Below are 57,671 nucleotides of genomic sequence, written 5' to 3' on the forward strand. Positions count from 1 at the left end.
GCCCGGGCCCTCCTCGACGAAGCTCCGCATCCCGCGCTCCCGGTCCTCGGTCGCGAACAGGCCCGCGAACCAGGTGCGCTCGATCGCGAGGCCGGTGTCGATGTCGGCCTCCAGACCCTGGTCGATCGCCTCCTTCGCGGCGCGCAGGGCGATGGCGGGACCCTGGGCGAGCTTCGCGGCCCAGGCGTGCGCCTGCTCGTACACCTCGGCCGCGGGGACGACCCGGTCGACCAGACCGAGCGACAGCGCCTCGTCGGCCCTGACCATCCGGCCGGTGAAGATGAGGTCCTTGGCCCTGGAGGGGCCGATCAGCCGGGAGAGCCGCTGGGTGCCGCCGGCGCCCGGGATCAGGCCGAGCAGGATCTCGGGCTGACCGAGCTTGGCGTTGTCGGCGGCGATCCGGTAGTCGGCGCAGAGCGTCAGTTCACAGCCGCCGCCCAGGGCGTAGCCGGTGATCGCGGCGACGACGGGCTTGGGGATCCGGGCGATCGCGGTGAAGGAGTCCTGGAGCGCGCGCGACCGCTTGACCATGGCCGCGTGGTCCATGACCTGCATCTCCTTGATGTCCGCGCCGGCCGCGAACACCTTCTCGCCGCCGTACAGGATCACGGCCCGTACGTCGTCGCGGTCGGTCACCTCCTGGGCCAGCTCGCGCAGCCGGTCCTGGACGGCGATGTCGAGGGCGTTCATCGGAGGGCGGTCGAGGCGGATCGTGCCGACGCCTTCGGCGACTTCGAGGTTCACAGTCATGGAAGGCAGGTTAGCCGCGGGGGGCCTGCGGGGAATCCCCCCAGAGAGCACAGCACGGCGAGGGGCCCGGTGCTGTTGCTCACAGCACCGGGCCCCTCGCGCGACAGCCTCAGTGGCCTACTTGGTCCACTCCGACCAGGACATGTTCCAGCCGTTCAGGCCGTTGTCCGGGGCGATCTGCTTGTCCTTCGAGTTCTTCACGACCACCACGTCGCCGATGATCGAGCGGTCGTAGAACCAGGCCGCCGGCATGGTGCTGTCGCCCGCGCCGCGCGCGTCGCGCAGACCGACGCAGCCGTGGCTGACGTTGGCGGAGCCGAAGGTGCCCGAGGAGGCCCAGTAGTTGCCGTGGACGAACGTGCCCGAGGTGGACAGACGCATCGCGTGCGGCACGTCCTTGATGTCGTACTCGCCGCCGAAGCCGACGGTGGCGCCGTTCATCCGGGTCACCTTGTACTTCTCGCTGATGACCATCTGACCGTTGTACGTGGTCGTGGACGGCGCGCCCGCGGTGATCGGGATCGTCTTGATGATCTTGCCGTCACGCTCGACCTTCATGGTCTTGGCACTGGCGTCGACCGTGGAGACCTGGCGGCGGCCGATGGTGAAGGAGACCTTCTTCTTCTGCTTGCCGTAGACGCCGGGGCGGCCCTCGACGCCGTCGAGGTTGAGCTCGACGGTCACCTTGGTGCCGGCGGCCCAGTAGTTCTCCGGACGGAAGTCGAGACGGTCGTTGCCGAACCAGTGGCCCTCGACCTGCACGGCGGGCGTCGCGGTGACCTTGATGGCCTTCTCCACGGCCTCCGGGTCGGTGATGCCCCGGGTGAAGCGGATGGAGACCGGCATGCCCACGCCGACGGTCGAGCCGTCCTCGGGCGTGTAGTGGCCGATGAAGGTGTTCTTCGGGACCAGCGTGGTGAAGGTGGTGTCCTTCGCCGACTCACGGCCGTCGCTGTCCTGCGCGACCGCGTGGACCTTGTACTCGGTACCGGCGGCGAGGTGGCCGACGGGCTGCCAGCTGGCGCCGTCCGCCGCCATCTTGCCCTCGACCTCGGCACCCTTGCTGTCGGCGACCGTGACGGTCGTCAGCTTGCCCTGCTCGGCCGTCACCTTCAGCACCCCGCTGGTGGCGACCGAGTCGGCGCCGTCCTTCGGAGCGATCGTGACGACCGCCTTCGACGCGGCGATCTCCTGCTTGCCGCCCTGCGCCGGATCCTGTCCGCCCTTGCCCCCGTCGGCCGGGTCCCCGCCCCCGCACGCCGTCAGGACCAGGAGCAACGCCCCCGCAGCCAGAGCCTGCAGACGCGCGCCCCCGCGTCGCCGTCCGCGCCCCACCCCGGCCGATATCGGCTGCCCGTTCAAAATGGTCGTCTCCCCTCGCACGGCCTGGTCTCACCACGGCCTGCACCCCCGCGCGCATCCATCGCACGCACGGCGATAGATAATCACACCGCAGGACACGAAAGTTCCACGTGAATGTCACCGTTCAGTCCCAGTTGCACCAGGAACCGTGCACGTGGGACGGGTCGGCGAGGGCCTGAGGGGCTCAGCGCAGGGCGGAACCCTCCGTCCACTCGTCCCACTCCATGTTCCAGCCTCCGAGGCCGTTGTCGGGAGCGACCTTTCGGTCACGGGAGTTGACGACCTCGACGACGTCGCCGATGAGCGTACGGTCGAAGAACCAGCCCGCAGGGGAGTCCGGGCTGCCGCCCTTGTCGTCCCGCAGGCCGACGCAGCCGTGGCTCACGTTGGCCGAGCCGAACGTGGAGGGGTCGGCCCAGTAGTTGCCGTGCAGGAACGTTCCGGAGCTGGTGAGCCGCATCGCGTGCGGCACGTCCTTGATGTCGTACTCGCCGCCGAAGCCGACCGTCCTGCCGTCCATGCGCGTCACGTCGAAGAGCTCCGTGACGACCATCTTCCCGTTGTACGTCGTCGTCTTGGGCGCCCCGGCCGTGATGGGCACGGTGGCGAGCAGCTCGCCGTCCCGGTGGACCTTCATCGTGTGCTCGGCCGCGTCGACCACCGAGACCTGGGAACGCCCGACCGTGAACCCGACGGTCTTGCTCTGGATGCCGTACACGCCCGGCGCGCCCTCGATGTCGCGCAGCGCCAGCTCGACGGTCACCTTGGTGCCGGGCCGCCAGTACTCCTTCGGGCGGAAGTCGAGCCGCTCCTTGCCGAACCAGTGGCCGATCACCTCGACCGGCGGGTCGGAGGTGACCTTGATGGCCCGTTCGACGGCCGCACGGTTCTCGACGGCCCGGTTGAAACCGAACGAGACGATCATGCCGGTGCCGACCGTGGAGCGGTTCTCCGGCTTGAAGTAGCCGATGAAACGGCGCTCGGGGACGACGGTGGTGAACGTCGAGTGCCGGGCGGAGCGCCGCCCGTGCGCGTCGAGCGCCACGGCGTCCACGCTGTACTTGGCGGCCAGCGCGAGCCGGGAGTCCGCCGTGGGCCGCCAGCGCAGCCCGTCCTCGCTGATCTCGCCGGGCACCCGGGTCCGCTGCGCGTCCTCGACCCGGACGACGGTGACCCGCTCCAGACGGCCGCTGTCGACCTTCACCTCGATGGGCCCCTCGGCCGGTACGCCCCTGCTGCCGTCCTCCGGACTGATCCGGATGACGTCGCCCGGTGCCCGCGCCTTCCCGGGCAGCGGCAGGTCGATGCCTCCCCCACCGCCGCCGCCACCACCGCCGCCGTCGCCCGTACCGGTGCAGCCGGTCAGGCCCGCCATCAGTGCCGCCACCGCGAGGGCGTAACCCGCCCGCTTCCATACAAGTGTCACGCTCAGCCCAACGACGGCCACCCTCCAGGGGAAACGTGCGTGCGGGTCATGTTGGGAGTACGGCCGTACGGGCAGAACAGGTGGGAGGCCCCGTGCGTGGAGCCGCGGCCGGGACGCCGCGGTACCCGTGCCGCGCGAGGCCCGACGAGCCGCGGGAGGCCGACAGGTGTCGAGCGCAGCCGAGCAGGAGGCGGTACGGGACGGAGTGGGGCTCCCGCCTGCCCCGGAGCAGGCCCGGCCGGTGGTGTGGCCGGGCGCACCCACACCGTTGGGTGCGCGCTGCCGGGTCGGACCGGACGGCGTGGCGGGGACGAACTTCGCTCTGTGGGCCGGCGGGGCGGAGGCCGTCGAGCTCTGCCTCTTCGACGCCTCCGGGGCGGAGAGCCGGCTCCCGCTGGCCGAACTGACCCATGAGATCTGGCACGGATTCGTGCCCGGGGTGGGTGCCGGACAGCGGTACGGGTTCCGGGTGCACGGCCGCTGGGACCCGTGGACGGGCGCCCGCTGGAATCCGGCGAAGCTGCTCCTCGACCCGTACGCACGGGCCGTGGACGGATCCTTCGCACTGCCGCCCGAGGTGTACGGGCACGTGCGGGACTGGCCGCAGCAGCACGTGGCCGACACGGTGCGGGACGACCGGGACTCCGCTCCGCACGTACCGAAGGGTGTCGTCGTCCTGGACGACGACGACTGGTCGGACGACCGCAGACCGAAGACGCCCTGGCCGGACTCGGTCATCTACGAGCTGCACGTGAAGGGCTTCACCCGGCTCCACCCGGGCATCCCCGAGGAGCTGCGCGGCACCTACGCGGGCCTCGCGCACCCGGCGGCCCTCGACCATCTCGTACAGCTCGGCGTGACGGCCGTGGAGCTGCTCCCCGTACACCAGTTCGCGCACGAGGACCATCTGCTGCGGCGGGGACTGCGGAACTACTGGGGCTACAACTCCATCGGCTACTTCGCGCCGCACGCCGGCTACTCCTCCTCGGGGACCACCGGGCAGCAGGTCGGCGAGTTCAAGCGGATGGTGCGGGCGCTCCACGCGGCCGGGATCGAGGTCATCCTCGACGTCGTCTACAACCACACGGCGGAGGCGGGCGAGCTCGGGCCGACGCTGTCGCTGAAGGGCATCGACAACCGGGGCTACTACCGCCTCCAGTCCGACGCCCGCCGGTACGCCGACTACACGGGCTGCGGCAACACCCTGCACGTCGTGCAGCCCCAGGTGCTGCGGCTGATCACCGACTCGCTGCGGTACTGGGTGACGGAGATGGGCGTCGACGGCTTCCGCTTCGACCTGGCGGCGGCGCTCGCGCGCTCCATGCACGACGTCGACATGCTCTCCCCCTTTCTGGCGGTCATCGCCCAGGACCCGGTGCTCCGGCGGGTCAAGCTCATCGCCGAGCCGTGGGACGTCGGCAACGGCGGCTACCAGGTCGGCGCGTTCCCACCGCTGTGGACGGAGTGGAACGACCGCTACCGCGACGCGGTGCGGGACTTCTGGCGCGGCGCGCTGCCGGACGTACGGGATCTGGGCTACCGGCTCTCGGGCTCCAGCGACCTGTACGCGTGGGGCGGGCGGCGGCCGTACGCCTCGGTCAACTTCGTCACCGCCCACGACGGCTTCACGCTGCGGGACCTCGTCACGTACGAACGGAAGCACAACGAGGCCAACGGGGAGGGCAACCGGGACGGCACGAACGACAACCGGGCCTGGAACTGCGGGGCGGAGGGCGAGAGCGACGACCCGGAGGTGGGCGCGCTGCGGCTGCGGCAGCTGCGCAACCTGCTGACGACGCTGCTGCTGTCGACCGGGGTGCCGATGCTCGTGGCGGGCGACGAGATGGGGCGCACACAGGGCGGCAACAACAACGCGTACTGCCAGGACAACGAAACGAGCTGGCTGGACTGGTCGCTGCCCGAGGACCCGGGGCGGGCCGGGCTTCTGGCGCTGACCCGGCGGCTGCTCGCGCTGCGCCACCACCATCCGGTGCTGCGCCGTCGCGCGTTCTTCTCGGGACGGCCGCAGGGCGCGGACGGGCTGCGGGACCTGGCGTGGTTCACGGCGGACGGCGCGGAGATGACGGAGGCCGACTGGTACGCGCCGGCGGCGACCCTGGGCCTCTATCTCTCGGGCCGCGACATCCCGGGCCGTGACGAGCGCGGCGCCCAGGTCACCGACGACAGCTTCCTGGCGATCCTGCACGCGGGGTCCCGTCCGGTGGAGTACCGGCTGCCGGGTCCGCCGTGGGCGGAGTCGTACGAACTGGTCCTGGACACCGCCCTGGAGGACCAGTCGCGGCCCCCGGGGACGGTCCACGCGGGCGGGTCGACGGTGACGGTCGGGGCGCGGTCGGTGTGGCTGCTGAGGGTCGGGGGGTGAGGGGGCGGGGGTGAAGGGGCCGGGTTGAGGGGGTGGGGCTGAGGGGCGGGGGCGAAGGGCCGGGCGGAGGGGGTGGACGTGAGGGGGCCGGGGCGCCCGCTCAGCCGCGGCCCAGGATGCCCCGGTCGTACCCGACCGCGACGGCGGCCGCCCGGTCCTTGACCCCCAGCTTGCCGTAGATGTGCGTGAGATGGGTCTTCACCGTCGCCTCGCTGATGAAGAGCTCGGCGGCGACGGCACGGTTGGAGGTCCCCTTGGCGACGAGTTCGAGGACTTCGCGCTCGCGGGCGGAGAGCGTCTCGTCGGCGGGCGCCGCGGGGGTGCGGACGCGCGAGACGAGCCGCGAGGCGACGGCCGGGGAGAGGACGGTACGGCCCTCGGCGGCGGCCTGGACCGCGGCGAACAGCTCCTCGCGGGGAGCGTCCTTGAGGAGGTAGCCGGTGGCGCCCGCCTCGATCGCGGGAAGCGTGTCCGTGTCGGTGTCGTAGGTGGTGAGGACGAGGACCCGGGAGCGGGCGCCGCACCGGGTCAGCTCGGCGATGGCGTCGACGCCGTCGCCGCCGGGCATCCGCAGGTCCATGAGGATGACGTCCGGGTCCAGGCGCAGGGCGAGTTCGACGGCCTCGACGCCGTCGGCCGCCTCGCCCAGGACGGTGAAGCCGGGCCGGCCGGCGGCGGGCGCGGTGAACATCCCGCGCAGGCCGTCGCGTACGACGGGATGGTCGTCGACGATCAGCAGGGAGATGCTCGTGCGGTCAGCCATGGTGCACCAACGGTACGCGGGCGGAGATCGCCGTGCCCTCACCGGGCGCCGCCTCCACGGTGACACAGCCGGCGAGGCGTTCGGCCCGGGAGCGCATGCCGTCGAGACCGAACCCGCCGCCGCCGTCCGCGGTGGTGGAGCGGGAGGGGACGCGCGAGGGGTCGAAGCCGTGCCCGTCGTCCCGTACGTCGAGGGTGATCTCGTCACCCATGTACGAGAGGGTGACGCCGGCCCGTGAGGCGCCGGAGTGGCGCTCGGCGTTGGCCAGGGCCTCCTGGGCGATCCGCAGCAGGGTGGCGGCGACCTCGTCGTGGAGGGGCTCGTGCGTACCGGTGACGGTGAACCGGGTGGTGATGCCCGTGCGTTCGGACCAGGCGGCGACGGTCTTCTCCAGCGCCTCGGGGAGCCTGTCGTGCTCCAGGGCGACCGGGCTCAGGTTCTGCACGGAGCGGCGGGCCTCGCCGAGGCTGTGCCGGGCGAGGTCGGCGGCGCGCTGGATGTGGACGCGTGCGACGTCGGGGTCGGGGGTGACGGTGACGACCTGGAGCTGGGCGATGATCCCGGTCAGGCCCTGGGCGATGGTGTCGTGGATCTCGGCGGCGAGGCGCCGCCGTTCGTCGGCGACCCCCGCCTCGCGGGCCTGGAGCAGGAGTTGGGCCTGCAGGGCGGCGTTCTCGGAGAGCGCGTCCTTCAGCCGGGCGTTGGTGCGGGCGAGTTCGGTGATGGTGGCGGCGCGCTCGGCGGCCTTCTCGGCCTCCTTCGTGCCGAGGTGGGAGAAGACCATGGCGAGGCAGGCGTTGAGGGCGAAGAGGCCGGCGAAGGCGAACCAGTTGACGAGCGAGGCGGGCGGCAGCCCGCCGGACTGGGCGCCCGCCATGATGACGGCGGTGCACAGGAGTCCGGCGCGGGCGAGGCGGCGGGGCAGAAGCTGCGGGGCGTCGAAGAAGCCGATGCAGGCGTAGACGGAGAAGAACGGGTTGAGCCAGGTGAGCGTGAACGCGAGGACGGTACGCAGGGCGAAGTAGCAGAGGGACACGGTGCCGGGGGCGCCGGGGATGAGCTGGGGGGTGGAGTCGTCGGCGGGCGGAGGGGTGGTCGCGTGCGCGACCGCACGGCGTCGGAGAAGTTCCCAGCCCGCCTGGAGGGCGAGCGCGGCGGCGACCAGGACGGCGGCGACGACCGGCTCCGAACCGTCCATGATCAGGTCGGCGGCCCCGGCGGCGAGGACGGTGGCGAGGGCGAGCAGTCCGTACGGACCCCAGCGGAAGAACTGCTGCCAGCGTTCCTCGACCGTCGTCGTCGCCGTCATCGTCTCCCCCATGCCGTCACTCCCAGCGGAACCAGCGGGCCGCCGTCGCGGTCAGCAGGACCGTCCAGAGAGCCATGGTCCCGAGCGCCGCCCACTCGGGCCACCCGCCGGACGTCGCGGCGTCGAGGGCCTGCGAGGCCGCTCCGTACGGCGTGAACCCGACGATGCTCTGCAGCGTATCCGGCATGGCCTGGACCGGGACCCAGACGCCGGCCGTGAACATCGTCGGGAAGAACACGGCCGATCCGATCGCGGTGGCGATCTTCTGGGTGCGGGAGACCGCGCAGACGGCGGCGCCCAGGGCGAGGCCGCCGGCGATCGAGAGCAGCAGCGCGAGGACGTAGCCGGCGAGGTTCTGCGGCAGCCGGACACCGAAGGCCAGCCGGCCGACCGCGACGACGAGGGCGGAGGAGACGAGGGCCGCGGCGCCGTGCAGGGCGAGCTGGGCGGTGAGGAGCGAGGCGGGGCGGACCGGGGTGGTCGACATCCGGCGCAGGATGCCGCGTTCGCGGTAGCCGGCGAGGACGGGCGGCATGGCCTGGAGCCCGGCCATGATCATGGCGAAGAGGACGGTGACAGGGACGTAGAGGTCGATGACGCGGCGGCCGCCGAGGTCGTCGGACGCCTCCCGGAAGGACGGGATCAGGCCGAGGATCACCAGGAGGACGGTCGGCGAGACCATCACCCAGAACAGCGCGCCGGGTTCGCGGGTGAAGAGGCGGGCCTCGGTCTTCAGGACCATGGTGGTGGCGGCGCTCATCGGTGGTCGGCTCCTGTCAGGTCGAGGAAGGCGTCGTCGAGGGTGGCGTCCGTGACCCGGAGCTGTTCGGCGGTGACGGCGCGCCGGGCGAGGAGTCGGACGAAGGCGTTGACGGTCGTGTCCGTGCCGGTGACGACGGTCCGTCCGTCCTTGGTCTCCACGGACGCGGCCTGCGGCAGGGCGCGGAGTTCGGCCGGGTCGAGGGCGGTCTCGGCGGCGAAGGAGATCACCTTGGAGGCGGCGGCCCGGCCGATCAGCCCCTCGGGGGTGTCGAGCGCGGCGATCCGGCCCTGGTCGACGAGGGCGATCCGGTCGCAGAGGCGCTGGGCCTCCTCCATGAAGTGGGTGACGAGCAGGACGGTCACACCGCCGGCCCTGATGTCCTCGATGAGGGCCCAGGTGTCGCGCCGGGCGCGCGGGTCGAGCCCGGTGGTGAGCTCGTCGAGGACGACGGCCCGCGGATTGCCGACCAGGGCGAGGGCGATGAAGAGCCGCTGCTTCTGCCCGCCGGAGAGCTTCCCGAACCGGGCCTTCAGATGGGCGTCGAGTCCGAGCCGCTCGGCGAGCGTCCGCCAGTCGGCGGGCCGCTCGTAGAAGGAGGCGTACAGCTCCAGGGCCTCCCGCACGGTCAGCTTCGCCTGGAGCTCGCTCTCCTGGAGCTGCACCCCGAGGATCCGGGTGACGTCGGCGTGCCGGTCGACGGGGTCGTACCCGCCGACCCGCACGGTCCCGGCGTCCGGGCTCCGCAACCCCTCGACGCACTCCACGGTGGTGGTCTTGCCGGCGCCGTTGGGCCCGAGGATCCCGAAGATCTCCCCCTCGTCGACCGCGAACGACACCCCGTCGACGACCGTCCGGCCGCCGTAGGCCTTGCGCAGGCCCTGCACCTCGATCATTGGCATGCCCCGAGAATGGCGCCGGCGCCGCTCCCGGAACATCGGCCATCACGCTCGAAGCGCGATCAACCGATCGGTTGATGGTCGCTACGACCCGGGGGCCGTACGGGAGAAAAACAGGATGAGGGATGTCAGTGGTGAACCCTAGGCTCGGACCTGATGCCCGGAGAACATGTAGTTGACAAGGATTTCCCCGACCACCGCCGCTCCGCCGTCCGTTCGCTGGCGCGGCTGTGGCCCTATGTGCGGCCCGTGCGCGGGCGGCTGGCGTGGGCCGCCGTCGTCGCGATAGTCGCCTCCTGTCTGTCGCTCGTCATCCCGCTCGTCCTGAAGTGGATGGTGGACGGGCCCGTCGCCGCGGGTGATCCGGGCGGGGTGTGGCTCGGCGCCCTGTACCTGCTGCTGCTCGGGATCGCGGAGGCCGTGCTCTTCGGGTTCCGGCGGTGGCTGGTGGCCCGGCCGCTCGCCGGGGTCGAGGCGGGCATGCGGGCCGCCCTGTACCGGCGGCTGCAGCGGCTGCCGATCGCCTTCCACGACCGGTGGGCCTCGGGCCAGCTGCTCTCGCGGGCCACGACCGACCTGATGCTGCTGCGGATGTTCCTCGCCTTTCCGCTGACGTTCCTTCTGGTCAACGGCGTGACGATCCTCGCCGGTTACGTCCTGCTGCTCGCCCAGGACTGGACGCTCGGGCTCGTGCTGCTCACGCCCGTCGTGCCGCTGGTGATCCTCTGCTCGCTGTTCGAGACGAAGTACTCCGTGGTCGCGCGGCGGGCCCAGGACCAGGTCGGCGATCTGACGACCGTGGTCGAGGAGAGCGTCCTCGGCATCCGGATCGTCAAGGGCTTCGGGCGACACCGCAGCCAGGCCCTCGCATTCCGCGCGCTGGCCGAGCGGCTGCGCGGCACGGAGCTGGTCAAGGCGCGGCTGCTCGCCGGGATCTGGGCGCTCATCACGATCATCCCCGAGCTGGCGATCGGCGCGGCGCTGGTGCTCGGCACCGTGCAGGTCGCCGACGGGGAGCTGTCGGCGGGCACGCTCGTCGCGTTCCTGTCGACGGCGCTCGCGCTGCGCTGGCCGGTGGAGTCGATCGGCTTCCTGCTCGCGATGAGCCAGGAGGCGGCGACGGCGACGGAACGCTACTTCGAGGTGATGGACGCGGAGGAGGAGACCGCGGGTCCCGCTTCGGCCTCGGCCGACGGGGTCTCCGAGGCCGGCGACGACTCCGCGGCCGACGGGGCGCGGTTCGAGGTGGACGGCGTGCGGTTCGAGCACGTGTCGTTCCGCTACCCGGACGCCGCCCCCGACGCCCCTCCCGTGCTCGACCGCGTCGATCTGCACATCCGGCCCGGCGAGACCCTCGCCCTCGTCGGCGGGACCGGTTCCGGCAAGACGACGCTCACCGCCCTCGTACCGCGGCTCCACGAGCCGACCGGCGGGCGGATCCTGCTGGACGGCGAGGACATCACGCTCATGGAGCGCGAACGGCTCCGCACCCTCGTGTCGACCGCCTTCGAGGAGCCGACGCTCTTCTCGGCGAGCGTCGGCGAGAACGTCCTGATGGGCGGTACGGCGGAGGCCGGCGAGCCCGAGCTGTGGCGCGCGCTCGGTGTCGCCCAGGCGGACGGCTTCGTCGCGGCGCTGCCCGAGGGGGCGGGCACCCAGGTGGGCGAACAGGGGCTGAGCCTCTCCGGCGGTCAGCGCCAGCGCCTCGCCCTGGCCCGCGCGGTCGTCGGCCGGCCCCGCTTCCTGGTCCTCGACGACCCGCTCTCCGCGCTGGACGTGCACACGGAGGCCCTGGTCGAGGCGGCCCTGCGCGAGGTCCTGCGCGACACGACCGCCCTGGTGGTCGCCCACCGCCCGTCGACGGTGCTGCTCGCCGACCGGGTGGCGCTGCTGTCGGAGGGCCGCATCGCCGCGGTGGGCACGCACCAGGAACTGCTGCGCGACAACGCCGAGTACGCCTGGCTCATGAGCGGCGAAGGGGCTGACGAACGATGACGGATCCGATGACGAGGACGACGTCGACGAGCGAGGCGACGACCGAGGGAACGGCGACGAGCCCGGACCGGGCGGACCTCGCCGACGGGACCGGCCGGGCGGAGCCGACGGACCGGCGGCCGGACCGGGCGACCCGGGCGGACGACGCCGCGCGCGGGCCCGAGGCCGACGCCGAGGCCGCCGGGCGCTCCGGCGGCGGAGACCCGTTCGACCGGGACGACCTGCCCACCGCGCCCGGCGCCACCGGCGCCCTGCTGCGGTCGCTGCTCGCCTCCCATCGCGCCCGCGTGACCGTCGCCGCGCTCGTCCTCCTCCTCCAGCAGGCGGCCGTACAGGCCGGCCCGCTGCTCGTGGCGTACGCGATCGACCGTGGCGTGCCCGCCTTCCGGGCCGGCGACCACGGCCCCCTGGTGGCCGTCGCCGCCGGGTACCTGCTCTGCTCCGTGGCCGGCGGCCTCCTCCAGTACGCCTTCGTGCGCGTCGCCGCCCGCGTCAACCAGGACGTGCTGCTCGATCTGCGCGGGCGGATCTTCCGGCACGCGCAGGTGCTGAGCGTCGACTTCCACGAGCGGTACACCTCCGGCCGGCTCATCTCCCGGTCCACGACCGATGTGGAGTCCCTCCGCGAGCTGCTCGCCGAGGGGCTCCAGGAGCTGATCGGCGTCGTTCTCGCGTTCGTCTACATCTCGGCGATGCTGCTCTGGCTCGACCTGGGCATCGGCGCGGTCGCCGTCGCCTCCTTCGTACCGCTGTATCTGCTGGTACGGATCTACCGGCGGCGCGCGGGCGTCGTCTTCGACGAGCGGTCCACGGCCATCGCGGGCGTGATCGTGAAGTTCGCCGAGACGATGAACGGGATCCGGCCCGTGCGGGCGTTCCGCCGCGAGCGGGCCAACGACGCCGAGTTCGCCGTGCTCAACCGGCGGCACGAGCGGTCCAACGGCGACGCGCTCCTGGAGATGGCGCGCTACGTCGTCGGCTCGCGGCTCGTCGCGAACACGGCCGTGGCCGGCATGTGCCTGTGGGGCGCGTACCGGGTGGCCGGCGGGACGCTGGCGCTCGGCGTGCTGGCGGCGGCGGTGCTGTACATGCGACGGCTCTACGACCCGATCGACCGGCTCGGCATGTTCCTCAACTCGTACCAGTCCGCCGCCGCCTCCCTGGGCAAGATCGCCGGCCTTCTGGCGCAGGAGCCCGGCGTCCCGGAGGCCGCGGCGCCGCGCCCGCTGCCGGAGCGCCGGGGCGGGCACCCCGGCCGGGAGGTCGTCTTCGAGGGTGTGCGGTTCGCGTACCGGACGGGCGGCGAGGTGCTCCCCCGCTTCGACCTGACGATCCCGGCGGGCCGGACGGTCGCGGTCGTCGGCTCGACGGGCGCGGGCAAGTCGACGCTCGCCAAGCTGCTGGCCCGCTTCTACGACCCGACGGAGGGGCGGGTGCTGCTCGACGGCGTCGACCTCCGCGATCTGGAGACGGCCGAGCTGCGGCGGGGTGTGGTGATGGTGACGCAGGAGGCGTTCCTGTTCTCCGGCACGGTCGCCGAGAACATCGCGATCGGCCGGCCGGACGCGACCCGGGAGGAGATCGAGCAGGCGGCGAAGGCGATCGGTGCGCACGACTTCATCGCGGGTCTGCCGGACGGGTACGACACGGACGTACGGAAGCGGGGCGGCCGGATCTCGGCGGGCCAGCGGCAGTTGGTGGCCTTCGCCCGCGCCCTGCTCGCGGACCCGGCGGTGCTGATCCTGGACGAGGCGACCAGCTCGCTGGACGTGCCGGGGGAACGGGCGGTGCAGCGGGCGATGGACACGGTGCTCGCCGGCCGTACGGCGGTCGTGATCGCCCACCGCCTCTCGACGGTGGAGATCGCGGACCGGGTCCTGGTGATGGAGGGCGGCCGGATCGTGGAGGACGGCACCCCGTCGGCCCTGGTGCGCGGCGAGGGCCGCTTCGCGACCCTCCACCGGGCGTGGCGGGACAGCCTGGTGGGGTGAGACGAGGTGCGTCCGACGGGCGTCAGGCGTTCCCCGGACGGGCGTCGCGTACGGCGCCCTCGTCCTCCACGGCGTAGGCCACGGCCGCCTTCGTCGTGCGGCCGCGGCCGAGCGCGCAGACGCAGAGCGCCGTCGCTCCGAGCATGACCAGGGCGGCTCCGCCCGCCGCCCGGTTCAGGGCGTCGGTGAAGGCGGTGCGGGCCGCGTCGAGGACGGGGCCGGGGGTGGTGAGCGCGCCGCCGAGGGTCTCGCGGGCCGCCGCCGGGGCGGAGGCCGGCATGGCGTCGGTGTAGACGGCGGCGCCGATCGAGCCGAGGAGCGCCATGCCGAGCGAGCCGCCGAGTTCGGTGCCCGATTCGAGGACGGCGGCCGCGGCGCCCGCCCGCTCGGGAGGGGCCGCGCCCAGGGCGCTCTCGTTGGCGAGCGTCATGGCGGAGACGAGCCCGGAGGCGTAGACGGTGGCGGCCGTGAGCAGCGCCCAGAGCGGGGTGTCGGTCCCGAGGAGGGTCAGCGAGGCGAAGCCGCCCGCGGAGAGCAGGAATCCGCCCGCCATCACGTACGCCCGGTCGAACCGCCGGGCGAGCGCGGCGCCGAGCGGGGCGGCGACCATGACGCCCGCCGACGGGACGAGGCTCAGCAGCGCCGCCTCGAACGGGCTCCGGCCGAGGACGGACTGGAGGTACTGGGTGACGAAGACGGCGAAGCCGACCGTGGCCAGCATCGCGAGCAGGTTGGCGAGGACCGAGCCTCCGAACGCCCGTGTACGCAGCAGCGCCAGGTCCACCATCGGCTCCGCGAGCCGGGCCTGACGGCGCAGGAAGACCACGGCGACGAGCAGGCCCGCCGTGACGGTGAGGAGCGGGAGCGGCCGGGCGCCCTCCTCGGCGATCTCCTTGATGCCGTGGATCAGGGGCAGCAGCGCGGCCAGGGAGAGGAGCGCGCTCGGCCAGTCGAACCGGCCGGGCGCCCGGGGGCCCCTGGACTCCGGCAGGAGGGCCGGGCCGAGGAGCAGGAGCTTGAGCATCGCGGGCAGGTTGAGGAGGAACACCGAGCCCCACCAGAAGTGTTCGACGAGGGCTCCGCTGACGACCGGGCCGAGCGAGATCCCGCCGGCCATGACGGCGGTCCAGGTGGTGACGGCCTTGGCCCGCTGGGCCTCGTCGCGGAAGAGCGTGCGGATCAGGGCCAGGGTGGACGGCATCAGGCACGCCCCCGCGACGCCGAGCAGTGCGCGAGCGGCGATCAGTGCGCCGGGGCTGTGGGCGTAGGCGGCGGCGAGGGAGGCGGCGCCGAAGAGGCCCGCTCCGAAGAGGAGCAGTCGGCGGCGGCCGATCCGGTCGCCCAACGCCCCCATGGTGATGAGGAGTCCGGCGAGCACGAAGCCGTACATGTCGAGGATCCAGAGCTGTTCGGTGGCCCCGGGGCGCAGGTCGGCACTGATGGACGGGATGGCGAAGTAGAGGACGGAGACGTCCATGGAGACGAGGAGCAGCGGCAGCATCAGCACGCCGAGCGCGGTCCATTCGCGGCGGCCGGCAAGAGCCTCTTCCGGTGGTGTCGTGAGCGTCATGCGGGGAGCGAAACAGCCCTGTGCGTACGGTGCCACCCTCGCCCTAGTGCGCCCCGCCTTCGAGAGGCGAACCCCAAGGTCGTTCGCGTGTACGGGGCGTCAGGTGCACTAGTACACTGCCCGCCGTGACGACGCCGCCGCCCTACCTCGCCATCGCCGCCGAGATCCGTCGCCGGATCCGTGCGGGGGAGCTGTCCCCGGGCGACCGCGTCCCCTCCACCCGTGCCATCACCCGCGAGTGGGGCGTGGCGATGGCGACGGCCACGAAGGCCCTCGCGGCGCTGCGCCAGGAGGGCCTCGTCCGGGTCGAGCCGGGTGTCGGAACGGTGGTGGTCATGGCCGGATCGTCGAGCGGTCCGGCCGCGAAGGACCTGACGCGTGAGCGGATCGTCCGGGTCGCCCTCGAACTCGCCGACGCCGAGGGGCTGTCGGCGCTGTCCATGCGCCGGATCGCGACGCGGCTGGGAACATCGACGATGGCGCTCTACCGGCATGTACCGGGCAAGGGCGAGCTGGTGCGGCTGATGACGGACGCGGCCTGCGGAGAGGTGCCGTTGGGGCCGGTGCCGGCGGACTGGCGTACGGGGATGGAGCAGGCGGCCCGCTGGCTGCGCGGGGTCTACGCGCGGCACCGCTGGATGGCGCACGCGATGGCGTCGTTCACGCGGCCGATCGCCTCACCGAACGCGATGGCGTACACGGAGTGGGTGCTCGGCGTGCTGAGGGGAACGCCCCTGACGCCGTTCGAGAAGATCCACACGCATCTGGTGATCTTCGCCTATGTCCAAGGAGTGGCCATGGCCGACGACCTGGAGGAGCAGGCGCGGCAGGACTCGGGGATCTCGGACGGCGAGTGGATGGAGCGGAACGAGCCACGCTATGACGCCATCTCGGGCGGTGGCGCGTACCCGCTGCTCAACGGTCTGAGCGAGGGCGAGGACTTCGCGCTCGACCTGGAGACGCTCTTCGAGTTCGGGCTGCGGAGAACGCTGGACGGCGTCGCGGCCATGATCGACGAAACGTCCGGTTAACGAACACGACCATTCGGGCACCGGACGATTTCCGGCCAACTTGTTGACGCGCTCCTGACAGATACGTGTCACCCCTGCCACTCTCTCCCCGACTCGTCAGTGAGTTCGTGCTCCACAGCTCTGCTTGCTCCGCCCGGGCGACCCACCCAGCCGTCCGGTACCCCCCTCGCAAAAGGAGTCTGCGTGAGATCCACGCCCAGCCGTCGCGCCACCGCGACCGGCGCCCTGATCGCTGCCGCCGCCATGATCGCCGTCACCGTCCAGACGGGTTCCGCCACCGCGGCGGACACCGCCGGACCGGCCGCGGTCGCCCCGAAGGCCCTGGCCGCGAACCCCGGCAAGCTGCCCGCCGATCTGTCCCCCGCCCAGCGCACCGCGCTGATACGCGCGGCGGACGCCGACAAGGCGGCGACCGCCAAGTCCCTCGGCCTCGGCGCTCAGGAGAAGCTCGTCGTCCGGGACGTCGTCCAGGACCGCGACGGCACCACGCACACGCGCTACGAGCGCACCTACGCCGGCCTCCCGGTCCTCGGCGGCGACCTGGTCGTCCAGGAGACCAAGGCCGGTGTGACGCAGGGCGTCACCAAGGCCTCCCGCGCGGAGCTGAAGAACGTCGACATGACCGCCGACGTCGCCCCGGCCGCCGCCGAGCGGCAGGCGCTCGGTGCCGCTGCCGCGGAGGGCTCGAAGAAGACCTCAGCCGAGCGCGCCCCGCGCAAGGTCGTCTGGATGGCGCAGGGTTCGCCCGTCCTCGCGTACGAGACCGTCGTCGGCGGCCTCCAGCACGACGGCACCCCGAACGAGCTGCACGTCGTCACCGACGCCACCAGCGGCGCGAAGCTGTACGAGTGGCAGGCCGTCCACACCGGTACCGGCAACACGCAGTACAGCGGCCAGGTGACGCTGGGCACCGCGCCGTCGTACACGCTGACCGACACCGGCCGCGGCAACCACAAGACGTACAACCTCAACCGCGGTACGTCCGGCACCGGAACGCTCTTCTCCGGCTCCGACGACGTCTGGGGCGACGGCACCGCCACCAACCCCGAGACCGCGGGCGCGGACGCGCACTTCGGCGCCGCTGTCACCTGGGACTACTACAAGAACGTGCACGGCCGCTCCGGCATCCGCGGTGACGGCGTCGGCGCGTACTCCCGGGTCCACTACGGCAACGCGTACGTCAACGCCTTCTGGCAGGACTCCTGCTTCTGCATGACGTACGGCGACGGCTCGGGCAACACCAAGCCGCTCACCTCGATCGACGTCGCCGCGCACGAGATGACGCACGGCGTCACCTCCAACACGGCCGGCCTGGTCTACAGCGGTGAGTCCGGCGGTCTGAACGAGGCCACCTCCGACATCTTCGCGGCGGCCGTCGAGTTCTACGCCAACAACGCCCAGGACAAGGGCGACTACCTCGTCGGCGAGAAGATCGACATCCGCGGCAACGGCACCCCGCTGCGCTACATGGACAAGCCGAGCAAGGACGGCTCGTCCAAGGACGCCTGGTACTCGGGCATCGGCGGCATCGACGTCCACTACTCCTCGGGCCCGGCGAACCACTGGTTCTACCTGCTCTCCGAGGGCAGCGGCGCCAAGACCGTCAACGGCGTCAACTACGACTCGCCGACCTCCGACGGCCTGCCCGTCACCGGCATCGGCCGCGACAAGGCCGCGCTGATCTGGTTCAAGGCGCTCACCACCAAGTTCAGCTCGAACACCAACTACGCCGGTGCGCGCACCGGTACGGTCGCGGTGGCCACCGAGCTGTACGGCGCCGGCAGCCCCGAGGTCCTGGCCGTCGAGCACGCCTGGGCCGGCATCAACGTGGGCTCGCGCCCCGGCGGCGGCAACCCGAACCCGGGCAAGGTCTTCGAGAACACGGCCGACGTGTCCATCCCGGACAACGGCGCCGCGGTGACCTCGACGGTCAACGTCACCGGACTCACCGGCAACGCGCCCTCGAACCTCGCGGTGGACGTGAACATCGTCCACACCTACCGCGGTGACCTCGTCGTCGACCTCGTCGCCCCCGACGGCTCGGTCTACAACCTGCACAACCGGTCCGGCGGCAGCGCCGACAACATCGTGCAGACCTACACCGTGAACGCCTCCTCGGAGGTCGCCAACGGCGCCTGGAAGCTCCGTGTCCAGGACCGGGCCGCGATCGACACCGGCTACATCAACAGCTTCAAGCTGACGTTCCCGTAACACCGGGTGAGTGAGTGACGGACGCCCGGGGGGCTCGTGCCCTCCGGGCGTCCGCCTGTTCGGGCGGCGATGACGGCCTCCGTCCCGTCTGCCGCCCGTGTCTCGTCGACGGGTGGCCGGCCGCGAGGGCGGTCGTCGGATGAGCCGCCGTCAGTTCGGGTTGCCGGCGTGGGTCAAGGTCTCCCAGGAGACGAAGTAGTCGTCCGTGCCGGAGGGCCGGCGTGCCTCGGTGTAGATCCCGGTGTTCGTCATGCCGATCCCCATCCGGCCGTTGAGGGCGTTGTAGCCCATCTCGGTCACGTTCCCGAAGCCCTTCTTCACCGTGCCGCCGCAGAGCCAGGACGGGACCGCCGTGCCGTTCTCGTACCTGGTGTGGAAGCCGAGCGCGTGCCGCAGCCGCTCGGAGACCTGGGGGTAGAGGTCCGCGCCCTGGATCCGGCTGGTCTCGGCGGTGTGGACGGCCGCGGCGAGGCCCCAGCCGGTGTGGCCGAAGTCCCGGCAGGTCTCCTGGGAGAGGCCGTCGGCGAAGGTGGACTGGCCCTGCCAGTACTTCACGATCTCGTCGCGGGTGTCGATGCCGCTGTTCGGCGGCGGCTTGGGCGTGGCGCCGTCGGCGGTCAGGTAGATGTACGCGGGGACCCGGCCGAGATAGGTCTTCACGGCCTTGTCGTAGGCCGCGCGGTCCTCCAGGTGGACGGCGATGCCGAGCGCGGCCTCGGTCATGATGAGTTCCCAGTTGCCGTTCTTCGTCGCGGCCCCGTTGATGATCTCGGGGAGGTAGACGGTGCGCAGCATGGTCGCGAAGCGGCCGGAGTTCGCCCAGCCGCCGGTGTAGGTGTGCTTGATGATCTCGGCCGCCCGGGGCCATGAGGAGCCGGCCCAGCCGGTCTGGAGCGGGGCGTTGGAGTTGGTGTGGTCCGTGATCACGGCCGACCACGCGTCCATGATCTCGATCGCCTTCCGCGCGTGGCGGGCGTCCCGGGTGATGTACCAGGCCAGCGCCTGGGTGTAGGCGGCGACGGCGTCCTGCCGCTCGTCGGTGCAGCCGTGGTTGGGATTGGAGGAGGAGCCGCACTCGACGATCGCGCGCGGCTCGGGGGCGCGCGTGAGGGAGGCGTAGGAGCTCGCCATCATGTGGTCGTAGGCGCCCTTCCAGGGCTGCGCCCCGGCCTGCACCTTCGACCGTACGAAGTCGAGTTGCGGCCGGGACACGACGACCCCGGGGTGGGTGAAGGCCGCCGGGGCGGCGGCCGATGCGGGGGCGGCGGCCCGGGCCGGGGACGCCGCCGCCTGTTCGGGGCCTGCGGAGGCCGTCGGGGCGAGCGTGACGGCGAGGGCCGCGGCGAGACTCGCCGCGAGGGCGGGGACCAGGGTAGTGAGGCGCATGTGGGGGGTGCCTTCCGTTCCTGTATGTGGACGACGCACGGGTGAATGAACTCCGCGGCGAGCGTGGAACGTAAAGGCAACTCATGGACACGTCAAGACCCTGGTCCATACCTGTGTCGTCAGCGCATCAGGACCCCCGCCCCCTCGCGCGTCGCCTCCGTCGGCAGGGTCACCAGACCCAGCTCCGCCGCGGAGGCCAGCAGCCGGTGGGCGGGCAGCACCCGCACCGTGCAACCGAAGGAGCCCGTTCGGTCCAGGACGAGGGAGCCCTCGTAGGGCACCCTGCCCTCCAGGTCCGGGCCTCCTCCGGCGGGCTTCAGCACGCACACCCGGGTGTCCACCAGAGCGTCGTCCGGAGTGACGCGGCCGGCCACCGCCTGCACCTCGATGTCGTCCGGCAGGAGGTCGCCGAGCGCCACGCTGACCCGCACCGCCGTGGTCGCGCCGAGCTCCGCGTCGGCCAGGTCCTCGCCGATCTCGCCCACCTCGATGTGGTCGACCGCCACCTTCGACCAGCCGCCCCGCACCCGGGACTTCCACTCCGCGAGCTCCCGCGCGGCCGCCGGGGCCAGAGCCCGGTGGGCCCGCGCCGCCGGGGCGTACAGCCGCTCCACGTACTCACGCACCATCCGGTCGGCGAGCACCTTCGGGCCGAGGTCGCTCAGCGTCCTGCGGACCATCTCGGTCCAGCGGACCGGCACGCCGTCCGGGCCCCGGTCGTAGAAGCGGGGCGCGACCCGGCGCTCGATCAGCTCGTAGAGCGCGGCGGCCTCCAGGTCGTCGCGGCGCTCCTCGTCCGTCGCCGACGCCCCGTCGGCCGTGGGGATGGCCCAGCCGAAGTCGGACTCGTACCACTCGTCCCACCAGCCGTCCAGGACCGAGAGGTTGAGACAGCCGTTCAGGGCCGCCTTCATCCCGCTCGTCCCACAGGCCTCCAGCGGGCGCAGCGGATTGTTCAACCAGACGTCACAGCCCGGGTAGAGCCTGCGCGCCATGGCCATGCCGTAGTCGGGCAGGAAGACGATCCGGTGCCGCACCCGCGGGTCGTCGGCGAACCGCACCAGCTCCTGCACGAGCCGCTTCCCTCCGTGGTCGGCCGGGTGCGCCTTGCCCGCCACGACGAGCTGCACGGGCCGCTCGGGGTGGAGCAGCAGCGCCCGCAGCCGGTCGGGATCGCGCAGCATCAGCGTGAGCCGCTTGTACGAGGGGACCCTGCGCGCGAACCCGATGGTGAGCACGTCCGGGTCCAGGACGGTGTCGGTCCAGCCGAGTTCGGCCGCCCCCGCGCCCCGCTGCCGCCAGGAGCGCCGCACCCGCTCCCGTACCTCGGTCACCAGCTGTTCACGCAGGGTGCGGCGCAGCTCCCACAGCTCCCGGTCGTCGGCCCCCTCGGAGCGGCGGCCGACCTCGGGCGCGGTCCAGGTCGGCGCGTGGACACCGTTGGTGATCGAGCCGATGGGCACCTCCTCCGGATCGAAGCCCGGCCAGAGACCGGCGAACATCTCGCGGCTGACCGAGCCGTGGAGGGTGGAGACGCCGTTGGCACGCTGGGCGAGCCGCAGACCCATGGCGGCCATGTTGAAGAGACCGGGCTCGCCGCCGAGGGGGGTCTCGTCGCCGAGGGCCAGGATCCGGCCGACGTCGACGCCGGCGAGCTCACCGTCCTCGCCGAGATGACGGGCGACGACGCTCCGCTCGAAGCGGTCGATGCCGGCGGGGACGGGGGTGTGGGTGGTGAAGACCGTCCCGGCCCGGACGGTCTCCAGGGCCGCGTCGAAGTCGAGGCCCCGCTCAGCCAGTTCCCTGATGCGTTCGAGGCCCAGGAAGCCGGCGTGGCCCTCGTTGGTGTGGAAGACCTCGGGCGCGGGGGTGCCGGTGAGCCGGCAGTACGTGCGGACGGCGCGGACGCCGCCGATGCCGAGCAGCATCTCCTGGAGAAGCCGGTGCTCGCTGCCGCCGCCGTACAGCCGGTCGGTGACCTCGCGTTCGGCCGGGGCGTTCCCCTCGACGTCGGAGTCGAGCATCAGCAGCGGTACGCGTCCCACCTGGGCGGTCCAGATGTGGGCGTCCAGTGAGCGGCCGCCGGGCAGCGCGAGGGTGACCCGGGCGGGGCTGCCGTCGCTCTCCCGGAGGAGGGTCACGGGCAGCTCGCCGGGGTCGAGGACGGGGTACTGCTCCTGCTGCCAGCCCTCGCGGGAGAGCGACTGGCGGAAGTAGCCGTGCCGGTAGAGCAGGCCGACGCCGATGAGCGGTACGCCCAGGTCGCTGGCGGCTTTCAGATGGTCGCCGGCCAGGATGCCGAGGCCGCCGGAGTACTGGGGCAGGGCCGCGGCGACCCCGAACTCGGGTGAGAAGTAGGCGATGCAGGCGGGCAGGTCGCCGTGGCGCTCCCGCTCCTCCTGGTACCAGCGGGGGGCGTGCAGATAGTGGTCGAGGTCCTCGGCCGCGGCGCGCAGCCGGGCCTGGAAGTCCTCGTCGCCGGCGAGGGCGGCGAGGCGGGCGGCGGAGACGGAGCCCAGCAGACGGACCGGGTCGAGGTCGTCGGCACGGCGGTCCGCGGCGCGGCCGGCGCGGTCGGGGTCGACGGAGTCGAAGAGCTCACGGGTCGGGTCGTGCCAGGACCAGCGCAGGTTCCGCGCGAGGTCGGTGAGGGGTCGAAGGGTGTCGGGGAGGACGGGACGCACGGTGAATCGACGGATTGCCTTCACGTGTTCCACCTTCGCAGGGGATGACGGAGCGGAGCCGACGCACCACGCTGTGCAGCCGGTCGTGCATCCACCGAAGGTAGGCCAACCCGCGCTCCCGGGCCACGGCGCGCGGGGGTGGTGCCGTGGCCCGGGAGGGGCGTCAGCGCGGCGCGCGCACGGGTGGGGCGCCGACGTACGGCGCGCTGTGCGGCTCGTGGCCGCTTCGCACCTCGTAGGGCGAGCCTTCGTTCACGGTGGCGGGGTCGGCCGCGCCGCTGACGGCGTAGCGTGCGGCGACGGCGGCCAGCTCGGCGGCGGGGATCACCTGGTGGATGTCGGTGAAGCCGTGCGGCGCCCGCTCGTGCGCCATGCTGATGACGACCTCGGGGCCGAGCCTGCGGTTGGCGCGCTGCAGTTCGGTGGTGACGGGCCTGCGGGCCGCTTCGTAGGCGGCGAGGGCCTCGGCCGGGTCGTGGTGGAGCGCGAGGGAGTGGGCGAGGGCGCGCGCGTCGAGGATGGACTGCGAGGCGCCGTTGGAGCCCACCGGGTACATGGCGTGGGCCGCGTCGCCGATGAGGGTGGTCCGGCCGTGGCTCCACCGGGTCAGCGGCTCGCGGTCGACCATCGGGTACTCGTGGGCGGTGTCGGCGGCCCTGAGGACGTCGGTGACGCTGACGCCGTCGAACTCCCAGCCCTCGTAGTGGTGCAGGAAGGACTCCACGGAGACGGGACGGTTCCAGTCGCCGAGGTAGCGCTCGTCCGCCGTGTCGGCCGGCCTTGCGAGGGCCCAGTTCACCAGGACCTCGCGGGAGGGGCCGGAAGGCTCGCTCATCGGGTAGACCACGGCCTTCTGGCGGTCGTCGCCCGCGATGAGCATGAAGGTGCCGACGGACCGGGCAGGCATCCGGGACACGCCACGCCACACCAGGGTCCCGTTCCACGGCGGTGCGCCTTCGCCGGGGTTGAGCGCCGCCCGGACGGCCGAGCGGATGCCGTCGGCGCCGACGAGCACGTCCGGTTCGAGGGAGGCCCGGCCCCGGACCGCACCGTCCCGGTGGACCAGCTGGATCCGGGGGCGGCCGTCGGGGAGCGGTTCGACGCCGGTCACCCGGACGCCGGTCACGAGGGCTGCGGCGCCGAGCCGTTCCCGTACCGCCTCGGCCAGGACCTGCTGGAGGTGGGCGCGGTGGATGGAGAGCTGGGGCCACCGGTAGCCGGCGCCCAGGCCCCGGGGTTCCCGGGCGATCAGGCCGCCGGAACGGTGGTAGTAACGCAGCTCGCGGGTGCGCAGGGCCCCGGCTTCGAGGCGGGACAGGAGGCCCAGCGCGTCCAGTTCGCGGACCGCGTGGGGCATCAGGTTGAGTCCGGCGCCGACGGGGCGGTTCTCCCGGACGGACTCGACGACCGTGACGCGGTCGAATCCCGCGGCGTGCAGGGAGAGGGCGGCGGTGAGGCCCGCGATGCCGCCGCCGGCCACGACGACGTGGAGCAGTCCGCCGTCCGGTGCGGGCGGGGTGTGCGGAGCGGGATGCCTCATCGGAGCCCCCCTGGGCGGCCGGCGGCGTACGCCCGAGGGGCGTACGCAGGGGCGGCGGAGGACACGGCGGCCGAGGAGACGGGGGAAGGGGCCGCGGCGGCCGGAGCTGTCCGGGGAGCGGCGTGGGCCGCCTGGGACCGGGCCGTCGTGGAGCGGGCGGTCGTGGAGCGGGCGGTCGCCCGGGACGGGGCCGCCCCCGACACGCCCTGGGAGGCGCGGCGTACCAGCGTCTCGTTGTCCCTGGTCAGGTCGAGTATCGAGCGCAGCAGGGCGACGGGAGCGCCGCCGCTGCCCTCGTCGTACAGCCGCACGTCGTCCGCGTACGCCTTGCGGGCGATGCCGATGTGCCGGGCGCGGAAGGTCTTGAGGATCTTCAGGACCCGGCCGAGCGCGTGGGCGGAGGCGGCCAGTTGCGGGGGCAGCCGGTCGCCGCTCTCCCAGCTGACGGCGGCCGAGAGCTTGCTGACGGCGGAGATCCCGCCGGCGTACCGGGCGTGGAACTCCCGCCAGGACGGCAGGCTGTACTCGACGGAGTCGGTGAGGAAGGCGTCGTACGCCGGGTCGGAGCGGTCGCACTGCCAGAGCGTCAGGTCGATCAGCCAGAGGGGCACCTGGGCGGCGGCGGGGCCGAGGTAGTCGCGCCCGTCGACGTCGATCTCCTCGAAGTACGGGCGCAGGGTGAGCGCGAAGTACTCCGGGCTGACATGGGCGACCGTGTAGTCGATGGCGTCGACGATGGACTGGACGTGGTGGGCGGTGCGGTCGAGCGCGACCGCGAAGCCGGGGTCGTACGGCTCCAGCGTGGCGAGCCGCGCGCAGGTGTCGAGGGCGGCGACCAGGCCGGGGAACGTCATCCGGACGGCCTCCTGGAGCCGGCCCTCCATGGGGTCTCCGGTGTACATGCGCTGGCGCGGGCCGAGCGGGTTCCAGGTCGTGTAGTGGTGGACGGTGTCCCGCGGCACCATGTCGGTGCGGCGGCCGAGGAGTTCCAGGATCGGGACGACCTCGGGGACGGCGGCCGCGGGCTGCGTGCCGTGACGTTTCAGCGAACCGAGCAGGATGCCGAGGTCGCGCATCGCGGCGAGCGCGTCCACGACGCTCCACTCGGCGGCGAGTTCGCGTTCCGGGAGGAGGGCCCGCAGCGCGACGGTGAGCGCGGGCACATCGGCGTGTTCGTTCATCGCGGGCACCGCGGCGAGCAGGGCGTCGGCGCCGAGTGGATCGGCGTCGCGTATGTCGGCTATGCGATAGCGCGGGTCGCCGCGTTCCTCGAGTCGGGGTGCGACAAGGTCGTACAGGGCCAACGGAAATGCCCCCTCCATTTGGGGCTCGTTCACCTCCGGGCGCCTCGCGCGCGCGTCGACGGTCGGTCGCGCTTCGGTCCCGCGTTCCTCGGGACCTGCGCGCGAACTCCCCTCTCGACACCCGCGACGCCCTTCGGCTCACTCGCCGGGTCTACGTGGTCACCGCGGTCACCGAAGTCATCGCGGCCATCGCGATCATCGCGGTCGCCGAGGTGATCGCGTCATCGCGTTCACCGAGGCCGTCGCGGTCATCGCGGTTCGGCCACGCGCCCCTGACGTGGCGGCGCCGGGGTGGGCGTGGGCAGGCGCAAGCGTAAGGAGGTCACGGCGGCGACGGCGGCAAAGGCCCCGCCGACGAGCAGAGCGGCCCTGAATCCATCGGTCCGCGCGGCCGCGTTGGCCGATTCGCCATGGGTGGCGGCGACGGCCACGAGGACGGCGAGACCGAGCACCGAACCGAACTGCTGGGCGGTGTTGACGAGTCCGGAGGCGAGACCGGTCTCCGCGGGGGCGGCGTCGGCGGTGGCGGCCACGTTGGTGGCGACCATGACCAGCGGCAGGGCGGCGCCGAGCAGCAGGCTCGGCGCGAGGACGGTGGTGAGGAACGTGCCGTCGGGCCGGAGCGCGAGGGCGAGCCAGACGGTGCCGGCGCACAGCAGCGTGAAGCCGAGCGTCATGGTCCGCGTCAGGCCGAGGCGGAATATGAGCCGGCCGGTCTGCGGGGCGACCGCGACGACGACGAGGGAGAGCGGCAGGAGTCCGAGCCCGCCGCCGAGTGGGGCGTACCCGACGACGCTCTGCAGATAGAGGCTGACCAGGAAGAACATCGGGAACAGCGTCATCTGGGCGAGGGCGCTGAGCAGGTTGGCGAGCCGAAGCGCGGGGCGGGCGAGGACGGCGGGCGGGACGAGGGGCCGGGCGGTACGGGTCTCGACGACGGCGAACACGGCGAGCAGGACGAGGCCGGCGCCGCCCGCTCCGAGGGTCGGCGCGGAGAGCCATCCGTGCGCGGCGGACCCGACGAGCGCGTACGCGACGAGGGCGAGCCCGGCGGTGACGCTGAGCGCGCCGGCGAGGTCGAAGCCGGGCGCCTGGGCGGACTTGGGGGTTCCGCGCAGGACGGCGGACCCCCACAGGGCCAGGACGGCGGCGGCGAGGACGTTGAGCCAGAAGGTGGAGCGCCAGCTCAGGAGGTCGGTGAGCACCCCGCCGAGTACGGTGCCGAGGACGCCGCCCAGACCACCCATCGCGGCGAACGCGCCGAGCGCCTTGTGCCGGGCGGGCCCGTCGGGGAAGAGGACGAGCAGCAGGGCGAACGCCGCGGCCGCGGCGAACGCGGCTCCGACGCCCTGCGCGGCCCGGGCGGCGACCAGGACACCCGCGCTCGGCGCGAGCCCGCCGAGCGCGGAGGCGGCGGCGAGCAGCACGAGTCCGGCCCGGAACACACGCCGGTGTCCGAGCAGGTCGGCGGCGCGCCCGCCGAGCAGCAACAGCCCGCCGAAGGCGATGAGATACGCGTTGGCCACCCAGGACAGGCCGGCGGAGCCCGCCCCGAGGTCCTCCCCGACGGAGGGCAGGGCGACGTTGACGATCGCGGTGTCGAGGATCAGCAGGAGCTGGGTGGCGGCGAGCAGCGGGAGGGCGCCACGGGGGACGCGGCCGGCCGTCACGGGGAGGCCTCCGCGCGGAGAGCGCACGTGGCCGCCGGCCGTCGCCCCCAACCGGGATCCGGCTCGCTCACCCCGCGCCGGCCCCAGCCGGGATCCCCTTCCCTCCGGGGCGCGCTCACTTCGTCGTACCCAGGTCGTAGCCGTCCAGGCAGGTCTGGGCCAGGCTCTCGCAGGCGTCCGCGGCCCCGGCCCACGTCTGCATGGTGAGGTAGACGTGCGGGGCGCCCTGGTAGAAGCGCTCGTACTGCTCGTGGCGGCCGGCGAACTCCGAACCGAGGGCGTCCCAGGCGAGCTTGAGGAGCTTGAGCCGGCTCTCGGCGGGGTCGCCGGGGGTACGGACGTAACGCTGGACGAGCGGCCCGAGCTCGGGGTGGAGCAGATCTCGTCCACTGGCCGGGGTCTGGATGATCGCCCCGCCGGCGAGCAGCTTGATGTCCGCCACGGCACGCGGGTACAGCTCGCCGGCCATGATGCGCTGGGCGAAGGAGATCTCCTGCCCGGGCCGTACACCGCCCCGCCCGCCGTCGACGGGCTCGTGGGACGCCTCGGCGCCGAGGACGAACGCCTTGGCCTGGGCGACCATCCCGAGGAGCCGCCCGATGGCCTGGGTGACCTGCGGAATGCTCTCCGTGCCGTTGGACCGGGCGAGCAGGATCGCGAGTCCGGTGAGGAACTCCAGCTTGGTCCAGAACCGGGTGGCGGACTGGTGGACGAAGTTCACGTACGCCGGGGTCTCCCACCACATGGCGGCGGTCGCGGCGACGTCGCGGTAGGTCAGCACGCGGTCCCAGGGGACGAAGACGTCGTCGCAGACCAGCAGCGCGTCGTTCTCGTCGTAACGGGAGGAGAGGGGCTGGTCGAAGACGGACCGGGCGTTGCCCTCGTACGAGGTCCGCGAGACGAGCTTGAGCCCAGGCGTGTCGACCCGTACGGCGAAGGTGACGGCCCGATCGACCTCCCCTTCCGGAAGCGGCTCGATCGTGCCCACGAGTATCTCGTCGGCGAAGACGGCCCCGGTGCCGATGGTCTTGGCCCCGCGCACGACGATCCCGCCGTCGCGCTCCTCGACGACCCGGACGCCCTCGCAGGCGGGGTCGGTGATGGTGAAGGCGCAGTGCAGCCCGCCCTCGGCGAGCCGACGGTGATAGGCGAGCGCGTTCTCACTCCCCGCGAAGTCCCCCCTGTCGAACACCCCGGGAGCGGCGGCGAACCCGGCGGCGCCCGAGGCCATGTAGTCCGGCGTACGCCCCAGGAACCCGTAACTCGCCTCGGCCCACACCTTGTACGCCCGGCGCCGCGCGACGAGGTCCTCGTACGACCGCGGCACGGCGTACGCCCGGTGCACGCCGCCGGACACGAGATCGGGCGCGTGCGGGGAGTCCCGGGCGAGGTCGAAGAGCCCGGCGAAGGAACCCGCGGTGGCCCGGAAGGCGGGGTGCGCGGTGACGTCCTTGACCCGCTCCCCGTCGAGCCAGACCTCACGCCCGTCGCGCAGCGCCTCCAGATACTCCTGCCCGGACCTCGTCACGGTGATATCGCCTCTCCTCGTGTGTCACGCCATGTACCGGAGTCGAGCCTTCCCGTCACGGGACACACGAGGCAATGAACGACCGTCCACCGGTCCTTAAGAACCGGCCAGTCGCGTGGGGATGATGGGGCTTTTGTGACGATCGGGCACCTCAAGGGTTCGACTGTCGCTCTAAGACGACGCCGAAGGCCTCCCCAGCAGCGTGTGCTTGCGCGTCTCCTCGCGGGGCGGTTTTCCGGATCGTCGAGAACCCCCGCGGCCCGGTACCCGTCGGTGCTGCCGCGTGCGGACGCGGATCACGCCGCGCTGCACACCCCCGCCCGGTACTCACCGGGGGTCATGCCGAACCACTTGCGGAACGCCAGGTGGAAGCCGACCGCGCTCTGGTAGCCGACCCTCGACGGGACCGCCGACTGGGGGAGGGTGGTTTCGGAGAGGAGGCGGGCCGCCTCCTGCATGCGGCGGGAGGTGAGGTGGCGGGCCGGGGATTCGCCCACCAGGGCGCGGAAGGCCGCCGTGAACGCCGAGCGGGACATGCCGACCTCGCGGGCCAGGGAGTCGATCGTCCAGGGCTGGGCGAATCGGGTCGCGATCATCACCATCGCCTGGCTGATGCCCGGGTGGCGCAGCAGGGGCAGCGACGTCGGGTTGTCGGCCAGGTCCCGCAGCAGGGGGCGCAGTGCGAGGACCAGGGCCATCTCGAAGGCGCGCAGGGTGATGAGACGGTCGCCCGGGCCCACGGGGCGGTCCGGGGAGGCGAGCAGGCGGAGGGTGTCGCGGAGCAGCGGCTCGCGGTCGACCTGGGCGCCGTCCAGGACCAGGGCCCAGGGCAGCGAGGTGTAGAGCGTGCTCGCCGCGCTGGCGTCGTAGTGGAGTCCGGCGCACAGCAGCCGGCTCACCGCTCCGGTGCCGTCGATGCGGATCTCCCCCGACGTGCCGGGCCGCCGCTCGGGCAGTACGGCCTTGAGCGGGACGCCCTGGCGGTCCGGGCGGTCGGAGAGCCGGTGGGCGGTGCCGGTCGGGAAGACGATCAGGTCGCCGGCGCTGAGCTCCAGCGGGGCCTGGCCGTCGCCCGTGATCCAGCAGCCGCCCTCCACGATGTAGTGGAGCACGGCACAGCTCTGCTCCGCGTCGCCCTCGATGGCCCAGGGAGCGCGGACATGCCACCGGCTGTCGAAGACGCCGGTCAGGCGGAGCGGTTTGAGCAGCTCGCTCAGGAGGTCCTCGGCCTCGTCATCCTCACGCCGGTCGTCACGGTCGGTTGCCACGGTGTCCATGGACGATCCTTCAACTTCCGCCCCGGTTTGTTAATTGAACGGTGTGAGCCGCCGCCGCCAGCCTGAGAAAGACGTCATGGCAGCAGCCATACCTTATCGAAGGGCCTCAACGACACATGTCCAGTCAGATTCCGATGCGGGTCGCGGTCGTCGGAGCGACCGGTTTCCAGGGCGGCGCGATCGCGCGTCTGCTGGTCGAGCGCCACCACCGGGTCCGGACGCTCACCCGGCGCCCCGCGGGGGACCGCCCCCCGCTGCCCGGCGCCTTCTTCGTCGCGGGCGACCTGGCGCGCCCCGCCGACGCGCGGCGGCTCTTCGAGGGGACCACGCACGCCGTGGTGACGATGCCGCTCGTGTACGACGTGGAGCGGATACGCCGCTACGCGCGGAACGTGGCGCACGCCGCGCTGGCCGCCGGGACCGTGCGCCTGGTCTTCAACGCCAACACCCGTCTCCCGCAAGGACCGAACGCGGTCGCCGCGTTCGAGACGCGGCGGGTCGCCGAGGAGGAGCTGCGGTCCAGCGGCGTCCCGCTGGTCGTCGTACGGCCGCCGGTGTACCTGGACAACCTGTTCTCGCCCTGGAACGGGCCGGCGCTGGTGAACGAGGGAATTCTGGCCTATCCGCTGCCCGCCTCCACGCCGACGGCCTGGCTGTCGCACCGGGACCTCGCGGAGGCGGTGCACGCGGCACTGACCGTCGAGGGTCTCGAGGGCCGGACCTTCGACATCGGCGGGGCCGGGTCGCTGACGGGCGACGAACTGGCGGCCGCGTTCAGCCGGGGGCTCGGGCGTACGGTCCGGTATCTGCAGCTCCCTCCGGAGGTCTTCGAGCGCGGGCTGGGCCAGCTGCTCGGTCCGGAGACGGCGGCCGGGGTCGCCGGGATCTACCACTACATGGCGACGGGGGCCGACCCGCTGCTCCTCGCCGCCGACGACGGGGTATCGGCAGAGGCGCTCCGGGTACGGCCCGCGCCGGTGGAGGAGTGGGTGACGCGTCAGCCGTGGCAGATGTGGTCCGGCGACGACGCGGAGGAGCAGTCCCCGTCCCCGCAGGGCTGACGCCGCGGCATACCCGGCGGCATGCGTGCCCGACGGGCGTGAGGCCGCCGCCCACGCGCCCCCGGCCCGCTCCCGCCCCGCCCCCATCCGTCCCCGGCCCGCCTCCACCCGCCGCGCAGATTCGGCCATTCGGCCCCGTCCCACAAGGACGGGGCCGGATTGTTGTGGGCACCGTGTCCTTGCACGCGCCACTACGCCCGAGTAGGTAACAAAGCGCCGGATTGCCCACCCCGAGTGGGTGGAAGGCTCCCCCGGTACACCCCCGAACACCCCCGAACACCCCGGCACACACCCGTACGTACATCCCGTAGACCCGCCATCCGAGTGAACGCGGACAGGAGCGGCCATGCCCGCAACCCGCAAGCCGTCGACGGAGCTACAAAGAGCGCACCACCACCCGCACCCCCGTACCCCCTCAGGTGATGCTGTGAATCCGCTCATGGGACGCATTCCCGTTCTGGACGTCCGCCCGCTGGTCGACTGCGGCCGCCGGCCCGCGAAGGCGGTGGCCGGCGAGACCTTCGAGGTGTCGGCCACCGTCTTCCGCGAGGGCCACGACGCCGTCGCCGCCAATGTCGTGCTGCGCGGCCCGTCCGGCCGGCCCGGGCCCTGGATCCCGATGCGCGAACTCGCCCCCGGCACCGACCGGTGGGGCGCCGAGGTCACGCCGGACACCGAGGGCCGGTGGACCTACACGGTCGAGGCGTGGAGCGACCCGCTGGCGACCTGGCGGCACGCCGCGAAGATCAAGATCCCGGCCGGCATCGACTCCGAGCTGGTGCTCGCCGAGGGCGCCGAGCTGCACGAGCGCGCCGCGAAGGGCGTTCCGAAGAAGGGCGGCGGCCGTGAGGCGGTGCTGGCCGCGGCGGACGCCATGCGGGACGAGTCCCGCTCTGCCGCGGCGCGGCTCGCGGCGGCGCTCGCCCCGCGGGTGACCGAGACGCTGGACCGGCATCCGCTGCGCGAACTGGTCAGCTCCTCCCCCGCGTTGCCGCTCCAGGTGGAGCGGGAGCGGGCGCTGTACGGCTCCTGGTACGAGTTCTTCCCGCGCTCGGAGGGCGTGAAGAAGGTCCGGGGCCGTACGAAGCCGGGCACGTTCCGTACCGCGGCCGAGCGTCTTCCGGCCATCGCGGCGATGGGTTTCGACGTCGTCTATCTCCCGCCCATCCACCCCATCGGCACCACTCACCGCAAGGGCCCCAACAACGCGCTCTCCGCGAGCCCGAACGACGTCGGCGTGCCGTGGGCGATCGGCTCCCCCGAGGGCGGCCACGACGCGGTCCACCCGGACCTGGGCACCCTCGAGGACTTCGACGCCTTCGTCGCCCGCGCCCGCGAGCTGCGCCTGGAGATCGCGCTCGACTTCGCGCTCCAGTGCTCGCCGGACCACCCGTGGGTGGAGAAGCACCCGGAGTGGTTCCACCACCGCCCGGACGGCTCGATCGCGTACGCCGAGAACCCGCCGAAGAAGTACCAGGACATCTATCCGGTGGCGTTCGACCGGGACATGGACGGGATCGTCGCCGAGACCGTCCGGGTGCTGCGGCACTGGATGGACCACGGTGTACGGATCTTCCGCGTAGACAACCCGCACACCAAGCCCGTCGTGTTCTGGGAGCGGGTGATCGGCGAGATCAACGGTGCCGATCCGGACGTGATCTTCCTGGCGGAGGCCTTCACCCGGCCCGCCATGATGCACACCCTCGGCGCGATCGGCTTCCAGCAGTCGTACACGTACTTCACCTGGCGCAACACCAAGGCCGAGCTCACGGAGTACCTGACGGAGCTGTCCGGGGACGCGGCGGCGCACATGCGGCCGAACCTCTTCGTGAACACCCCCGACATCCTGCACGCGTACCTCCAGACGGGCGGCCGGCCGGCCTTCGAGGTACGGGCGGTGCTCGCGGCCACCCTCTCGCCGACCTGGGGCATGTACGCGGGGTACGAGCTGTGCGAGGGCACCGCGCTGCGGGAGGGCAGCGAGGAGTACCTGGACTCGGAGAAGTACCAACTCCGCCCCCGCGACTGGGAGTCGGCCGAGCGCACCGGCGCCTCGATCGCGCCTCTGATCACCACGCTCAACCGGGTCAGGCGGCGCCATCCGGCTCTGCGCCGACTGCGGAACCTGCACTTCCATGCCACGGACAACGACGCGGTGATCGCGTACAGCAAGCGATCGGGTTCGAACACCGTTCTGGTGGTCGCCAACCTCGATCCTCACCACACCCAGGAGGCCACGGTCTCGTTGGACATGCCGGAGCTCGGCCTCGACTGGCACGAGACCGTACCGGTGCGCGACGAGCTCACCGGAGAGACCTATCACTGGGGCAGGGCCAACTATGTGCGCCTCGAGCCGGGCGTCACGCCCGCGCACGTCTTCGCCCTGCGACCGTCCCCGTCGACCGGAGGGTCACCCACACCATGACAGTCAACGAACCCGTCCCTGACACCTTCGAGGACACGCCTGCCAAGGACCGTGACCCGGACTGGTTCAAGCGGGCCGTCTTCTACGAAGTGCTCGTGCGGTCCTTCCAGGACAGCAACGGGGACGGCGTAGGCGACCTCAAGGGCATCACGTCCAGGCTGGACTACCTGCAGTGGCTGGGCGTCGACTGCCTCTGGCTGCCGCCGTTCTTCAAGTCCCCCCTGCGGGACGGCGGATACGACGTCGCGGACTACACGTCCGTGCTGCCGGAGTTCGGCGATCTCGCCGACTTCGTGGAGTTCGTGGACGCGGCGCACCAGCGCGGCATGCGCGTGATCATCGACTTCGTCATGAACCACACGAGTGACGCGCACCCGTGGTTCCAGGAGTCGCGCGCCAACCCCGACGGCCCGTACGGGGACTACTACGTCTGGGCGGACGACGACAAGCAGTTCCAGGACGCGCGGATCATCTTCGTCGACACGGAGACGTCGAACTGGACCTTCGACCCGGTGCGCAAGCAGTACTACTGGCACCGGTTCTTCTCGCACCAGCCGGATCTCAACTACGAGAACCCGGCGGTGCAGGAGGAGATCCTCTCGGCGCTGAAGTTCTGGCTGGACCTCGGCATCGACGGCTTCCGGCTGGACGCCGTGCCCTACCTGTACCAGCAGGAGGGGACCAACTGCGAGAACCTGCCGGCCACCCACGGCTTCCTGAAGCGGGTCCGCAAGGAGATCGACGACCACTACCCGGACACGGTGCTGCTCGCCGAGGCGAACCAGTGGCCGGAGGACGTGGTCGACTACTTCGGGGACTTCTCCTCGGGCGGCGACGAGTGCCACATGGCGTTCCACTTCCCGGTGATGCCGCGGATCTTCATGGCGGTACGGCGGGAGTCACGCACCCCGGTCTCCGAGATCCTGGCCAAGACCCCGGCGATCCCGGACGGCTGCCAGTGGGGCATCTTCCTGCGCAACCACGACGAGCTGACGCTCGAGATGGTCACGGACGAAGAGCGCGACTACATGTACGCGGAGTACGCCAAGGATCCCCGGATGCGGGCGAACATCGGCATCCGGAGGCGGCTCGCCCCGCTGCTCGACAACGACCGCAAGCAGATGGAGCTGTTCACCGCGCTGCTCTTCTCGCTGCCCGGTTCGCCGGTGCTGTACTACGGCGACGAGATCGGGATGGGCGACAACATCTGGCTCGGCGACCGGGACGGGGTACGGACCCCGATGCAGTGGACGCCCGACCGGAACGCGGGCTTCTCGTCCTGCGATCCGGGCCGGCTGACGCTTCCGGCCATCATGGACCCGGTCCACGGCTATCAGGTCACCAACGTGGAATCGGGGATGGCCTCGCCGTCGTCGCTGCTCCACTGGACGAAGCGGATGATCGAGATCCGTAAGCAGAACCGGGCCTTCGGGCTCGGCTCGTACACGGAGCTGCCGTCGTCGAATCCGGCGGTGCTCGCCTTCCTCCGGGAGTCCGGCGACGATCTCGTGCTCTGCGTGAACAACTTCTCGCGCTTCGCGCAGCCGACGGAGCTCGACCTGCGGCAGTTCGACGGGATGAGCCCCGTGGAGCTGATCGGGCAGGTGCGGTTCCCGGCGATCGGACAGTGGCCGTACCTGCTGACGCTGGCGGGCCACGGCTTCTACTGGTTCCGGCTGAAGAAGGCCCGTTCGGCCAAGAGCTGACCGAAAATCGCCCAACTGCCCGGGGTGGGGCGGGTTTCCCCCGCGTCACCCTGGGCACTGTGTCCCACACACGGTCGATTCAGGTCCATACGGGCCTTCTTGTCGGGCCCATATGGATCTTCCCCTCCCGACACGTCCCGCACTTCCGGACAGTCGATGCTGCCATCCGGGACACTCTGCGCATTTGAACTCGATTCACGCGAACTCGATTCTGCGCCCCCCGGGGAAAGGACGCGATGCCATGCCGGAGACCGCATCCACCACCCGGGCCCCGGCCGCCCTCCTCCCGTCACTCGCTCCCCTGCTCCATGAATGGCTGCCCCGGCAGCGCTGGTTCTCGGGCAAGGGCCGCCGGGTCACCGGATTCACGCTGGAAGCGGCCACCGAGCTGCTGCCGCTGGACGGCACGGGACCCGGGCTGCTGCACCTGCTCGTACGGGTCGAACAGCCGGCACGCCCGGCCGGGACGCCCGCCGACTGCTACCAACTGCTCCTGGGCGTACGGACCCAGCTGCCGCCGCGCCTCGCCCCCGCCCTGATCGGGCGGATCCGGCAGGGGCCGTTGGCCGGCCGGGCGGTCTACGAAGGGCTGCGGGACCCGCGGCTCGCCGGGCTGCTCTACGAGCGGCTGCGCACACCGGGCCGTATCGGCCCTCTGACGTTCCACGGCTCGGCGCCGCTGCCCGCGTCGCTCGCACCGAGGGTCCTGGACGCCGAGCAGTCCAACTCCTCGCTCGTGTACGGCGATGCGTACATCCTGAAGATCTTCCGACGGGTCAGCCCCGGGGTGAACCCGGACCTGGAGCTGCCACTCGCGCTGGCCCGGGCCGGCTGCGCGCGGGTGCCGGCACCGGTGGCCTGGTTCGAGTCGGGCGCGAACACGCTCGGCGTCCTCCAGCCCTATCTGCGGGACTCGCGCGACGGGTGGCGGCTCGCCCTCGACGCGCTGGCGGACGGGCGGGAGTTCACCGACGAGGCGCGGGCGCTCGGCCGGGCGACGGCCGAGGTGCACCTCGCGCTGGCGACGGCGCTGCCGACCGAGCGGCTGCGGCGGACGCAGGCGGAGCAGCTGGCCGGGGAGATGGACCAGCGGCTGCACGCGGCGGCGCAGGCGGTGCCGGCGCTGCTGCCGTACGTGCCCGGGCTCCGGGCGGTCTTCGCGGCCGCCGGGGACACGGTGGGCGCGGGGCGGCTGCAGCGGGTGCACGGCGATCTGCACCTGGGGCAGACGCTGCGGGCGACGGACGGCGGCTGGGCGGTGATCGACTTCGAGGGAGAGCCCGCGAAGCCGCTCGCCGAGCGGTGCCGTCCGCAGCCGGCGGTCCGCGACGTCGCGGGGATGCTCCGCTCCTTCGACTACGCGGCGCGCACGCACCGCCCGTGGAAGCCCGACTGGGCGGCGCGCTGCCGGGCGGCGTACTGCGCGGGGTACGCGGAGGCCTCGGGCACGGACCCGCGCACGGACCCGGCTCTGCTGCGCGCGTACGAGACGGACAAGGCGGTCTACGAGGTCCTCTACGAGGCCCGTCACCGCCCGGACTGGCTCCCGGTCCCCATGGCCGCGATCGAACGCCTCGCGGGAGCGGAGTGAACCCGGACCCCCGCCGCGGGCGTGCGCAGCCCGTTCGGCGGAGTGTCCTGTGCGGGACCCGCGCCGTTGCGGTTGCGTGGGAACCGCCGCATCTTCCTCGGCCCATCCTTCCGACACCTTCGCAGGAGGCATCCCCGTGACCGCCCGATCCGCTCGTAAGACGGCAGCGCCCCCGGCCAAGACGCCCGCACCCCGGGCCGCCCAGGAGGTAAAGAAGGCGCCGCCGCTCGATCCCGGGGACCGGGCGAGGCTGCTCGCCGGCGAGCACCACGACCCGCACGCCCTCCTCGGCGCGCACCCCGTCCGCGGTGGCGTCGCGATCCGGGTGCTGCGCCCGTACGCCCGTGAGGTCGCGGTCCTCGCCAAGGGCAAGCGCGTCGTCCTGCACGACGACGGCGACGGCCTCTTCTCGGGGCTCCTGCCGCTGCTGCGCAAGATCCCCCCGTACGAGCTCCGGGTCCGCTACGACGGCGACGAGCTGCCCGTGGAGGACCCGTACCGCTTCCTGCCCGCGCTCGGCGACCTCGACCTCCATCTGATCGGGGAGGGCCGGCACGAGGAGCTGTGGAAGGCGCTCGGAGCGCGGCCCATGGTCCACCAGGGCGTCACCGGCACCCGGTTCACGGTCTGGGCCCCGAACGCCCGCGGCGTCCGTGTCACCGGCGACTTCACCCACTGGGACGGCACCGCGCTGCCGATGCGCTCGCTGGGCGCGACCGGTGTCTGGGAGCTGTTCGTGCCCGGGATCGGCGAGGGCGCGGTGTACAAGTTCGACATCACCCGGCCCGACGGCTCCCACACGCTGCGCGCCGATCCGATGGCCCGGCACACCGAGTGCCCCCCGAACACCGCCTCGATCGTCACCGACTCGTACCACGAGTGGAGCGACGCGCAGTGGATGGCGGGCCGCGGCGCGCGCCCGCACCACGAGGCGCCGTTCTCCGTCTACGAGCTCCACCTGCCGTCCTGGCGGCCGGGTCTGACGTACCGGCAGCTCGCCGAGCAGCTGCCGGCCTACGTCCGCGACCTCGGCTTCACGCACGTGGAGTTCATGGCCGTCGCCGAGCACCCCTTCAGCGGCTCCTGGGGCTACCAGGTCACCGGTTTCTACGCGCCGACGGCCCGTATGGGCACGCCCGACGACTTCAAGTACCTCGTCGACGCGCTGCACCGGGCCGGGATCGGCGTCCTGATGGACTGGGTGCCCGCGCACTTCCCGCGCGACGACTGGGCGCTCGCGGAGTTCGACGGCCGGCCGCTGTACGAGCACGAGGACCCGCGCCGCTCCGCGCACCCGGACTGGGGGACGCTGGAGTTCGACTACGGCCGCAAGGAGGTGCGGAACTTCCTGGTCGCCAACGCGGTCTACTGGTGCGAGGAATTCCACCTCGACGGTCTGCGCGTGGACGCGGTCGCCTCGATGCTCTACCTCGACTACTCGCGTGAGAACGGCGAGTGGCTGCCGAACGAGTTCGGCGGGCGGGAGAACCTGGACGCGGTCGCGTTCCTCCAGGAGATGAACGCGACGGTCTACCGCCGCTGCCCCGGTGTCATCACCTTCGCCGAGGAGTCGACGGCCTGGGACGGCGTGACGAGGGCGACCGACCAGGTCGGTCCCGGCGGCTTCGGCGGTCTCGGCTTCGGCATGAAGTGGAACATGGGCTGGATGCACGACTCCCTGGGCTACGTCTCCAAGGAGCCGGTGCACCGCAAGTACCACCACAACGAGATGACGTTCTCGATGGTGTACGCGTACAGCGAGAACTACATCCTGCCGATCTCCCACGACGAGGTCGTGCACGGCAAGCAGTCCCTCGTGTCGAAGATGCCCGGCGACTGGTGGCAGCAGCGTGCCAACCACCGCGCGTACCTGGGCTTCATGTGGGCCCACCCGGGCAAGCAACTGCTCTTCATGGGGCAGGAGTTCGCCCAAGGCGCGGAGTGGTCGGCCGAACACGGGCCGGACTGGTGGCTGCTCGACCCGTCGTACGGCGCGGAGGCGGACCACCGGGGCGTACGGGACCTCGTGCGGGACCTGAACACGGTGTACGGCGACACCCCGGCGCTGTGGGAGCGGGACACCGCCCCCGCGGGCTTCCAGTGGGTGGTCGGCGACGCGGCCGAGGACAACGTCTTCGCCTTCCTCCGCTACGACGCCAGCGGCTCGCCGCTGCTCGCGGTCTGCAACTTCTCCCCCGTGGTACGGCACGACTTCCGGCTCGGGGTCCCGGACACGTGCGCCGCATGGGTGGAGGTCCTGAACACGGACGAGACGCGCTACGGCGGCGGTGGCGTGGTGAGCACCGACCCGGTGAAGACCGAGTCGACGCCCTCCCACGGCCGTTCGGCGAGCGTGCGGATGACGCTGCCGCCGCTGGCGACGGTCTGGCTCAGGCCCGCCTGACGATCCCCAGCCGCTGGGTGGCCCGGGTCAGCGCCACGTACAGGTCGTTGATGCCGTGCGTGGCGCCGGCCCGGATGCCGTCCGGGTCGACGACGAGGACCGTGTCGAACTCCAGGCCCTTGGCCTGACGGGGGTCGAGCAGGACCACGGGGCGGGTCAGGTCGGGCGCCGCCCCGTGCGAGGCCTCCGGCAGGGCCGCGATCAGCTCCGGGTGGAGCTCCGGCGGGGCGATCACCGCGAGGCGGCCCTCTTCGCGGGTCTCGGCGGCGACGGCGTCGGCCGTCTCCTTCACCGGGTCCTCGACGGTCCGCTCCCAAGGCTCGACGCCGGTGGTGCGCACCGAGCGGGGCGGCTCGAAGTCCGGGTCGGCCTCGCGCCTGACGTCGGCGGCGACGGCCATGATCTCGGCGGGGGTGCGGTAGTTGACGCCGAGCCGTACGAGCTCCCAGCGGTCGTCCACGTACGGCGCGAGGATCCGCTCCCACGCCCCGACGCCCGCCGCGTCGCCGGTCTGCGCCGGGTCGCCGACGAGGGTCATCGAGCGGTTGGGGCTGCGGCGCATCAGCAGCCGCCAGGCCATCGCGGAGAGCTCCTGCGCCTCGTCGACGATGATGTGGCCGAAGGCCCAGGTGCGGTCGGCGGCGGCGCGTTCGGCGGCGCTGCGGTGGTCGGCCTCCTCGTGGCGCTCGGCGAACCGCTCGGCGTCGATGATGTCGTGCGCGGCGAGGACCTCGGCGGCGTCCTTGTCCTGCTCCTCCTTGTCCTCGAACTCGTAGGTGCGGGAGGCGTAGCTGACGTCGAGCACGCCCTGCGCGTACCGGATCTGCTTCTCCCGCTCGGCCTCGGCGGCCGCGCGGGCGGCGGAGTCGTCCACGCCGAGGAGTTCGGCGGCCTCGTCGAGCAGGGGTACGTCGGCGGGGGTCCAGGGCCCTTCCTCGCGCCGGATCGCAGCCGCGTCCTCCTCGGTGAGGTGGGTGGGCTCGGCGAGGTAGTCGGCGAGGAAGGACTCGGGGGTGAGGTGTGGCCACAGGGTGTCGAGGGCCGCGTGGACCTCGGCGCTCGCGGCGATGCCCTTGGCGAGCAGGGCGATGTCGTCGGGGCCGAGGAAGTTGGGGCCGCCGTAGGGGTCGGCGCCGATCCGGTCGGCGAGCTGTTCGGCGAGGGCGTCGAGGATGTTGAAGACGAAGTAGGGGCGGGCGAGGTTGTGCGGCAGGGCGGTCTCGCGGGCCTTGTGACGGGCTTCCAGGGCCATGTCCCAGTCGATGACGAGGTCGCCGTCGTCGTGCGGGACGACGAGCGGCTCGCCGCGGTCGGGGACCTGCTGCCGGTCTCGTACCGCGTGGGCGAGGGCCTCGGCCATCGTGGCGGCGCCCTTGACGGCGGCGGCGCGCGGGGCGTCCGTACCGGTGGCGCGGACGCCGGGGAAGAGCTCGGCGGGGGTGGCGAGCAGGACGCCGGTCTCGCCGAGGGAGGGCAGGACGTTGCCGATGTAGCCGAGAAAGGCGGGGTTGGGCCCGACGATGAGGACGGCGCGCTTGGCGAGCTGCTCGCGGTGCGCGTAGAGGAGGTACGCGGCACGGTGCAGGGCCACGGCGGTCTTGCCGGTGCCGGGGCCGCCCTCGACGACGAGGACGCCGCGGTGCGGGGAGCGGATGATGCGGTCCTGCTCGGCCTGGATGGTCTGCACGATGTCGTGCATGCGTCCGGTGCGGGCCGCGTCGAGCGAGGCGAGCAGCACCTCGTCGGCGTCCCGGTTCTCGTGCCCGGTCCGGGTCCGGTCGGCGAGGTCGAGGACCTCGTCGTGGAGGGCGGTCACCTCGCGGCCCCGGGTGGTGATGTGCCGGCGGCGGCTGAGGCCCATCGGCTCGTACCCGGTGGCGAGGTAGAACGGCCGGGCGACGTCGGCGCGCCAGTCGACGACGAGGGGGGTGCGGTTCGGGTCGTCCTTCCGGACGCCGATGCGGCCGATGTGGTGGTCGCGCCCGTCCTGGAAGACGAGCCGCCCGAAGCAGAGGCCGCTCTCCCCCGCGTTGAGGGCGCCGAGCACGCCGGACTGTTCGGCGACCAGCACGTCACGTTCGAGGCGTCCCTGGTTGCCGACCCAGGGCGTCTTCAGGGCCTGCCCGACGGCCGCCTCGGCCTGGTCCCTCAGGTGGTCGAGTCGTGCGTAGAGCTCTGTGATGAATTGCTGCTCTTTCCGAAATTCCTCGGTTGACAATTCGACTCCCGGCGCGATACAGTGCGTTTATTGAACTTCTCCGTGTCTTCTGTTGTGCCTTGTTGTGCGTAGACACGGAATCCATGAATATACGCGAGTTCCGACCCCGACTGCAATTCTAGTCGGGGTATTTTCATGTCTCATGGGGAGAGACACGGGTAAGGACGCGGCACGCGATCTGCTGATCGCGCGGGGAGCGGACACGCTGCGGCATCCGGGGGGCACGCTGCTCGGTCATCTGGACCGGGTCGAGGCCCGACTGGCCTCCTGGGGCGCGCGGGACGCCCTTCGGCTCGCCGGACTGTGCCACGCCTTCTACGGCACGGACGGCTTTCCCGAGCACCTGCTGCCGCTGGAGAAGCGCGAGGTCCTGGCGTCGGCGATCGGGGCGGAGGCCGAGGAGCTCGTGTACTTCTACGCGAGCTGCGACCGGGAATTCTCGTACGCGCGCCTCGGGAGCGAGGACGGTACCTTCCGGGACCGGTTCACCGGCGGGACCTTCCTTCCGACGGCGCGGCAGCGGGCCGATTTCGCGGAGCTGACGGCCGCGAACGAGGTCGACGTGCTGCGGGAGAACCGGGAGCTCTTCTCGCGGCACGGCGGAGCGCTGCTGAGGCTTTTCACACGGTGGCGGTCGCTGCTGAGCGAGTCGGCGTTCGCGGCTGCCCGGGAGCTGCTGACGCTGACGGGACCGGAGCGGGAGGCGTTCCTGAGGGGCCTGGAGCGGGGCGAGGTCCGCACGGGTGTGGTCTCGCGGATCGAACGGTACGGCGCCTTCGTCGAGCTGGGCGGCCTGGACGGCATGATCAATGTGGCCGAGCTGTCCTGGCGGCACGTCGACGCCGTCTCGGACGTGGTGCGGGAAGGCCAGGAGGTGACCGTCGAGGTCCTGGACATCGACATGGAGCGGGAAAGGATCGCGCTCTCGCTCAAGGCCCTGGAGCCCGATCCGCTGACCGCCTTCGCCCGCGGAGGGTTCGCCGGGGCCAGGGCCGGGAGGGTCACCGAGGTCGTGCCCTTCGGGGTCTTCGTCAGGGTGGCACCGGACGTCGAGGGGCTGCTCCACGAGGACGACCTCGGCGCACTCACCCCGCGCGCGGGGGACGAGGTGTCCGTCGAGGTCACCTCGGTGAACCTCGTGACGCGCCGCGTGGGGCTCAGGCTCCCCGCATAACCCGGTGCGCGCCGGGGGCGGACCCGCTACGGTCGACCGTATGAAGCGTGCCGCGGTCATCACGACGACGCCGGAGAGTGTCCCGGCGCGCTGACCACTGTCCACGTCACGAAGCCCCGGGGCCGAGCGCCCCGGGGCTTCGTCGTTCCTCCGGCCGCTCGCCCCCGGGCGGCCACCCCCAGGAGGGCGACATGCACCACGACCACCGCAGGCTCGGACGCGAGCTGGACCTGTTCGACACCGACCCGCTGATCGGGGCCGGCCTGCCGTACTGGCTGCCCGACGGAGCTGCCGTACGGCACGCGTTGGAGGAGTACGTACGGGAGGTCGAGCGGCGCGCCGGATACCGGCACGTGTACTCGCCCGTCCTCGGGAAGCGGGAGCTCTACGAGATCTCAGGGCACTGGGCGCACTACAGCGACGACATGTTCCCGCCCATGGAGCTCGGCGGAGAGCAGGTCGTCATGCGCCCCAGCCTCTGCCCCCACCACGCGGTGATCTACCGCTCCCGCCCCCACAGTCATCGCGACCTGCCCCTGCGCATGGCCGAACTCGGGCCCATGTACCGCTCCGAACTCTCCGGCGTCCTCGGCGGGTTGACCCGGGTCCGGGCCATCCAGCTCAACGACGCGCACATCTTCTGCGCCCTGGACCAGGTCCGGGAGGAGGCCGCGGGCGCGCTGGAGCTGATCCGGAGGGCGTACGAGGCGATGGGCATCGTCCCCGCGCGCTACCGGCTCTCGCTGCCCGGGCCGGGCGGGAAGTACGTCGACGCCCCCGAGCTGTGGCAGCGCTCCGTGGCCCTGCTCCGGGAGGTGCTCGACGACTCGGGGCTGCCGTACGAGTCCGCCGAGGGCGAGGCCGCGTTCTACGGTCCGAAGATCGATGTGCAGGTCGCCGACCGGGCCGGCCGTGAGTCCACCCTGTCGACCGTGCAGATCGACTTCCACCAGCCGGAGCGGTTCGACCTGCGCTACATCGGCGCGGACGGCGCGCGGCACCGGCCGGTCATGATCCACCGCAGTGTCGTCGGCAGTGTGGAGCGTGCCGTCGCCCACCTCCTCGAACAGCACGGCGGCGCGTTCCCCGGCTGGCTGGCCCCCGTCCAGCTGGTCGTCCTGCCGGTCTCGGAGTCCGAGCGGTCCGTCGCCGAGGCGCTCGCCGCACGGTGTGTGGAGCGCGGTCTGAGGGCGGAGGTGGCGGGCCCCGACCGCGGCAGCCTGGGCGCCCGCGTCCGGGAGGCCCGCCTCGTGCCGTACCAGGCGGTGGTCGGCGCGAGGGAGGCGGCGGACGGTCTGGTGGCCCTGCGGCTGCGCGACGGCCGCCGACTCGCCCCCCTGCCGGCCGACGAGGCCCTGCGCCGGATCGAACACCTCATCGGCGCGCACAGCACCGCACTGTGGGAGGAGGAGCCTCTGGTCGGGTCGGGGTCGGGGCCTGAGTCCCGGTCGTGATCCGGGTCCAGGCCCCGACCCCGGTCCTGCGCCGTCAGCGGTCGACGCCCGTGCCGCGCGCCGGTCCCGGCGTGGGCGGCGGGGGTGTCGTCGGGGTGACGGGACCCCGGGAGGCCGGGGGGCGCGTCGGGGTCACCGTCACGCCAGGCATGAACGCGGCGCCCCTGCCCACCCCTACCGTGGTGTCACCCTGCTGGAAGGCCTGCGCGGGGGGCCGGGTCGGGACGGGCGGGGCGGCCGCCGGGAGCGGAGGGGCAGCGGGCTTGGCGCGGAAGTCCCCCCGGTCGGTGGTGATGAGCCCGGTGGCCAGGCCCTGCTCCGCGAGGTGCTCGGCGTTCTCCCGGCCGACGGAGTAGCCCCGGCCCGTCTCGCTCGCCTCGTACAGGCTCCGGATGAACCCCTCGGGCGCCATCCGGCCGCCGTACCAGTCCTGCCCGGCGTCGAACCGTTCACGGCCGGTCATCCAGCGGTCGGCGTTCTGCTGCAGACACTGCTCCTCGGGGACCTCGACGGACAGCACGACACGCTTGTCGTAGCCCTCGTTCTGAAGGTCGTTGAGAAGGTTCGCGGTCCAGCCGAGGGCGCGCAGGGACTGGTCGTAGAGCAGGTTGTAACCCTCGCTACGGGCCCACTGCTCGATCATGTTCTGGACATGGCCCGACTCGCGGTGGACCAGAGAGGCCTTCTCCGACGGGGACAACGCGCGGCCGTCGTGCAGTCGGTCGCGGGAGGCGGGAAGCTCCGGCGCGCCACCGTGCTCGAAGAGCTTCACCTTGAACTCGTCCGGATCGAGGACGACGTAGTCGTCGAGGTCCACACCGTGCAGGCGGCGCAGTTCCTCACCGAGCGCGGTGTCCTGCGACTCCCACAGCGCCATGTTCTTCTGCGCCCTGCCCTTGCCGGAGCCGGGTGCCCCGCCCGTGAAGAGCACGGCGTGGCCGTCGCGGGGCTTGCCCTTGCACTGTTCCTTGAACTGCTCGAGAAGCTCGACGTGCAGACCCTTGCGCTGGAGAGTCCAGATTCCAGCTTCCATATGCCGGTTCTGGGTGTCGAAGTCCCCTCCCATCGCCAGGTCCCCGCCGGTACTCATCCGCCGCTGGAGCTCTCGGTAGACCGGCTCGTACTCCCCCGTCACTGACACGCGCGCTTCCTTCCTCTGCCCGGCACGGACGATCTCAGGTCAGAACCCACGTCGCTTGAGGGCAGAACGGATGACCTCGATGTCCTCGTCCCGCAGCTTCCCGAGGCCCCATGCCTGGTTGACCACGGCCAGGGTGTTGTCCTGGTGCGTCGGGGCCGTGTGGGTGGGGTCGAACCACTCCTCCTCGAAGTCCCAGGCGGCGATGGCGGCCAGCGCCTCGTCGCGCGGGATCTCACCCGCCGCGTAGCGGTCGATGTACGCGCGCAGCGATGGCTTGTCGGTCATGCCTGTGGCTCTCTCTTCTCCCGTTGCGACGTCTGCCGTCGTCGTATCAGGCGATCCTGCCAGAGGACTACCGGGCCGCCGGGGTCAAGGCGTCCTCCAGCTCGTGGAGGAGGCGGCGCTTCGGGCGGGCGCCGACGAGGGACTTCACGGGTTCGCCGGCGCGGAACACCATGAGCGTGGGCGTGGCCAGGACGCCGAAGCGGACCGTCGTCTCCGGGTTGCGGTCCACGTCGATCCGGACGATCTTCAGCCGGCCGTGCTCCTCCTGCGCGATCGCGGCGAGCACCGGCTCGAGTTGGCGGCACGGGCCGCACCAGTCCGCGGTGAACTTCACCAGGACCGGGAGGTCCGCCTGGAGTACCTCGTGGTCGAACACCGCGTCCGTCACGTCGGTTACGTCGGTCATGGCTCATCCTCCGAGTTCGCAGGTGGGTTCGGGGCCGCCCGGCAGTTCCGCCTCGGCCCTCAGCAGTTGCGCGGCGACCTGCGCGCGTACCGCCTGGAGCTGCTCGACGAGGCCGTCCAGCTCCGCGAGCTTGCGGCGGTACACGTCGAGCGAGGCGGGGCAGGCGTCCCCCGCGGGGTGGCCCGCCCGCAGGCACTCGACGAACGGCCGGGTCTCCTCCAGTTCGAACCCGAAGTCCTGCAGGCCCCTGATCTGCCGGAGGAGACGCAGGTCGTCCTCGTCGTACGTGCGGTAGCCGTTCTCCGTGCGCCGGGCTGCCAGAAGGCCACGGGACTCGTAGTAGCGCAGAGTCCGCGTGGTCGTTCCGGCCCGCTCGGCCAGCTCGCCGATTCGCATGTCCCCGAACGTACGCCTTGACGCCGACGTCAAGGCAAAGGCCCTGTGGAGCGACTGTCCGAACGGACGCGTAGAGTCCGCCTGTTCACAGGGGAGGAACAGGAGTTCGATGGAGATCAGCAGAACGGTACGCGTGGCCATCACGGTAGGTCTCATAGGCGCCTTCGTGGGATGCACGCCGCTCGGCCACCGGGCCGGAGAAGCCGGGCCGGAGAACGGAGAAGAGCCCGGGGGTTCCCACCCGGCCGTACGGACCGGGACGGCCCGCTACGCGTCCGCCGAGCGGCTGCCGGAGGAGCGGGATCAGGACGGCACGACGATCGTGGTCGGGAATCCCGCGGCTCGTTCGACGGTGCGCGTGTACGAGGATCCGCGGTGCCCGGTCGTAGAGGAGTACGAGCGCACGGGCGCCGAAGGTCTCCAGAAGCTACTGCTCACGGGAGAGATCAGGGCCGAGTACACCTTCGCCTCCTTCAAGGACGAGCGTCTCGGAGGCGACGGATCGAAGCGCACGGTGAACGCACTGCGTGCCGCTCTGGAGAAACAGAAGTTCGTCGAGTACCACGCGGTGATCTTCGAGAACCAGGCCGCCGTGGAAAGCAGCGGCGGGTTCACCACCGAACGCCTTCTGGAGCTGGCCGACGAGGTTCCGGGGCTTCGCGATGAGACCTTCGACCTGGCGGTCAGGACGATGAAGTACCGCTCGTTCGTCACCGCCTCCCAGCAGGCCTACGAGAAGACCGGAGACGATCCCATCGGCCCGGGCACACCCACGGTCGTCGTCAACGGCAACAACATCGACGGCGGTCTGTACGGGGTCAATTTCGACGCGAACCTGTTCACGCTCCTGGTTGGGGACCTCCACAGGCGCCCCGGTGCGTGGGACGCGGTCTACAAGCCTCTGAAGGAGAAGGCGGAGGCCGAGGCCGCCCAGTCCTGACAGGAGGGAGCCGACACCCTCCGCGTCGTGCGCCGCGGCCGGCCGGGGGGGGCGGCCGGCGGGGGGAGCGGCCGGCGGGGGGAGCGGCCGGCGGGATGTCAGGACTCGTTCACGGCGCCGGCGGCAGGAGCGGTTTGCGTTCCACCGGGGACGACAGGACGATCGACGTGGTCGTCCGGCCGAGCGCCGAGGTCTGTTCCAGGACGTCCTCGAGGTGGAGGGTGTCGGTGACGGCGACCTTGAGGATCCAGCAGTCCTCGCCGACGACGGTGGTGGGCCTCCAGGACCTCCGGGCGGCCGGTCAGCTCCAGTGTTCTGGGGTGTCTGAGGGTGTAGCCGCCGTGCGGGTCGACGCGGATGAAGGCCCGGATGCCGTAGCCAAGGCGGGCCGGGGAGACATGGGCGCCGTAGCCCGTGATCGCTCCGCAGGCCTCCAGCCTGCGGACCCGCTCGGTGACGGCCGCGGGGCTCAGCCGGACGCGGCGGCCGAGTTCGCTGAGCTTGATCCGGCCGTCCTCCTGGAGGAGTTCCAGGATCTGCCGGTCGATGGGGTCGAAGGCCCCCGCCGAGGTTTCGTCGGCGACAGGGCGCGAATGCCGTGGTTCCTTCGGTGCGGCGGCCTGGACTCCCATGTTTCCCCCTTCAGTCAACGAGCGCTCAACGTAACACTTGTCGCATGAACGCATTGATCATCGGCGGCAACCGTTATTTCGGAAAGCGCCTGACGTCCCGTCTACTGGAATCCGGACATGGCGTGACGATTCTCAACCGGGGTTCTTCGGGTGTTCCGAAGGGCGTGGACCATCTGATCGCCGACCGGAACGACGAGGCCGCTCTGGAAAGCGCGTTGGGCGACCGGGAATTCGATGTCGTCGTCGACCAGGTCTGTTACACCCCGCGCCAGGCGGCGATCGCACGGCGGGTTCTCGGGCCGCGCACACGGCGCTATGTGATGACGTCGACGGTCGAGGTGTACGCGTACGAGAACGCGGCCGAACCCGTGCGGGAGGAGGCGGTCGACCCGCGCACCGTCGTCGTCGATCCCGATCTCCCCTGGGACGACCCGGAGTTCCTCGCCACGCACTACGGAGAGGGGAAGCGGCAGGCGGAGGCGGTCTTCGCGGCCGGGCCCGCATTCCCTTACGTGGCCGTAAGGGTCGCCCACGTGCTGGGTGGCGAGGACGACTTCACCGGCCGGGTCGGCCATTACGCGGATCGTATCCGGGCCGGCGAACCGATCTCCGTCCCCGCGGAGAATCATCCTGCCACCTACGTGTACGTGGAGGAGATCGCGGAATTCCTGGCCTGGGCGGCCGAGGCCTCGTTCACCGGGCCGGTCAACGCGCATTCCCACGGCCCGCTCACCACCGCCGACATCTGCGCCGAGATCGAGCGCCGGATCGGGGGCCGGACCGTTTTCCGGGAGGTCGAGGTCGGCGAGGTGTCGCCCTTCTCGTTCGCCCGCTCGTACGGAATGGACAACTCCAGGGCGACGGCGCTCGGTTTCTCCTTCCGCCGTTCCACGGAGTGGCTGGGGCAGGCTCTCTCCGAGACGCTGGGGGTGCGCTGATGCGGTACCGCGTGCTCGGTGACGTACGGGTCGGCGAGATCGGGCTCGGGGCCATGCCGCTCTCCATCGAGGGGCACCCCGACGAGGCCCGCGCCCTGGCCACGGTCCACGCGGCGCTGGACGCGGGCGTGACGCTGCTCGACACGGCGGACTCCTACCACCCGCCGGGTGGTGAGCCGGGCGCCGGCGAGCTGCTGCTGGCGCGGGCGCTGGCCGCGTACGGGGGTCGCGGCCGGACCGGGGACGTGCTGGTGGCGACGAAGGGCGGGCGCGGGCGGACCGCCGACGGCGGCTGGACGGTCGACGGGCGGACGGAGCATCTGCGGCGGGCGGCCGAGGCGTCGGCGCGGCGGCTCGGCGTCGAGGCGATCGGGCTGTACCAGCTCCACAAGCCGGACCCGGCCGTGCCGTACGCCGAATCGCTGGGCTCGATGAGGGAGTTGCTGGACGCGGGCACGATCCGGCTGGCCGGGATCTCGAACGTGGACGTCGAGGGGATCCGGCTCGCCCGGGAGATCCTGGGTGAGCGGCTCGTCTCCGTGCAGAACCGGTACTCACCGGCGGTCCGGTCCTCCGAGCCGGAGCTGCGGCTCTGCGCGGAACTCGGTCTCGCGTTCATGCCCTGGAGCCCGCTGGGCGGGATCTCGCGCAGCTCGCTGGACGGGACGTCCGCCCTGGAGGCGAACCCGGAGTCCTGGGCGTTCCACCGGGTGGCGCGGGAGCGCGGGGTAAGCCCGCAGCGGGTGGCGCTCGCCTGGCTGCTGGCCCGTTCGGAGACGGTGCTGCCGATCCCGGGGGCGAGCCGGCCGGAGACCGTGCGGGATTCGGCCGCGGCCTCCGAACTCGTGCTCACTACACGGGAGTTGGCCGAGCTGGACGTTCGGTGGTCGTTCGGTAGTCGAAGGCACCGAACCCATTGACGGGCTGGGTGTCTCCATCTACAAAAGCTTCCTGAGAGCGCTCTCACGCCCTCAACCCCCACCGGAGGTGTTCTCCTTGAGCCGCGTCCGACGCACCCCTCTTCTCGCATCGCTCCTCGCCGGTACCCTCGCCGCGGGCGCCCTGCTCGGCCTCGGCGGGGCCGGCACCGCCAGCGGCGCCGTACCCCCGGCGCCCGGCTGGTCGCTCCAGTGGAGCGACGACTTCGACGGCCCCGACCGCTCCCTGCCCAACGGCGCCGACTGGCAGATCGACACCGGCCACGGCTATCCGGGCGGCCCCGGGAACTGGGGCACCGGAGAGATACAGAACTACACGTCGAGCCCCGACAACGTGCGCCTCGACGGCACCGGGAACCTCCGCATCACCCCGCTGAAGGACGGCGCGGGCAACTGGACCTCGGGCCGGATCGAGACGAAGCGGGCCGACTTCAAGGCTCCGGCCGGCGGGACCCTCCGCATCGAGGGCCGGATTCAGATGCCGAACGTGACGGGTGACGCCGCCAAGGGCTACTGGCCCGCGTTCTGGGCGCTCGGCGCGCCCTACCGCGGCAACTACTGGAACTGGCCCGCCATCGGCGAGTTCGACATCATGGAGAACGTCAACGGCATCAACTCGGTCTGGGGAGTGCTGCACTGCGGCGTCAACCCCGGCGGGCCGTGCGGCGAGACCACCGGCATCGGTGCCAGCCGCGTCTGCCCGGGCGCGAGCTGCCAGTCGGCGTTCCACACGTACCGCTTCGAGTGGGACCGTTCGGTCTCCCCCAACGCGCTGCGCTGGTACGTGGACGACCAGCTCTTCCACAGCGTCGACGAGAACCGGGTGGGCGCCCAGGCGTGGGCCGACATGACCAGCCACGCGGGCTACTTCCTGCTGCTCAACGTGGCGATGGGCGGCGCCTTCCCGGACGCCCTGGGCGGTCCGACGCCGACGGCCGCGACGGTGTCGGGGCGGCCGATGCTGGTCGACTACGTGGCGGTGTGGACGAAGGGCGGCGGAACGACGACCCCGCCGACGACGCCGCCGACCACTCCGCCGCCCTCGGGCTCCTCGCAGCTGTACCTGCGGACGGGTTCGGACGCCGGGGACGCCCAGGCGGCCGCCTCGACCGTCTCCCTCGCCTCGGCGGGCGGTGGGAACCACGACGGCGCGCCGGCCAACCCGCAGGTCTTCACCTCCGGTCCGATCACGCGGACGTACAACGGCGGTGCGACCCAGTTCGACCTGTTCGTGGACGCGGGGGCGGTGGTCGCCAACGGACAGCAGGTGCGGGTCAGTTACGACCGCACGGGCGACGGGAGCTGGGAGCGGGTGGAGACGTACCAGTACTTCGCGACCGATCCGGTGCCGGGGTACGAGCACTACACCCAGGCGAGCGGCCTGAAGTCGGCGACCGGCAGCCACGGGAACCTGTCGAACGGACGGGTCCGGGTCGAGGTGTGGAACGCGATCGGGAACGGGCCGAGCACGGTCGGAGTGGGGAACCAGTCGGTGGTGCGGATCCCGTTCTCCTGAGCGGTGACCGACGCGGATCGGCGGGGCGGGACGGCCCTGCGGACCCGTGAGGCGGATCGGTGACCTACGGGAAAGGCGCCCCCGGCCGCGTGAGCGGCCGGGGGCGTCCCGTACCCCGGAGCCCGGATCCGGCTCAAGGCCCGGGAGCCGGGGTGGTCTCCGGATCCATGTGGTGGATCCAATGTCCAGGATCCGGTGTCCGGAATCATGGATTTCGGACATTGGATCCTGGATCCGATATCGCTCAGACGCCCGCGCGGGCCTTCTCGTCGCCCTTGCCGAGGCGCTGGTCCGGTACGTCCGACTCCTCCTCCGGCTCCGGCAGGACCGCGTGGTCGTCGACGAGGGTCTTCTCGTCGAACGGAACCCGCCCCGCGAGCACCTCCACCACCCGCTCCTTGTCGATCTCCTTGGTCCAGGTGCCGACGAGGACGGTCGCGACCGCGTTGCCGGCGAAGTTCGTCAGGGCCCGGGCCTCGCTCATGAAGCGGTCGATGCCGACGATCAGGCCGACGCCGTCGACGAGCTCGGGGCGGTGCGACTGCAGACCGCCGGCGAGGGTCGCCAGGCCCGCGCCGGTGACACCGGCGGCGCCCTTCGAGGCGATGATCATGAAGACCAGCAGGCTGATCTGCTCGGCGACGGAGAGCGGGTTGCCCATCGCCTCGGCGACGAAGAGCGAGGCCATCGTCAGGTAGATCGCCGTGCCGTCCAGGTTGAAGGAGTAGCCGGTCGGGACGGTGATGCCGACGACGGGCTTGCTGACACCCAGGTGCTCCATCTTCGCGATGAGCCGCGGCAGCGCGGACTCGGAGGACGAGGTGGAGAGGATCAGCAGGAACTCACGGCCCAGGTACTTCAGGAGCGTGAGGATGTTGACGCCCGCGACGATCCGGAGGATCGCGCCGAGCACCACGAAGACGAACAGGGCGCAGGTGACGTAGAAGCCGATCATGATGACCGCGAGCGACTTCAGCGCGTCGACGCCGGTCGCGCCGACGACCGCGGCCATGGCACCGAACGCGCCGATCGGCGCGACCCACATGATCATGGCGAGGATACGGAAGACCAGCCGCTGGATGTGCCCGATGCCGCGCAGCACGGGCTCTCCGGCCCGTCCCATCGCCTGGAGGGCGAAGCCCGCGAGGAGCGCGACGAGCAGGGTCTGCAGGACCTCGCCCTCGGTGAAGGCGGAGACCAGCGTCTTGGGAATGATCCCGAGCAGGAAGTCAGCCGTCGATTCGCTCGCCCCGTCGGCCTGCTGGGCGCCCGCCTCGGCGACCTCCTTGGTCAGGTGGAGGCTGGAGCCCGGCTCCAGGACGTTGCCGACGACCAGGCCGATGGCGAGGGCGACCGTCGACATGACGAGGAAGTACCCGAGCGCGAGCCCGCCGACGGCTCCGACCTTCGCGGCCTTGCGGACCGAGCCGACGCCGAGAACGATCGTGCAGAAGATGATCGGGGAGATCATCATCTTGATCAGGTTCACGAAGCCGGTGCCCAGCGGCTTGAGCTCGACGGCGAAGTCCGGCGCCACGAAGCCGACGGTGACGCCGAGAATCACGGCTCCGATGACGGCGAGATACAGATAATGGGTGCGGTCCCGGCGTGCGGCCACGGGGTCCTCCTCGTGCTGATGGATGTCCACGTCCCGGTGGATCCCCGCGACTATCCATCAGCCTGTGACCCGGGTCACGCTTGCGTTCGTTTCGTTCACGGCCGGACTGTCACACTGTCCGGCATGCGCATACCCGTCCCCCGTCCACGGAGCCTCGCCGGCCAGCTCTTCGCGATGCAGGTCGTGCTGGTGGCGGCGATCGTGGCGGGGTGCGCGGTCTTCGCCTACCTCACCGACCGGGACCAGGCCGAGGAGACCGCGCGCCGCCAGGTCACCGCGCTCGCGACGGCCGTCGCCGAGTCCCCCTCCGTGGTGGAGGCGGCGGGCTCCCCCGACCCGAGCGCGCGGCTCCAGCCGTACGCGGAGTCGCTGCGGCTCCACTCCGGCGTGGCCTTCGTCGTGATCATGGCGCCCGACGGCACGCGGTGGACACATCCCGAGCCGGACCAGATCGGCCGCACGTACCTCGGCCACATCGAGCCGGCCCTGCGGGGGACGACCTTCTCCGAGACGCACCTGGGCACGCTCGGCCGCTCGGTCCGCGCGGTCGCGCCGGTGCTCGACGACGGACGGGTCGTGGGCCTGGTCAGCTCGGGCATCACCATCGAGAAGATCAGTGAGCAGGTACGGGAGCAGGTCGTCGCGCTCCTGGGAATGGCGGGCGCGGCGCTCGCGCTCGGCGGCGCCGGTACGTACGTGATCAACGCCCGGCTGCGGCGGCACACGCACGGGATGAACGCGACCGAGCTGAGCCGGATGCACGACTACCACGAGGCGGCGCTGCACGCGGTGAGCGAGGGCCTGGTGATGCTGGACGGGCAGCGGCGGATCGCGCTGATCAACGACGGGGCGCGCGAGCTGCTCGGCCTGGACGCGGAGGTCGTGGGCCGGTCGGCCGCGGATCTGGGCCTTCCGGTCTCGCTCACCAGCGCGCTGCTCGCCTCCGAGCCGCGGGTGGACGAGCTGCACCTGACGGCGGAGCGCGTACTCGTCGTCAACACCCGCCCGGTGGTGGGCGGGGAGCGTCGCGGAACGGTGGTGACGCTCCGGGATCGCACCGAACTCCAGGCTTTGTCAGGCGAGTTGACGTCCGAGCGGGGGTTCACGCAGGCGCTGCGCTCGCAGGCCCACGAGGCCGCGAACCGGCTCCACACGGTCGTCTCGCTGATCGAACTCGGCCGGGTGGACGAGGCGGTGGGCTTCGCCACGGCGGAGCTGGAGCTGGCCCAGGCGCTCACCGACCGGGTGGTCGACGCGGTCGGTGAGCCGGTCCTCGCGGCGCTGCTCCTGGGCAAGGCGGCGCAGGCCAACGAGCGGGGTGTGGAGCTGGTCCTGACCGACGACAGTCGGATAGACGACGGGCTCCTGCCGCCGGAGATCCCGTCGCGGGACCTGGTGACGATCCTCGGAAACCTGATCGACAACGCGGTGGACGCGACGAGCGGCACCCCGCACGCGCGCGTGACGGTCACCGCCCGTACCCGCGACGGCGAACTCCTCCTCCGGGTCCGCGACACCGGGCCGGGGATCGCCGAGGCCGACCGCGAGACGGCTTTCGACCGCGGCTGGTCCACCCACGGTCCCGGGCGGGGTCTCGGCCTCGCCCTGGTCCGCCAGGCGGCCACCCGCGCCTCGGGCACGGTGGTCCTGACCGACCCTCCGGAGGGCGGCGCGGAGTTCACCGTACGACTGCCGCTGGTACGGGAGCCGGCCGGTGGCGGGCCGCCGGGGCCGAGGCACCATGACGGGGGCGGGACGAGCAGGGAGGTTCCCGTATGAGCCAGGACATCCGCGTACTGGTGGTCGAGGACGACCCCGTCGCCGCCGACGCGCACGCGCTCTACGCCGGGCGGGTGCGGGGGTTCACGGTCGTCGGAATCGCGCACTCCCGGGCCGCCGCCGTGCGCGTCCTCGACCGCGCACCTGTCGACCTCATCCTGCTCGACCTCTACCTCCCCGACGGCCACGGCCTCCAGCTGCTCCGCTCGCTGCGGGCGGGCGGGCACTCCGCGGACGTGATCGCGGTGACATCGGCCCGCGATCTGGCGATCGTGCGCGAGGGGGTGTCCCTGGGGGTCGTCCAGTACGTCCTGAAGCCGTTCACCTTCGCGACGCTGCGGGACCGGCTCACCCGGTACGCCGAGTTCCGCGCCACCGCCGGCGAGGCGGCCGGGCAGGACGAGGTGGACCGCGCCCTGGCCACGCTGCGGGCGCCGCAGCCGGCCTCGCTCCCCAAAGGTCTGAGCGCTCCCACCCTGGAGGCCGTCACCCGCACCCTCCGGGACGCCGCGGACGGCCTGACCGCCACGGAGGCCGCGGCGGCCGTCGGGATCTCCCGGATCACCGCCCGCCGCTATCTGGAACACCTGGTCACGGACGGGCGCGCCGCCCGGGCTCCGCAGTACGGTCAGATCGGCCGACCGGAGCTCCAGTACCGGTGGATCACGACGATCGTCCGCTGACCGGACGGCGATCTTCGGTCACCGAACGCATAGGTGATCACTACGGATGGTTACCGTCGGGTTCCCACGTTTCTACGACTTCTGGCCTTGGGTGAACGCACCGTAGCCCACGGTCACGTTCCGCACCTACGGTGTGGGGCGTGCACCACACCCCTCCCTCCCCTCCCTTCAACGCGCTCGCCGCACGTCAACTGCGCGAAGGCCTCGGCATGGCTCCCGGCCATGTCGCCTACGGTCTCCGCGCGCAGTACGGCCTCGCCACCACCCCCGACATCGTCGTCGCCTGGGAACGCGGGCGCCTCGCCCCCACGGCACACGAGCTCACCGCACTCGCGGGAGTCCTCTGGTGCGCCCCCGGCGAGCTGATCGCCGCCGCCACCACCCTTCGCGAACACCGGATCGCCCGCGGCATCGGCCTCGACGAGCTGGCCCGGCACGTGGGCCTCGACGCGGCCGCCTACACGCGTATGGAGGAGTCGGGCCGCTGGCGCGGCAACGAACGCCAGACCGGCGCCCTCGCCGAGGCTCTCGGCCTCGGACCGAAGGAACTGCTGCAGGCGACCGGCCGCGACGAGGAGCTGGCGGGGCTGCTGCGGGACGCGACCACGACGCGCTGGCAGGCGTACGTCCGCCCTGTGGCGAAGCTGCTGCCGCTGACGAAGCGGGTCCTGGAGCCCGCGCTCCAGCGTCTGCACACGGACTACCACGCCAGGATGGCGGCCACCAGCAGCTGGGGCGCGTCGGGTGGCAGCGGGGAGTCCGGCCGGGAGTACCTGGACGGGATCGTCCAGCACTTCTGGGACGCCGTCGGCCCGTAGAACGCCCGCCGGGAACGGTGTTCCCGTCGGTAGGGTCGGGCCATGGACATGATCACTTCAGCCGCGAACCGCCTTGACGACACGGATGTCGCGGTGGCCGCGGTGGGCGCCGGCTCGGACGTCGTACGCACCCTGTACGGCCGGCGGCTCGCCCGTATCGACAAGGGCGACGGGGACTTCGCCACCGCCGCCGACGTGGCGGCGGAGAAGGCGATCCTCGACGTCATCCGGGCGGCTCGGCCCGACGACGCGGTGCTCGGCGAGGAGAGCGGTCGGCAGGGTGCCGCCGACGCCGCGCGCCGGTGGCTGGTGGATCCGCTCTGCGGCACCCTGAACTACGCCGTCGGCAACATGCTCGTGGCCGTCAACGTGGCGCTGCTCGGCGGGGCCGCGGCGGTGGCCGACCCGTTCAGCGGCGAGGTCTTCTTCACGGACGGCGAGGCCGCCTGGGTGCGGCGCGAGAGCGACGGAGACGGAAACGGAGACGGCGAGGGGTCCGTCATGCCGCTGGCGCCGACGCCCGCCACCAGCCTGGTGGACGTCAACCTCGATCCGCCGTTTCCGAGCGCACCGGGGTTCCGGGCGGTGGACCTGCTGGCCCACCCCCGCTTCGTCGGGCGGTTCCGGCCGCGGGTCGTGTCGTCCACGCTGGCGCTGGCCTGGGTCGCGGCCGGCAGGCGGGCCGCGTACGTCACCGACGGCGGCGACCTGTCGGGCAGCGTGCACTTCGCCGCGGGCATCGCCCTGTGCCGGGCGGCCGGCTGCGTCGTCACCGGGATCGACGGCGGTCCGGTCGGCGCCGGCGGCCGTGGGCTCGTGGCGGCGGCCGACGCCGGGACACACGACCGGCTGATGTCGATGATCCGGGGCTGATCGGGTCGATCGGGTCGGTCGGGGTCGACCGGCGTCGATCGGGCCCGGTCCTGCCGCGTGGCATCAGCGGCGGTCGAAGCTGAAGAGCTGGCCCCGGGCGTCCGTACGACACGGGGCCTGCGCCAGCTTCGCCCAGGCGGCGGCCCGGTCGCCGACGACGGTGACGCAGGAGTTCGCGGTCGCCGAGCCCCTCGGGACGATGCGGTAGCCGGTCACCGGAGTGCCGAAGGGTTCCAGGCGGAACGTTTCCACGCGCGACGGGTCCCCGCACTCGGAGTCCTCGAACCCGGCGTCGGGGATCCGGCCCCCGGAGGGGATGCCGGAGCAGCCGGGGCCGTAGTCGGGGTGGTCGGAGACGATCCGCCACTCCCCGGAGCCGAGGACCTTGAGGGAGTACCGGGGGACGTCGGCGCCCTCGCACTCCCGCTGATGGATCTGGCCGCTGCGGCCGCCTCGCCGCTCGTTCAGGCAGAGGTCCGAACCGATCACCCGTATGCGTACGTCCCCGGCGGCCGGCGCGGTGAGGGCCGTGGCCGCGGTCCTCGGGCGGTCGCCGTCCTCGTCCCGCACCAGGGCGGCGACCACGCTGACGGTGGCGAGGACGAGGCCGGTGACGGCGACGACGGTGACGAGCGTCCGCGGTATCCGGGGGCCGGGGTCGGCGTCGCGGTCGGGAGCGGGTGGCGAAGGCTCGGGGCCGTGGACGGAGTCGGAGACGAGGACGGGGTCCTGCGCCGACCCCGTCGGCCACTCGGTCCCTGACTCCTCGGCATCCTGCTCCCCGGGCTCCTCCTCCAGTCCCTCGGGGCCGCCCCCGTACACCCCTCGTACCGCGA

The 57,671-nt window shown here is 72.1% G+C and carries 42 protein-coding genes and 1 pseudogene (2 of these 43 cut by a window edge); 20 read left to right on the top strand and 23 right to left on the bottom strand.

The genetic code is table 11. The annotated features are described in order from the left end of the window. The 3 genes from ACZ3IJ_RS05970 to ACZ3IJ_RS05980 form a co-directional block, all read right to left on the bottom strand. A protein-coding gene (locus tag ACZ3IJ_RS05970; RefSeq protein WP_467466466.1) for an enoyl-CoA hydratase/isomerase family protein crosses the window boundary here: on the bottom strand, window positions 1-750 show its 5' portion. It extends 18 nt beyond the left edge of the window; only the first 750 of its 768 coding nucleotides appear in the window; it begins with the start codon at window positions 748-750; its stop codon lies beyond the left edge, outside the window. Window positions 751-867: 117 nt separating this feature from the next. Further along, a complete protein-coding gene (locus ACZ3IJ_RS05975; protein ID WP_467466467.1) occupies window positions 868-2,112 on the bottom strand; it encodes a L,D-transpeptidase in 1,245 nt (414 codons plus the stop codon). 184 nt (window positions 2,113-2,296) lie between these two features. Then, window positions 2,297-3,487 carry a L,D-transpeptidase gene (locus tag ACZ3IJ_RS05980; protein WP_467466941.1) on the bottom strand — a complete coding sequence of 397 codons (1,191 nt, stop codon included), beginning with the start codon at window positions 3,485-3,487 and terminating at the stop codon, window positions 2,297-2,299. A gap of 217 nt (window positions 3,488-3,704) precedes the next feature. Here ACZ3IJ_RS05980 and glgX point away from each other — a divergent pair, with 217 nt between their 5' ends. Next, entirely contained in the window at window positions 3,705-5,921 is a 2,217-nt protein-coding gene (gene glgX, locus ACZ3IJ_RS05985; protein WP_467466468.1) for a glycogen debranching protein GlgX, read from the top strand. 100 nt (window positions 5,922-6,021) lie between these two features. Here the strand turns inward: glgX and ACZ3IJ_RS05990 are convergent, their stop codons facing one another. Genes ACZ3IJ_RS05990 through ACZ3IJ_RS06005 form a run of 4 tightly spaced genes read right to left on the bottom strand, consistent with a single transcriptional unit; the run spans window position 6,022 to window position 9,655 of the window. Then, on the bottom strand, window positions 6,022-6,684 hold the full coding sequence (locus ACZ3IJ_RS05990; protein WP_467466470.1) for a response regulator: 663 nt from the start codon (window positions 6,682-6,684) through the stop codon (window positions 6,022-6,024). Then, the gene (locus tag ACZ3IJ_RS05995; protein WP_467466471.1) at window positions 6,677-8,005 is read right to left on the bottom strand and encodes a sensor histidine kinase; all 1,329 of its coding nucleotides are present in this window, start codon (window positions 8,003-8,005) and stop codon (window positions 6,677-6,679) included. Before ACZ3IJ_RS05995 ends, ACZ3IJ_RS05990 begins: the two co-directional genes overlap by 8 nt. Before the next feature lie 4 nt (window positions 8,006-8,009). Continuing rightward, entirely contained in the window at window positions 8,010-8,753 is a 744-nt protein-coding gene (locus ACZ3IJ_RS06000) for an ABC transporter permease (RefSeq protein WP_467466472.1), read from the bottom strand. Further along, window positions 8,750-9,655, bottom strand: a complete 906-nt coding sequence (locus ACZ3IJ_RS06005; protein ID WP_467466473.1) for an ABC transporter ATP-binding protein — start codon at window positions 9,653-9,655, stop codon at window positions 8,750-8,752. The genes ACZ3IJ_RS06000 and ACZ3IJ_RS06005 overlap by 4 nt, the downstream gene beginning before the upstream one ends. A gap of 153 nt (window positions 9,656-9,808) precedes the next feature. Here ACZ3IJ_RS06005 and ACZ3IJ_RS06010 point away from each other — a divergent pair, with 153 nt between their 5' ends. Together ACZ3IJ_RS06010 and ACZ3IJ_RS06015 are read left to right on the top strand one after the other, a co-directional pair. Continuing rightward, complete coding sequence (locus tag ACZ3IJ_RS06010; RefSeq protein WP_467466474.1) at window positions 9,809-11,647, top strand: ABC transporter ATP-binding protein; 1,839 nt, start codon at window positions 9,809-9,811, stop codon at window positions 11,645-11,647. Beyond that, complete coding sequence (locus ACZ3IJ_RS06015; protein WP_467466475.1) at window positions 11,644-13,638, top strand: ABC transporter ATP-binding protein; 1,995 nt, start codon at window positions 11,644-11,646, stop codon at window positions 13,636-13,638. The genes ACZ3IJ_RS06010 and ACZ3IJ_RS06015 overlap by 4 nt, the downstream gene beginning before the upstream one ends. A 22-nt stretch (window positions 13,639-13,660) precedes the next feature. Here ACZ3IJ_RS06015 and ACZ3IJ_RS06020 read toward each other — a convergent pair whose 3' ends face one another. Next, window positions 13,661-15,208, bottom strand: coding sequence for an MFS transporter (locus ACZ3IJ_RS06020; protein WP_467466476.1), 1,548 nt, complete (start codon window positions 15,206-15,208; stop codon window positions 13,661-13,663). Between the two features lie 125 nt (window positions 15,209-15,333). On the opposite strand from ACZ3IJ_RS06020, the gene ACZ3IJ_RS06025 reads away from it, so the two are divergent. Then, entirely contained in the window at window positions 15,334-16,239 is a 906-nt protein-coding gene (locus ACZ3IJ_RS06025; protein ID WP_467466477.1) for a TetR/AcrR family transcriptional regulator C-terminal domain-containing protein, read from the top strand. Window positions 16,240-16,422: 183 nt separating this feature from the next. Then, window positions 16,423-18,450: a M4 family metallopeptidase gene (locus ACZ3IJ_RS06030; RefSeq protein WP_467466478.1), complete on the top strand. Its 2,028-nt coding sequence runs from the start codon at window positions 16,423-16,425 to the stop codon at window positions 18,448-18,450. Window positions 18,451-18,600: 150 nt separating this feature from the next. Here the strand turns inward: ACZ3IJ_RS06030 and ACZ3IJ_RS06035 are convergent, their stop codons facing one another. From ACZ3IJ_RS06035 to ACZ3IJ_RS06065, 7 genes are all read right to left on the bottom strand, one after another. Then, complete coding sequence (locus tag ACZ3IJ_RS06035) at window positions 18,601-19,836, bottom strand: alginate lyase family protein (protein WP_467466479.1); 1,236 nt, start codon at window positions 19,834-19,836, stop codon at window positions 18,601-18,603. 119 nt (window positions 19,837-19,955) lie between these two features. Beyond that, window positions 19,956-22,544 carry an alpha-glucan family phosphorylase gene (gene glgP / locus ACZ3IJ_RS06040; RefSeq protein WP_467466480.1) on the bottom strand — a complete coding sequence of 863 codons (2,589 nt, stop codon included), beginning with the start codon at window positions 22,542-22,544 and terminating at the stop codon, window positions 19,956-19,958. Window positions 22,545-22,683: 139 nt separating this feature from the next. Next, window positions 22,684-24,060, bottom strand: a complete 1,377-nt coding sequence (locus tag ACZ3IJ_RS06045; protein WP_467466481.1) for an FAD-dependent monooxygenase — start codon at window positions 24,058-24,060, stop codon at window positions 22,684-22,686. Continuing rightward, on the bottom strand, window positions 24,057-25,397 hold the full coding sequence (locus ACZ3IJ_RS06050) for a monodechloroaminopyrrolnitrin synthase PrnB family protein (RefSeq protein WP_467466482.1): 1,341 nt from the start codon (window positions 25,395-25,397) through the stop codon (window positions 24,057-24,059). The genes ACZ3IJ_RS06045 and ACZ3IJ_RS06050 overlap by 4 nt, the downstream gene beginning before the upstream one ends. A 215-nt stretch (window positions 25,398-25,612) precedes the next feature. Then, the gene (locus ACZ3IJ_RS06055) at window positions 25,613-27,034 is read right to left on the bottom strand and encodes an MFS transporter (protein ID WP_467466483.1); all 1,422 of its coding nucleotides are present in this window, start codon (window positions 27,032-27,034) and stop codon (window positions 25,613-25,615) included. A 115-nt stretch (window positions 27,035-27,149) separates the two neighbouring features. Further along, on the bottom strand, window positions 27,150-28,562 hold the full coding sequence (locus ACZ3IJ_RS06060; protein ID WP_467466485.1) for a 4-hydroxyphenylacetate 3-hydroxylase family protein: 1,413 nt from the start codon (window positions 28,560-28,562) through the stop codon (window positions 27,150-27,152). A 296-nt stretch (window positions 28,563-28,858) separates the two neighbouring features. Beyond that, complete coding sequence (locus ACZ3IJ_RS06065) at window positions 28,859-29,839, bottom strand: AraC family transcriptional regulator (protein WP_391798358.1); 981 nt, start codon at window positions 29,837-29,839, stop codon at window positions 28,859-28,861. Between the two features lie 116 nt (window positions 29,840-29,955). On the opposite strand from ACZ3IJ_RS06065, the gene ACZ3IJ_RS06070 reads away from it, so the two are divergent. From ACZ3IJ_RS06070 to glgB, 5 genes are all read left to right on the top strand, one after another. Beyond that, the gene (locus tag ACZ3IJ_RS06070; RefSeq protein WP_467466486.1) at window positions 29,956-30,900 is read left to right on the top strand and encodes an SDR family oxidoreductase; all 945 of its coding nucleotides are present in this window, start codon (window positions 29,956-29,958) and stop codon (window positions 30,898-30,900) included. 439 nt (window positions 30,901-31,339) lie between these two features. After that, entirely contained in the window at window positions 31,340-33,325 is a 1,986-nt protein-coding gene (locus tag ACZ3IJ_RS06075; RefSeq protein ID WP_467466487.1) for an alpha-1,4-glucan--maltose-1-phosphate maltosyltransferase, read from the top strand. Further along, window positions 33,322-35,031 (top strand): maltose alpha-D-glucosyltransferase, encoded by a 1,710-nt coding sequence (gene treS, locus ACZ3IJ_RS06080; RefSeq protein WP_467466488.1) that lies wholly within the window; start codon window positions 33,322-33,324, stop codon window positions 35,029-35,031. The genes ACZ3IJ_RS06075 and treS overlap by 4 nt, the downstream gene beginning before the upstream one ends. A gap of 241 nt (window positions 35,032-35,272) precedes the next feature. After that, window positions 35,273-36,622 (top strand): maltokinase N-terminal cap-like domain-containing protein, encoded by a 1,350-nt coding sequence (locus ACZ3IJ_RS06085; protein WP_467466489.1) that lies wholly within the window; start codon window positions 35,273-35,275, stop codon window positions 36,620-36,622. 136 nt (window positions 36,623-36,758) lie between these two features. After that, entirely contained in the window at window positions 36,759-39,026 is a 2,268-nt protein-coding gene (glgB, locus tag ACZ3IJ_RS06090; RefSeq protein ID WP_467466490.1) for a 1,4-alpha-glucan branching enzyme, read from the top strand. Here glgB and ACZ3IJ_RS06095 read toward each other — a convergent pair. Continuing rightward, the gene (locus tag ACZ3IJ_RS06095; RefSeq protein WP_467466491.1) at window positions 39,013-41,244 is read right to left on the bottom strand and encodes a HelD family protein; all 2,232 of its coding nucleotides are present in this window, start codon (window positions 41,242-41,244) and stop codon (window positions 39,013-39,015) included. The two genes, glgB and ACZ3IJ_RS06095, sit on opposite strands and share 14 nt — an antisense overlap. A gap of 142 nt (window positions 41,245-41,386) precedes the next feature. Between ACZ3IJ_RS06095 and ACZ3IJ_RS06100 the strand changes: the two genes are divergently transcribed. Continuing rightward, the gene (locus ACZ3IJ_RS06100) at window positions 41,387-42,418 is read left to right on the top strand and encodes a DUF6817 domain-containing protein (protein ID WP_467466492.1); all 1,032 of its coding nucleotides are present in this window, start codon (window positions 41,387-41,389) and stop codon (window positions 42,416-42,418) included. 191 nt (window positions 42,419-42,609) lie between these two features. Then, on the top strand, window positions 42,610-43,872 hold the full coding sequence (thrS, locus tag ACZ3IJ_RS06105; RefSeq protein ID WP_467466493.1) for a threonine--tRNA ligase: 1,263 nt from the start codon (window positions 42,610-42,612) through the stop codon (window positions 43,870-43,872). Window positions 43,873-43,906: 34 nt separating this feature from the next. On the opposite strand, the gene ACZ3IJ_RS06110 is transcribed toward thrS, so the two are convergent. The 4 genes from ACZ3IJ_RS06110 to ACZ3IJ_RS06125 all read right to left on the bottom strand — a co-directional run bounded on the left by ACZ3IJ_RS06110 (window position 43,907) and on the right by ACZ3IJ_RS06125 (window position 46,100). Further along, window positions 43,907-45,013 carry a zeta toxin family protein gene (locus tag ACZ3IJ_RS06110; RefSeq protein ID WP_467466494.1) on the bottom strand — a complete coding sequence of 369 codons (1,107 nt, stop codon included), beginning with the start codon at window positions 45,011-45,013 and terminating at the stop codon, window positions 43,907-43,909. 39 nt (window positions 45,014-45,052) lie between these two features. Next, the gene (locus ACZ3IJ_RS06115; RefSeq protein ID WP_467466495.1) at window positions 45,053-45,298 is read right to left on the bottom strand and encodes a hypothetical protein; all 246 of its coding nucleotides are present in this window, start codon (window positions 45,296-45,298) and stop codon (window positions 45,053-45,055) included. Window positions 45,299-45,365: 67 nt separating this feature from the next. After that, window positions 45,366-45,704, bottom strand: a complete 339-nt coding sequence (gene trxA, locus ACZ3IJ_RS06120; protein ID WP_467466496.1) for a thioredoxin — start codon at window positions 45,702-45,704, stop codon at window positions 45,366-45,368. A gap of 3 nt (window positions 45,705-45,707) precedes the next feature. After that, on the bottom strand, window positions 45,708-46,100 hold the full coding sequence (locus ACZ3IJ_RS06125) for a MerR family transcriptional regulator (RefSeq protein ID WP_467466497.1): 393 nt from the start codon (window positions 46,098-46,100) through the stop codon (window positions 45,708-45,710). A 109-nt stretch (window positions 46,101-46,209) separates the two neighbouring features. Between ACZ3IJ_RS06125 and ACZ3IJ_RS06130 the strand changes: the two genes are divergently transcribed. Beyond that, on the top strand, window positions 46,210-47,040 hold the full coding sequence (locus tag ACZ3IJ_RS06130; RefSeq protein WP_467466498.1) for a DsbA family protein: 831 nt from the start codon (window positions 46,210-46,212) through the stop codon (window positions 47,038-47,040). Between the two features lie 109 nt (window positions 47,041-47,149). Here ACZ3IJ_RS06130 and ACZ3IJ_RS06135 read toward each other — a convergent pair. After that, a pseudogene (locus ACZ3IJ_RS06135) lies at window positions 47,150-47,672 on the bottom strand (Lrp/AsnC family transcriptional regulator). Between the two features lie 44 nt (window positions 47,673-47,716). Between ACZ3IJ_RS06135 and ACZ3IJ_RS06140 the strand changes: the two are divergent. From ACZ3IJ_RS06140 to ACZ3IJ_RS06150, 3 genes are all read left to right on the top strand, one after another. Continuing rightward, window positions 47,717-48,610: an NAD-dependent epimerase/dehydratase family protein gene (locus ACZ3IJ_RS06140; protein WP_467466500.1), complete on the top strand. Its 894-nt coding sequence runs from the start codon at window positions 47,717-47,719 to the stop codon at window positions 48,608-48,610. Further along, window positions 48,610-49,530: an aldo/keto reductase gene (locus ACZ3IJ_RS06145; protein ID WP_467466501.1), complete on the top strand. Its 921-nt coding sequence runs from the start codon at window positions 48,610-48,612 to the stop codon at window positions 49,528-49,530. Before ACZ3IJ_RS06140 ends, ACZ3IJ_RS06145 begins: the two co-directional genes overlap by 1 nt. A 76-nt stretch (window positions 49,531-49,606) precedes the next feature. Continuing rightward, the gene (locus tag ACZ3IJ_RS06150) at window positions 49,607-51,064 is read left to right on the top strand and encodes a glycoside hydrolase family 16 protein (RefSeq protein ID WP_467466502.1); all 1,458 of its coding nucleotides are present in this window, start codon (window positions 49,607-49,609) and stop codon (window positions 51,062-51,064) included. A gap of 244 nt (window positions 51,065-51,308) precedes the next feature. Here ACZ3IJ_RS06150 and ACZ3IJ_RS06155 read toward each other — a convergent pair whose 3' ends face one another. Continuing rightward, complete coding sequence (locus tag ACZ3IJ_RS06155) at window positions 51,309-52,706, bottom strand: cation:dicarboxylate symporter family transporter (RefSeq protein WP_467466943.1); 1,398 nt, start codon at window positions 52,704-52,706, stop codon at window positions 51,309-51,311. A gap of 99 nt (window positions 52,707-52,805) precedes the next feature. On the opposite strand from ACZ3IJ_RS06155, the gene ACZ3IJ_RS06160 reads away from it, so the two are divergent. The 4 genes from ACZ3IJ_RS06160 (at window position 52,806) to ACZ3IJ_RS06175 (ending at window position 56,835) form a co-directional block, all read left to right on the top strand. Next, window positions 52,806-54,461, top strand: a complete 1,656-nt coding sequence (locus ACZ3IJ_RS06160; RefSeq protein ID WP_467466503.1) for a sensor histidine kinase — start codon at window positions 52,806-52,808, stop codon at window positions 54,459-54,461. Next, entirely contained in the window at window positions 54,458-55,144 is a 687-nt protein-coding gene (locus tag ACZ3IJ_RS06165) for a response regulator (RefSeq protein ID WP_467466504.1), read from the top strand. The genes ACZ3IJ_RS06160 and ACZ3IJ_RS06165 overlap by 4 nt, the downstream gene beginning before the upstream one ends. A 209-nt stretch (window positions 55,145-55,353) precedes the next feature. Continuing rightward, window positions 55,354-55,962, top strand: a complete 609-nt coding sequence (locus ACZ3IJ_RS06170; RefSeq protein ID WP_467466945.1) for a helix-turn-helix domain-containing protein — start codon at window positions 55,354-55,356, stop codon at window positions 55,960-55,962. 48 nt (window positions 55,963-56,010) lie between these two features. After that, window positions 56,011-56,835 carry an inositol monophosphatase family protein gene (locus tag ACZ3IJ_RS06175; RefSeq protein ID WP_467466946.1) on the top strand — a complete coding sequence of 275 codons (825 nt, stop codon included), beginning with the start codon at window positions 56,011-56,013 and terminating at the stop codon, window positions 56,833-56,835. Between the two features lie 63 nt (window positions 56,836-56,898). Here ACZ3IJ_RS06175 and ACZ3IJ_RS06180 read toward each other — a convergent pair whose 3' ends face one another. Continuing rightward, window positions 56,899-57,671, bottom strand: partial view of a helix-turn-helix domain-containing protein gene (locus ACZ3IJ_RS06180; protein WP_467466506.1) — the 3' portion only. 286 nt of this gene lie beyond the right edge of the window; only the last 773 of its 1,059 coding nucleotides appear in the window; its start codon lies beyond the right edge, outside the window — the gene reads right to left on this strand; the stop codon is at window positions 56,899-56,901.

This window comes from Streptomyces sp. NPDC013317, assembly GCF_055563155.1.

What these genes read in the sequence shown, in the direction of transcription:
- ACZ3IJ_RS06045 (WP_467466481.1), bottom strand. Translation starts at nt 24,060, where the DNA reads ATGAGGCATCCCGCTCCGCACACCCCGCCCGCACCGGACGGCGGACTG.
- ACZ3IJ_RS06015 (WP_467466475.1), top strand. Translation starts at nt 11,644, where the DNA reads ATGACGGATCCGATGACGAGGACGACGTCGACGAGCGAGGCGACGACC.
- trxA (WP_467466496.1), bottom strand. Translation starts at nt 45,704, where the DNA reads ATGACCGACGTAACCGACGTGACGGACGCGGTGTTCGACCACGAGGTA.
- ACZ3IJ_RS06065 (WP_391798358.1), bottom strand. Translation starts at nt 29,839, where the DNA reads ATGGACACCGTGGCAACCGACCGTGACGACCGGCGTGAGGATGACGAG.
- ACZ3IJ_RS06170 (WP_467466945.1), top strand. Translation starts at nt 55,354, where the DNA reads ATGGCTCCCGGCCATGTCGCCTACGGTCTCCGCGCGCAGTACGGCCTC.
- ACZ3IJ_RS06085 (WP_467466489.1), top strand. Translation starts at nt 35,273, where the DNA reads ATGCCGGAGACCGCATCCACCACCCGGGCCCCGGCCGCCCTCCTCCCG.
- ACZ3IJ_RS06160 (WP_467466503.1), top strand. Translation starts at nt 52,806, where the DNA reads ATGCGCATACCCGTCCCCCGTCCACGGAGCCTCGCCGGCCAGCTCTTC.
- ACZ3IJ_RS06075 (WP_467466487.1), top strand. Translation starts at nt 31,340, where the DNA reads ATGGGACGCATTCCCGTTCTGGACGTCCGCCCGCTGGTCGACTGCGGC.
- ACZ3IJ_RS06070 (WP_467466486.1), top strand. Translation starts at nt 29,956, where the DNA reads ATGTCCAGTCAGATTCCGATGCGGGTCGCGGTCGTCGGAGCGACCGGT.
- ACZ3IJ_RS06100 (WP_467466492.1), top strand. Translation starts at nt 41,387, where the DNA reads ATGGGGAGAGACACGGGTAAGGACGCGGCACGCGATCTGCTGATCGCG.
- ACZ3IJ_RS06000 (WP_467466472.1), bottom strand. Translation starts at nt 8,753, where the DNA reads ATGAGCGCCGCCACCACCATGGTCCTGAAGACCGAGGCCCGCCTCTTC.
- ACZ3IJ_RS05995 (WP_467466471.1), bottom strand. Translation starts at nt 8,005, where the DNA reads ATGGGGGAGACGATGACGGCGACGACGACGGTCGAGGAACGCTGGCAG.
- treS (WP_467466488.1), top strand. Translation starts at nt 33,322, where the DNA reads ATGACAGTCAACGAACCCGTCCCTGACACCTTCGAGGACACGCCTGCC.
- ACZ3IJ_RS06175 (WP_467466946.1), top strand. Translation starts at nt 56,011, where the DNA reads ATGATCACTTCAGCCGCGAACCGCCTTGACGACACGGATGTCGCGGTG.
- thrS (WP_467466493.1), top strand. Translation starts at nt 42,610, where the DNA reads ATGCACCACGACCACCGCAGGCTCGGACGCGAGCTGGACCTGTTCGAC.
- ACZ3IJ_RS06145 (WP_467466501.1), top strand. Translation starts at nt 48,610, where the DNA reads ATGCGGTACCGCGTGCTCGGTGACGTACGGGTCGGCGAGATCGGGCTC.
- ACZ3IJ_RS05980 (WP_467466941.1), bottom strand. Translation starts at nt 3,487, where the DNA reads ATGGCGGGCCTGACCGGCTGCACCGGTACGGGCGACGGCGGCGGTGGT.
- ACZ3IJ_RS06125 (WP_467466497.1), bottom strand. Translation starts at nt 46,100, where the DNA reads ATGCGAATCGGCGAGCTGGCCGAGCGGGCCGGAACGACCACGCGGACT.
- ACZ3IJ_RS06115 (WP_467466495.1), bottom strand. Translation starts at nt 45,298, where the DNA reads ATGACCGACAAGCCATCGCTGCGCGCGTACATCGACCGCTACGCGGCG.
- ACZ3IJ_RS05990 (WP_467466470.1), bottom strand. Translation starts at nt 6,684, where the DNA reads ATGGCTGACCGCACGAGCATCTCCCTGCTGATCGTCGACGACCATCCC.
- ACZ3IJ_RS06010 (WP_467466474.1), top strand. Translation starts at nt 9,809, where the DNA reads ATGCCCGGAGAACATGTAGTTGACAAGGATTTCCCCGACCACCGCCGC.
- ACZ3IJ_RS06165 (WP_467466504.1), top strand. Translation starts at nt 54,458, where the DNA reads ATGAGCCAGGACATCCGCGTACTGGTGGTCGAGGACGACCCCGTCGCC.
- ACZ3IJ_RS06035 (WP_467466479.1), bottom strand. Translation starts at nt 19,836, where the DNA reads ATGCGCCTCACTACCCTGGTCCCCGCCCTCGCGGCGAGTCTCGCCGCG.
- ACZ3IJ_RS06130 (WP_467466498.1), top strand. Translation starts at nt 46,210, where the DNA reads ATGGAGATCAGCAGAACGGTACGCGTGGCCATCACGGTAGGTCTCATA.
- ACZ3IJ_RS06140 (WP_467466500.1), top strand. Translation starts at nt 47,717, where the DNA reads ATGAACGCATTGATCATCGGCGGCAACCGTTATTTCGGAAAGCGCCTG.
- ACZ3IJ_RS06020 (WP_467466476.1), bottom strand. Translation starts at nt 15,208, where the DNA reads ATGACGCTCACGACACCACCGGAAGAGGCTCTTGCCGGCCGCCGCGAA.
- ACZ3IJ_RS06005 (WP_467466473.1), bottom strand. Translation starts at nt 9,655, where the DNA reads ATGCCAATGATCGAGGTGCAGGGCCTGCGCAAGGCCTACGGCGGCCGG.